The organism is Amycolatopsis sp. NPDC102389 (assembly GCF_044765885.1).
Classification (GTDB): domain Bacteria; phylum Actinomycetota; class Actinomycetes; order Mycobacteriales; family Pseudonocardiaceae; genus Amycolatopsis.
This window is the reverse complement of the sequence record NZ_JBIWKX010000069.1, coordinates 1-40,456: the sequence shown is the minus strand read 5'-3', so window position 1 is coordinate 40,456 and position 40,456 is coordinate 1. Positions and strand designations below refer to the sequence as shown.

Below are 40,456 nucleotides of genomic sequence, written 5' to 3'. Positions count from 1 at the left end.
GCGCGGGGGGGGGCCGGGGCGCGCGCGGCGGCGGGGGGGCGCGCCCCCCCCCCCCCCCGCGGCCCCCCCGCGGGGGGGGGGGGGGGGGTGGCGGGGCCCGGCCGCCCCCCCCCCCCCCCCCCCCCACGACCGGAGGTCACTGGCAGGCTTCGCAGTCGGGGTCGTCGATCCGGCAGGCCGCGCCTTCGGTGGCGACGAAGTCGACGTCCGAGACCTTCGGCATCTCCTTCGGCTCCGGCTTGGCTGCCGGGGCAGGGGCGGTCACCGGGACGGCCGGGACGGCGGCGGCCGGCGACGGCGACACCGCGGCGGAAGCCGACGGGGCGGGCGAAGCGGCGGGAGCCGGCGCCGGAGCGGCGGCGGGCTTGGGGGTGGCCGGGGCCGGGGTGGCCGAGACCGCGTTCAGCTTGCCGTCGGTGCCGCGCAGGGTGCTCTTCTCCACGTGCGTCGCGGACCGCGCCCGCAGGTAGTACGTGGTCTTGAGGCCCTTGTGCCAGGCGTAGCGGTACAGCTCGTCGAGCTTGCGGCCGCTGGGCGCCGCGATGTAGAGGTTCAGCGACTGCGCCTGGTCGATCCACTTCTGGCGCCGCGAACCGGCGTCCACCAGCCACTTGGACTCGATCTCGAACGCGGTGGCGTACAACGCCTTCAGGTCGTCCGGCACGCGGTCGATCTGGCCGAGGCTGCCGTCGAAGTACTTCAGGTCCGACACCATGACCTCGTCCCACAGCCCGCGCTCCTTGAGCGAGCGGACCAGGTGCGGGTTCACCACGGTGAAGTCACCGGACATGTTCGACTTGACGAACAGGTTCTGGAACAGCGGCTCGATCGACTGCCCGACCCCGCAGATGTTGGAGATCGTCGCGGTCGGCGCGATCGCCATCACGTTGGAGTTGCGCATGCCGACGGTCTTGACCCGCTCGCGCAGCGGCGCCCAGTCCAAAGTGGACGAGGTGTCGACGTCGAGAGCGTCGCCCTGGCGCGCGTCGATCAGCAGCTGCATCGAGTCGATCGGCAGGATTCCCTTGCTCCACAAGGAACCCTCGAACGTCTGGTACTGGCCGCGCTCCTCGGCGAGGTCGGTCGAGGCCGAGATCGCGTAGTAGCTGATGTGCTCCATGCTGGTGTCCGCGAACTGTACGGCCTCGTCCGAGGACAGCGGGACACCGATCTCGAACAGCGCGTCCTGGAAGCCCATCAGGCCGAGGCCGATCGGGCGGTGGCGCAGGTTGGAGCGGCGCGCCTCCGGGATCGTGTAGAAGTTGATGTCGATCACGTTGTCGAGCATGCGAACGGCCGTGCGCACGGTCTTCTCGAGGCGCTTCGTGTCGAGGCCCTCGGGAGTGACGTGCTTGAGCAGGTTCACCGAGCCGAGGTTGCAGACCGCGACCTCGTCGGTGGTGGTGTTCAGGGTGATCTCGGTGCACAGGTTGGACGAGTGCACGACACCCACGTGCTGCTGCGGCGAGCGCAGGTTGCACGGGTCCTTGAAGGTGATCCACGGGTGGCCGGTCTCGAACAGCATGGTCAGCATGCGGCGCCACAGGTCGACCGCGCGGATCTTGCGGAACACCTTCAGCTCGCCACGCTCGGCGGCGGCCTCGTACTCGCGGTAGCGCTCGGCGAACGCGTTGCCGTAGAGGTCGTGCAGGTCCGGGGTCTCGTTCGGCGAGAACAGCGTCCACTGCGCGTCGGCCTCGACGCGGCGCAGGAACTCGTCCGGCACCCAGTTCGCGGTGTTCATGTCGTGCGTACGACGACGGTCGTCACCGGTGTTCTTGCGCAGGTCGAGGAATTCCTCGATGTCCACGTGCCAGGTCTCGAGGTACGCGCAGGCGGCGCCCTTGCGCTTGCCGCCCTGGTTCACCGCGACCGCGGTGTCGTTGGCGATCTTGAGGAACGGCACGACACCCTGCGACTGGCCGTTGGTGCCCTTGATGTGCGCGCCGAGGCCGCGGACCGGGGTCCAGTCGTTGCCGAGACCGCCCGAGTACTTTGCCAGCAGCGCGTTGTTCTTGTACGCCTGGAAGATCGAGTCCAGGTCGTCGTCCACGGTGGTCAGGAAGCAGGACGACAGCTGCGGGCGCGTGGTGCCCGAGTTGAACAGCGTCGGGGTGGACGCCATGAAGTGGAAGGTCGAGAGGAGCTCGTAGAACTCGATGGCACGGGCTTCCCGGTCGTCCTCGCGGATTGCCAGACCCATGGCGACGCGCATGAAGAACGCCTGCGGCAGCTCGAAGCGGACACCGTTGTGGTGCTGGAAGTACCGGTCGTACAGCGTCTGCAGGCCGAGGAAGCCGAAGTCGAGGTCACGCTCGGCGTGGATGGCCGCGGTGATCTTGTCCAGGTCGAAGGTCTGGAGCTCGGGGTTGACCAGCTCCAGCTCGATGGCGCGCTTGAGGTAGTCCCGGAAGTACTGCGGGTACCGCGCGGTCATCTCGTTCTGGCTGGCCTGCTGCGGAACGCCCGCGAGGTAGCTGAGCGCCTCGCCGCGGAGCTTGTCCGCCAGCAGCCGGGCGCTGACGTAGGAGTAGTTCGGCTCCTGCTCGACGAGCACGCGCGCGGCCATGATCTGGGCGAGGGCGAGCTCGTCGGCGCTGATGCCGTCGTACAGGTTGCGCTTGGCCTCGGCCAGGACCGGCTCGGCCGAGACGTCCTCGAGCCCGGCGACGGCCTCGCCGACCACGTGCGAGACGCGGGCCCAGTCGAGCGGGCGGAGCGAGCCGTCGGCCGTCTTGACGCTGATGGCGACGTCGGACGACGCGGGCTTCTCGGCCTCGCGGGCCTTCGCGCGCTCATCGCGGTACAGGACGTACGCGCGGGCGACCTTGTGGTGCTCGCCGCGCATCAGCGCGAGCTCGACGATGTCCTGGATCTGCTCGATGTGCAGCGCGGTCTCGGGGCCGGCGTGGCGGAGCAGGGTGGTCTCGATCTGCTCGGTCAGTTCCTTGACCAGATGGTGGATCCGCGACGAGGCGGCCGCGTCACCGCCCTCGACGGCGAGGAAGGCCTTGGTCACGGCGACCGAGATCTTGTTCGCGTCGAAGGGGGACACGCTGCCGTCCCGCCGGATGACTCGCACGGTCGCGGGCGTGGTGTCCGAAGACGAAGGTGGCCGCTGACCGGTATCGACTGACATGCATGACTCCAAAAGGGCGCGTTGAAGCACCACAAGGCCTCACAAGGCCGTGCGCTGCACGTTCACAAAGCTGTCCGACCACCGCTCCCGAGCGGTCTCCCCGTCGCTGGGCGGTGCCGGTTCCCAGAGACTACATGTAGGGGTCGGAGGCTGCACGTGCCCCAATGGGTGGCGTGTCGTCGGCTCACCCTGGCGGGTTAGACGATCACGCTCAGCGGCTGTTCAGCCCCCGAAGACGATCTTGAAATCGCGCAGGCAGGCGCTCAGTACGGGGCGCTGACCGGCGAGGAAGCCGAACGGCCCGGACTCGTTGATCCGCCAGTCCGCGGACGCGGGGCGTGGGTTCGCCGTCGCTCGGACGGGGCTCCTTTTGAGACGACCGTCCAGCATTTGGACGACGTCGAAGGCCGCCGGCATCCGCACCGGAAGGCTCGGCCGGGGCGTGAAGGCCGCCGTCGCGATCCAGTCCTCCTGGGTGGCCGCCGAGGCGGTGAACGTCCGCCCGTGGGCGAAGTCGAGCGCGGCGAGATCCTTCGGGATGCCCCACAGCGCCCGCCCGCCGGCGAGCGAGACCTCGCTGTCGACCCAGATGTCGGTGATGGAGCTGGAGAGGCGTTCGCCGCGGACCGCGACCGTCGCGAGCAGCTCGTGGTACTGAAGCTGCCCGGGCTCCTGGTAGTCGATCCAGGCGGTGAACACCTGGGCGCGGCCGCCGAGCGTGATCGGCTCGACGCCGCCGGGCAGGCCGGGCAGTCCGCTCACCGGGACACGCCAGATCGACAGGTACGCCTGATCCGCCAGGTCCCAGGGCTCCGGGGGATAGGCGGTCACTTGTTCAGCCACGGCAGGTAAGCGGGCTGGTCGGTGTCGACGCGCATGGAGAACTCCGGTGGTCGTTTCTGCAGGAAGGACACGACTCCTTCGACGGCGTCCGGGCTGGAACCCAGGCCGCCGATCAGCCGGGAGTCCAGCTCGTGCACGGGGAACGGCGATTCCGCGCTCGCCATCCGGTACAGCAACTGCCGCGTCACCGCGACCGAGACCGGCGAGGTGGTCGCCGCGATCTCGCGAGCCAGCTCGCGGGCCTTGCCGAGCACTTCCCCGGGCTCATGCACACTGTGGACCAGTCCGGCGGTTTTCGCTTCCTCGGCGCCGAAGACCCGGCCGCTGATCATCCAGTCGAGTGCCGTGCCCATCCCGACGAGCCGGGGGAGGAACCACGCGGACGCGCCTTCGGGGTAGATCCCGCGGCGGACGAACACGAAGCCGAACCGGGAGTCCGTGGACGCGAGCCGGTAGTCGCACGACAGCGTGATCGTGACGCCGCCGCCGACGGCCGCGCCCCGCAAAGCCGCGATCACCGGCTTGTTCATCGTGAAGATCCGTTTCGAGCAGCGTCCCGCCGGCTCCTGCCACGCCGCGTCCGGCCCGGTCTCCGGATCGAAGTCGAAACCGCCCTGGGTGAGGTCGGCGCCCACCGAGAAATCCTTGCCGTTGCCGGTCAGGATCACCACCCGGACGTCCTCGTCGCGGTCGGCGCGGTCCATCGCGTCGCCGAGTTCGTCGGCCATGCGGATGGTGTAGCCGTTGCGGGCCTCGGGCCGGTTGAGCGTGACCGTCGCGATGCGGTCTTCGACCTCGTAGGTGATTTCGGCGTACGCGCTCATGACGTGAAAGTAAGCCAGTGTTGACAAGGTGTCAACAAGGCGGCGCAAGGTCGCGAGCGACTCGTCGTACCGGCCGAGGACGCGATACGTGCTGCCGAGTCCGACGAACGCCCCCATGTCTGTCCTCTGTAGACAGACCTTCGCCCGCGAGCGCCTGTTCGTAGAACGGGGCACGCTTCCTGTGCCTCGTTCACGCGGCGGTGCCGTCGAACGGCGGATAGGTCTCGACGCCGACCCGCTCGGCCACGACGATGTACCCGGCCAGCGCGTCGCGCGACCTGGTCAGCTTGGCCAGCTGCTCGTCCAGGCGTCCGAGCCGCTCGCGCATCGCGGCCAGCAGCTCGGGGCAGCCGATCAGCTCGGGTTCCTCGCCGATCGCGCAGGGGAGCAGATACGCGATGTCCTCGGACGACAGGCCCGCGGCGAGCAGATGGCGGATCTGCTTCACCCGCAGCAAAGCCGTCTCGTCGTACTCGCGATAGCCGTTCTTGCCGCGGCTCGCCTCCAGGAGTCCTTGCGCCTCGTAGTAGCGCAGCTGGTGGGCGTTGACGCCCGTCCGGTGACTCAGTTCACCGATCTTCATCGCTTTCCCCACTTGACCTTCATACCGGTATCAACGTTGACGATCGTGCCATGACAGACAACGCGAACACTCCGATTTCGGTCGTCGGCCTCGGTCTCATGGGCACCGCGCTCGCCCGCGCGTTTCTGAATGCGGGGCATCCCACCACCGTGTGGAACCGGACGGCCGCCAAGGCGGACGCGCTCGTGGCCGAAGGCGCGCGGCTCGCGCCCACGATCGGCGACGCGCTTGGCTCGGGCGGCGTGACGATCCTGTGCCTCACCGACTACTTCGCCGTCCGTGAACTGCTCGGCGATGACGGCCTGGCGGGCACGACACTGGTCAACCTGACTTCGGGCGACTCCGCTCAGGCTCGGGAAACCGCCGCCTGGGCCGAAAAACAGGGTGCCCGGTACGTGGACGGCGCGATCATGGCCATCCCGTCGTCGATCGGGACCGCCGACGCGGTGATCCTGCTGAGCGGGCGGCGGCCGGACTTCGAGATCGGCGCGCTCGGCACGATCAGCTACCTCGGCGAGGACCCCGGACTCGCGTCCCTGTACGACGTCGCCGGGCTGACGATGATGTGGAGCGTCCTGAACGCGTGGCTCCAGGGCACCGCGATGCTCAAGACGGCCGGTGTCGACGCCGCGACGTACGCGCCCTTCGCGCAACAGATCGCCGTGGGTGTCGCCGGTTGGCTGCCCGGGTACGCCGAACAGGTCGACAAGGATTCCTTCCCGGCCGAGGTGTCGGCTTTGGAAACCGACGCGCGGGCGATGGCGCACATGGTCGAGGAGAGCGAGGCGCTGGGCGTGAACGCCGAACTGCCGAAGCTGATCAAGGCGATGGCCGACCGCGCGATCGCCGCCGGGCACGGGGGAGAGCAGTATCCGGTGCTGATCCGGGAATTCGAGCGGCCGGGGAGCTGACCTGCTCCGATGTCCGTGAAGGCCTCCTTGAGAGACTCTGGGTCCCTCAAGGAGGCCTTCACGGAACGTCGATCGAGGAAAACAATCAGGCGTGCTTGATTTTTCCACGCGGGGGTGTCAGCCTGGGGGAGACGCGAGGAGGCGGGCATGGCTGACCTGGGCGCGATCCTTGGGGATCTCGCGGCGGAATCGCAGGCCATCGACGACGTGGTGGCGGATCTGCCCGCGTCGGACTGGGCGCGGCAGACCCCGGCCGAAGGCTGGACGATCGCCCATCAGATCGCCCATCTGGCCTGGACGGACAAGAAGGCGCTGATCGCGGCGCGCGGGTCCGAGGCCGAGTGGCAGGCCGAGATCGAAGGGCTGCTCGCGACGGGGGAGTCCTACGTCGACGACGGCGCCGTCGAGGGCGCGAAGGCGCCGCCCGGTGAGCTGCTGGCCGAATGGCGCGCCTGTCGCGCGGAACTCGCCGAAGCGCTCGCCGCGGTGCCCGACGGGCAGAAGATCCCCTGGTACGGCCCGCCGATGAGTGCGGCGTCCATGGTGACGGCACGCCTGATGGAGACGTGGGCGCACGGCCAGGACATCTTCGACGCGCTCGGCGTCGAGCGGGAGAACACCGCGCGGATCTGGCATATAGCCCGGTTCGGCACCCGCACCCGCGACTTCGCCTACAAGCTCAACTCACTCTCGCCGCCCAGCGAGGAATTCCGCGTCGAGCTCACCGCGCCCGACGGCACCACTTGGGCTTTCGGACCGGAGGACGCGCGGCAGCGGCTCACCGGCAGCGCCGTCGACTTCTGCCTCGTCATCACCCAGCGCCGTCACCCCGCCGACACCGACCTTGTCGCCACGGGCAAGGACGTCGAGGAATGGCTCGGGATCGCCCAGGCCTTCGCCGGGCCTCCCGGCGCGGGACGGCGGCCGGGGCAGTTCGCATGACCCCGATCAGGATCGGCAACGCGTCCGGGTTCTACGGCGACCGGTTCTCCGCGGTCCACGAGATGCTCACCGGCGGTCCGCTCGACGTGCTGACCGGCGACTACCTGGCCGAGCTGACCATGCTCATCCTCGGCCGCGACCGGATGAAGGACCCAGAACGCGGTTACGCCAAGACCTTCTTGCGTCAGATGGAGCAGAATCTCGCGCTGGCGAAGGAAAAGGGCGTCAAGATCGTCGCGAACGCCGGTGGGCTCAACCCCGCCGGGCTCGCCGGTGCGCTCCGTGAACTGGCCGCGAAGCTCGGCGTCGACGTCGCGATCGCGCACGTCGAGGGCGACGACCTCATCCAGCGCGCGGAAGAACTCGGTTTCGGCAAGACCCTGACCGCCAACGCGTACCTCGGCGCTTGGGGGATCGCGGAGTGCCTGAACGCGGGCGCCGACATCGTGGTGACCGGACGCGTCACCGACGCGTCGGTGATCGTCGGCCCGGCCGCCGCGCACTTCGGCTGGGCGCGCGACGACTACGACGCGCTGGCGGGCGCGGTCGCGGCCGGGCACGTGATCGAATGCGGAACGCAGGCCACCGGCGGCAACTACGCCTTCTTCACCGAACACGAGATCGGCGTCCCGGGTTTCCCGATCGCCGAGATCTCCGCCGACGGTTCCAGCGTGATCACCAAACACCCCGGAACGGGCGGTGTGGTGAACGCCGGAACCGTTACGGCGCAACTGCTCTACGAGATCACCGGCGCCCGCTACGCCGGGCCGGACGTCACGGCGCGGTTTGACACGTTGACGCTCACCGACGACGGCCCGGACCGCGTCCGCATCAGCGGCGTCACCGGCGAGCCGCCGCCACCGACGCTCAAGGTCTGCCTGAACGGGCTCGGCGGTTTCCGGAACGAGACGACGTTCGTCCTCACCGGACTCGACATCGAGGCGAAAGCCGCACTGGTCAAGGAACAGCTCGAAGGCGCGCTCAAGGCCAGGCCGCCCGCCGACGTCAAGTGGACCCTGGCCCGCACCGACCGTCCCGACGCCGAGACCGAACAGCAGGCGAGCGCGCTGCTGCACGTCGCGGTGAAGGACGCTGATCCGGAGGTCGCCGGGCGCGCGTTCAGCGGCGCGGCGATCGAACTCGCGCTCGCGAGCTACCCCGGCTTCCATGTCACCGCGCCGCCCGCGGCCGCCTCGCCCTACGGCGTGTACCGGCCCGCTTTCGTCGACGCGCGCGAGGTCCCGCATATCGCCGTCCTGCCGGACGGAACGCGCCGCGACATCGCGCCCGCCACCGAAACCCTGCCTCTGTCCGATGTGGACGAAGAACGACTGCCCGCGCCGTTCACCCAGGTGCGGGTCCGCCGGGCACCGCTGGGCAAGGTGGTCGGTGCCCGCAGCGGCGACAAGGGTGGCAACGCGAACGTCGGGGTCTGGGCGCGTTCCGACGAAGCGTGGCGCTGGCTCGCGCACCGGCTCACCGTCACCGAGTTCAAACTGCTGCTCCCGGAGACCGCGGACCTCGAGGTCCGGCGGCATCTCCTGCCGAACCTGCGGGCGCTCAACTTCGTCGTCGAAGGCATCCTCGGCGAGGGCGTCGCTTCGCAGGCGCGGTTCGACCCGCAGGCGAAGGCGCTCGGGGAATGGCTGCGCTCCCGCGAGATCGACATCCCGGAGGCCCTCCTGTGACCGACCCTTTCGCCACGCCGGAACGCGCCGAACTGCGCAAGACCGTCCGGCGGTTCGCCGAAACCGAGATCCTGCCGTACCTCGACGATTGGGAGCGCGAGGGCGAACTGCCCCGCGATCTGCACCGCAAGGCCGGGGAACTCGGGCTGCTCGGTGTCGGCTTCCCTGAGGAGGTCGGCGGCGGTGGCGGCGACTACCTCGACGCCGTCGTCATCGCCGAGGAACTGCACTACGCGGGCGGTTCCGGCGGCCTGTTCGCCTCGCTGTTCACTTGCGGCATCGCCGTCCCGCATATCGCGGCCGCCGGGGATCCGGTGCAGATCGAACGCTGGGTCCGGCCGACCCTGGAGGGCGCCAAGATCGGCTCGCTCGCGGTCACCGAACCCGACGGCGGCTCCGACGTCGCCGGGATCCGCACCACGGCGGTGCGCGAGGGCGACGAGTACGTCATCAACGGCGCCAAGACCTTCATCACCTCGGGCTGCCGTGCGGATTTCGTGACGACCGTGGTCCGCACCGGGGAAGCCGGCGCGCACGGGATTTCGCTCATCGTGGTCGAACGCGGCACACCGGGCTTCACCGTCTCCCGCAAGCTGGAGAAGATGGGCTGGCTCTGCTCGGACACCGCCGAGCTGTCCTATGTGGACGTCCGGGTGCCCGCGGAGAACCTGATCGGGGCGGAGAACAGCGGGTTCGCGCAGGTCGCTACGCAGTTCGTCACCGAGCGGGTCTCGCTGGCCGTGCAGGGTTACGCGCACGCGCAGCGAGCGCTCGACCTGACCTTGGACTGGTGCCGCCTGCGCGAGACCTTCGGCCGCCCGCTGATATCCCGCCAGCTGGTGCAGCACAAACTCACCGAGATGGCGCGCAAGATCGACGTCGCCCGCACTTACACCCGGCAGGTCGCCCAGCGGCACGTCGCGGGCGAAGAGGTCATCGCCGAAGCCTGTTTCGCGAAGAACACCGCCGTCGAGACCGCCGAATGGGTGGTCAACGAGGCCGTGCAGCTGCACGGCGGACTCGGCTACATGCGGGAGTCCGAAGTGGAGCGTCACTACCGTGACGTGCGCATCCTCGGCATCGGCGGCGGGACCAACGAGATCCTCACCGGCTTGGCCGCGAAGCGATTGGGATACACCGCATGAGCACGATCAGGTCCACTGTGGACAGCCGAAGCGAGGGATTCGCGGCCAATCGCGAATCCATGCTCGGCAAGCTGGCCGAGATCGACGGCGAGCACGCCAAGGCGATCGCGGGCGGCGGCGAGAAATACGTCGCCCGGCATCGCAAACGCGGCAAGATGCTGGCCCGCGAGCGGATCGAGCTCCTCCTCGACGAGGACTCGCCGTTCCTCGAACTGTCGCCGCTGGCGGCCTGGGGTTCGGACTACCAGGTCGGCGCCAGCGTGATCACCGGGATCGGCGTCGTCGAAGGCGTCGAATGCATGATCTCGGCGAGCGACCCGACGGTCAAAGGCGGGGCGAGCAACCCGTGGACGGCCAAGAAGAGCTACCGCGCCGCGGACATCGCCGCGCAGAACCGCCTGCCGGTGATCAACCTCGTCGAGTCGGGTGGCGCGGATCTGCCGACGCAGAAGGAGATCTTCATCCCCGGCGGCCGGATCTTCCGTGATATCACGCGGTCGTCGGCGGCGAAGGTGCCCACGATCGCCCTGGTGTTCGGAAACTCGACCGCGGGCGGCGCGTACCTGCCCGGCATGTCGGACTACGTCGTGATGGTCAAGGAACGGGCGAAGGTGTTCCTCGGCGGTCCGCCGCTGGTCAAGATGGCCACCGGTGAGGAATCCGACGACGAGTCGCTCGGCGGCGCCGAGATGCACGCCCGCACGTCGGGCCTCGCCGACTACCTCGCGGCGGACGAAGAGGACGCGATCCGGCTCGGCCGCAGCATCGTCAAGCGGCTCAACTGGACCAAACAGGGCCCGACACCGAAACCGGACTACGCCGAGCCGCTGTACTCCGCCGAAGACCTGCTCGGCATCGTGCCCACCGACCTCAAGGTGCCGTTCGACCCGCGCGAGGTGATCGCCAGGGTCGCCGACGGCTCGGACTTCGACGAGTTCAAACCCTTGTACGGCAGCAGCCTCGCCACCGGCTGGGCGAGTATCCACGGCTACCCGGTCGGCATCCTGGCCAACGCGCAGGGGGTGCTGTTCGGCGAGGAGTCGCAGAAGGCCGCGCAGTTCATCCAACTGGCCAACCAGATCGACACGCCGCTCGTCTTTCTGCACAACACGACCGGCTACATGGTCGGCAAGGAGTACGAGCAGAGCGGCATCATCAAACACGGCGCGATGATGATCAACGCCGTGTCGAACTCGAAGGTGCCGCATCTGTCGGTGCTCATGGGCGCGTCGTACGGCGCCGGGCATTACGGGATGTGCGGCCGTGCCTACGATCCCCGGTTCCTCTTCGCTTGGCCGAGCGCGAAATCCGCGGTCATGGGGCCGCAGCAGCTCGCGGGCGTGCTGTCCATCGTGGCCCGTGCCGCCGCCGCGTCGCGCGGTCAGGAGTACAACGAGGAGCACGACGCCGCCATGCGCGCCATGGTCGAGGGCCAGATCGAAGCCGAGTCGATGCCGATGTTCCTCTCCGGGATGCTCTACGACGACGGGATCATCGATCCCCGCGACACTCGCACGGTGCTCGGGCTCAGCCTGTCCGTGATCCACAATGGACCAGTGAAGGGCGCCGAGGGCTTCGGCGTCTTCAGGATGTGAGCGGCATGATCGAGAAACTTCTGGTCGCCAACCGCGGTGAGATCGCCCGCCGTGTGTTCCGCACCTGTCGCGACGCCGGAATCGGTACGGTGGCGGTGTTCTCCGACGCGGACGCCGACGCGCCGCACACCGCCGAGGCGGATGTCGCCGTCCGCCTGCCGGGCAACGCGCCCGCCGACACCTATCTGCGAGCCGAGCTGCTGATCAAGGCGGCCGTGGAAACCGGCGCCGACGCGATCCACCCCGGCTATGGGTTCCTGTCCGAGAACGCCGGGTTCGCCCGTGCCGTGATCGACGCGGGACTCACCTGGGTCGGCCCGCCGCCGGAGGCCATCGAGAGCATGGGCTCCAAGGTCGAGTCCAAGCGGATGATGGCCGAGGCCGGTGTCCCGATCCTGTCCGAATTGGACCCGGCCGAGGTCACCGAGGACGACCTTCCGCTGCTGGTCAAGGCTTCCGCCGGCGGTGGCGGACGCGGTATGCGCATCGTGCGCTCGCTCGGCGAACTCGCCGAGGCCGTCGAAGGCGCGAGCGCCGAGGCCGCGTCGGCGTTCGGCGACCCGACCGTGTTCTGCGAGCGATACCTGGAGACCGGCCGCCACATCGAGGTCCAGGTGCTCGCCGACACCCACGGCACCGTCTGGGCGGTGGGGGAGCGGGAGTGCTCGATCCAGCGCCGCCACCAGAAGGTCGTCGAGGAGGCGCCGTCGCCGTTCGTCGACGAGGCCATGCGGGAGGCGCTGTTCGACGCCGCGCGCAAGGCCGCGCAGGCGATCGACTACGTCGGCGCCGGGACGGTCGAGTTCCTCGCCGGACCGGACGGGCGGTTCTACTTCCTGGAGATGAACACCCGGCTCCAGGTCGAGCATCCCGTCACCGAAGCCACGACCGGGCTCGATCTCGTCTCGCTGCAACTGCGGATCGCCGAGGGCGAGCACCTCCCGATCGACGAACCGGAGACGACCGGTCACGCCATCGAGGTCCGGCTCTACGCCGAAGATCCCGCCGCTGGCTGGCAGCCGCAGAGCGGCACCTTGCATCGTTTCGAAGTGCCTGCCGCGCAACGGGAATTCGAGATCGGCCCAGGTGTCCGGCTGGACTCCGGTTTCGTCAGCGGGCAGACCGTCGGCGTGCACTACGACCCGATGCTCGCCAAGGTCATCGCCTACGCCCCGGACCGCCGGAGCGCGGCGCGGGCACTGGCCGGAGCACTGGCCGGCGCGGAGATCCACGGTGTGGTGACCAACCGCGATCTGCTGGTGAACGTGTTGCGCCATGAGGCTTTCCTCGCCGGAGAGACCGACACGGCCTTTTTCGACCGGCACGGGCTCGAAACCCTGTCCCGGCCACTGGCCACTGTGGACACTGTACGGATTTCGGCGCTGGCCGCCGCTTTGGCGGGCGCGGCCGAGAACCGCTCGGGCGCCCAGGTGCAGAGGCGACTGCCGAGCGGCTGGCGCAACGTTCGGTCACAGGGGCAGCGCAAACGTTTTCGTCAAGGCGACGACGAGATCGAGGTCGTTTACAGCCTCGGCCGGGGCGGTCTGCGCGCCGACGGTTTCGAAGGCGTCGAACTGGTTTCCGCCGAGAGCGGCGACGTGGTCATCGAGGTTTCCGGGGTGCGGCGGAAGTTCACCGTCGCCCGGTACGGCGACACGGTGTACGTCGATTCGCCGGACGGCGCCGTCGAATTGGGCGTGGTGCCGCGGTACACCGATCCCGACGCGGCGCTCGCGGCCGGTTCACTCGTGGCGCCGATGCCGGGCACGGTCGTCCGGCTCGCGGTCGAGGCGGGCGACACCGTCAAGACCGGCGATCCGTTGCTGTGGCTCGAAGCGATGAAGATGGAACACCGGATCGCGGCACCCGCCGACGGCGTCGTGACGGAACTCCCGGTGGTGGTCGGACAGCAGGTTGAAGTGGGCACGATCCTCGCGGTGGTAGGAGACGACGAATGAACGCGATGAACTTCACCGAGCCCGAGGAGCGCGTCGCGCTGCGGGCCGCGGTCGCCGAACTCGGCAAGAAGTACGGGCACGAGTACTACGCCAAGCAGGCGCGCGCCGGGCTCAAGACCGAGGAACTGTGGGCCGAAGCCGGACGGCTGGGCTACCTCGGCGTGAATCTCCCCGAGGAGTACGGCGGTGGGGGAGCGGGGATCGCGGATCTCGCCGCGGTGCTCGAAGAACTCGCCGCGGCGGGCTCCCCGCTGCTGCTCATGGTCGTCTCGCCGGCGATCTGCGGCACGGTCATCTCGCGCTTCGGCACCGACGAGCAGAAGAAGCGCTGGCTGCCGGGGATCGCCGACGGCAGCAGGCGGATGGTCTTCGCGATCACCGAGCCGGACGCGGGATCGAACTCGCACAAGATCACCACCACCGCGAAACGCGACGGCGACGGCTGGGTCCTCAGTGGACGGAAGGTCTACATCTCCGGTGTCGACGAGGCGGACGCCGTCCTGGTCGTCGGCCGCACCGAGGACGCGAAGACCGGCAATCTCAAGCCCGCGCTGTTCACCGTCCCGACCGACGCGCCCGGCTTCGAGTACAAGCAGATCGACATGGACATCATCTCGCCGGAGAAGCAGTTCGGGCTGTTCCTCGACGACGTCCATCTGCCCGCCGACGCGCTGGTCGGCGAGGAGGACGCGGCGATCGCGCAGCTGTTCGCCGGGCTCAACCCGGAACGCATCATGGGAGCGTCGTTCTCGCTCGGCATCGCGCGGTACGCGCTGGGCAAGGCCATCGCCTACGCCAACGAACGCAAGGTGTGGGGCGCGCCGATCGGCACCCACCAGGGTCTCGCGCATCCGCTGGCCGAGATCAAGATCGAGCTCGAACTGGCCAAACTCATGACGCAGAAGGCGGCGTCGCTCTACGACTCCGGCGACGACTTCGGCGCGGGCGAGTCGGCGAACATGGCGAAGTACGCCGCCGCCGAGGTCGCCATCCGCGCCGTCGACCAGGCCGTGCAGACCCACGGCGGCAACGGTCTCGCCAGCGAATACGGGCTGGGCACGCTGGTCACGGCCGTCCGGCTGGGCCGGATCGCGCCGGTGAGCCGCGAGATGGTGCTCAACTTCGTCGGCCAGCACAGCCTCGGCCTGCCCCGCTCCTACTGAGAGGCGCGAACATGAGCACGCTCCACGGCAAGACGATCATCATCTCCGGCGGCAGCCGCGGGATCGGCGAGGCCATCGCGGTCCGTGCCGCCCGCGACGGGGCGAACATCGCGCTGCTGGCCAAGACCGCCGAGCCGCATCCGAAGCTGCCGGGCACGCTCTACACCGCGGCCAAGGCGATCGAGGACGCCGGCGGGCAGGCGCTGCCGATCGTCGGCGACGTCCGCGACGACACGTCGGTCGAGGCCGCGATCGCGCGGACCGCGGAGCAGTTCGGCGGTATCGACATCGTGCTCAACAACGCGAGCGCGATCGACCTGACGCCGACCGAATCCGTCAGCATGAAGCGCTACGACCTGATGCAGGACATCAACGCGCGCGGATCGTTCCTGCTGTCGAAACTCGCCATCCCGTATCTGAAGGCGGCGGAGAACGCGCACATCCTGACGCTGTCGCCGCCGATCAGCCTCGACGAGAAGTGGTTCCAGGCCGGGCATCTCGCGTACAGCATCGCGAAGTACTCGATGAGCCTGGTGACCGTCGGGCTCGCCGCGGAGCTGCGGCAGTACGGGATCGCGGCGAACTCGCTGTGGCCGCGCACGACGATCGACACCGCGGCGATCCGCAACGTCGTCGGCGCGGAACTGGCGGCCAAGTCGCGGACGCCGGAGATCATGGCGGACGCGGCGCACGCGATCCTCACCAAGCCGAGCACCGAGGCGACGGGGAATTTCTACCTCGACGACGAGGTGCTCGCCGCCGAGGGCGTCACCGACTTCTCGAAGTACCGCGTCGGCGGGCGGGAGGAAGACCTGCAGCTCGATTTCTGGGTCGAAAGCCGTACCCCAGAATCAGGGCCATGATCCGCGAACCACAGCAAGAGCGCAGCCGGACGACTCGGCGGCGGCTGGTCGAGGCCGCCGTCGAGACGATCGGGGAGCTGGGCTGGAACGGGACCACCGTCGCGCTGATCGCGGAACGCGCCGGGGTCTCGCGCGGTGCCGCCCAGCACCACTTCCCGACCAGGGAGGACCTGGTCGCGGCCGCGGTCGAGCACGTCGGCGAGATCCAGATCGTGGAACTGCGCGCCCGCGCGGCGGAACTTTCGTCGGGCCGGTCGCGGATCGAGCGGGCTGTCGACATGGTGCTCAATCTCTACAGCGGACCGCTGTTCCGCGCCGCGCTCCATCTGTGGGTCGCGGCGTCGACCGACGATTCCCTGCGCGCGACCCTGGTGCCACTGGAGGCCCGCGTCGGCAGGGAAGCGCACCGTGTCACCGTCGAGCTGCTCGGCGTCGACGAGTCCCATCAGGGCGTTCGTGAGCTGGTCCAGGCCACTCTCGATCTTGCCCGCGGCCTCGGTCTGGCGAACCTGCTGACCGACGATACGAAGCGGCGTAAACAGATCGTCGCGCAGTGGGCGCGGGTACTGGAGCCGACGCTGGGACCGGCGAAGATCTCACGGAACCAAGAAGTCACCGACAACGTCTGAGATCTTGTTAACACTGATGGAGCAGCGGCCGATAACACGGTGTGAGTGCTGCTGATTCAGGTGGCTGATCGAGAGAGGTCCAGTCCGGTGTCCGGTTCAGAGGTCGAACTGTCCCATCGCGCGATGGCGATGCTGCGAGCGGTAGCGGCGCGCCGTGCCCAGATGTCGTGCAGCTGCGAGCCGGATCTCTTCATCGACGGGTTCGCCTGTTGCGATCAGATGACCGCGCACGCGCTGGCCCACGGCGGGTACATCCGCCCCGCCGAGTCCAGCGGTCCGTCCGCGATCACCGGCCGGGTGCCCGCCGAACTGACCGAAGCGGGCGAAGCCGCGATCGCGGTCACCGTCGCCGCCTGACCTTTCACCGCATCGTCTGTCCGTAGTGGACGACGACCGTTTACAACCACCTCCCGCGTTCCTAGGATCCACCCCGGGATGAGGCCGTCGCCGAGCGACGGACCGGGTTGGGAGGTGCCGGATGGCACGCACGGCTCGCCGCGATGCCGGTGGGGACGCCCTGAGCGAGTTGATGCGGGAAGCCGGCGCGGCGCCCCGTCGCCGGGGACCGCGCGGGCCGAAGCACCGGGCTCCGGAGGCCGCTCCCGGCAACGGGAGGATCCGGCGGATTTCGGCGCTTTCGGCGGGTGGCGTGATCGTCGGCGGCCTGCTGGCCGTGCTGCTCACTCCGGCCGAGCCGGCCGAGGTCGTCCCGGGCACACCGCTTCTTCCGCCGTCGCTGACCATCGCCCCGCAGGCGATCGACGCCCCGGCCTCCTCACCCGCCCCGTCGGGGCCCTCGGGCGGCAGTGTCGCACCCCCGCCGCCGATGACCGCGTCGATGCACGGCTCGGAGACGCCGTCCCCGACACCTACTCCCGTGCCCGAAGAACGGCAGGACCCGCGCGCCGGTCACGACGACTTCGACCAGTACTACGACTGGTACTACGGCGGCGGTCATCAAGGCGGTCGCTGGCCACAATGGGGCCGGTAGCGCCGATCGGGTGAGCGGCGGCGTCGCTCACCGTCGAACAAGAATCACGATTCGGACCGGATCTCGTCCTTTCGTGTCTGGTGTCATTTTTCCTGTGTCACGCCTTCGGCCCGCTACCTACGATGGTTCGCACTCTCCATTCCTCCCGGAGCACGGCTAGGGGCTGAACAGGAAAATGAGTGTGGACCGACATTCTCCCGCGGTGCAGTTCGCCCGGAGAATGCTGCTCAACCGCGAGACGGGGAACCCGTCCCGCCCGCAGCCGGTGACGCTGCTGCTCGGACCGGTCGGTTCGGGCAAGACCACGGCGCTGGAAGCGATCCGCCGCGACCTGGGCTGGGGTGTGGTGCACGCCGGATTCGATTTCGGGCAAGGCGGCAAGGCGGGCACGATCGACGTGCTCACGAAACTGGCCTACTCGTTGTCGGGCAAATGGCGAAATCGGCCGAAACCGCAGTTCGTTCGTTTCACGATTGCGCTGATCGCAGTTCAGGCGGAGCTTTCCGGTCGAAATCGCGACGAAGACCTGGCGCAGCTGAAGTCGTTGATCAACAGTTTCCACGGAATCATCTGGACACCCGCGCTGGACAAAGCGCTCGACACGCTGACGGAGACGGCGAAGGCGACAGGCCTCGTCGAGCCCCCGTACGCGGATCTGTTCCGCCAGACGTTCCCGCATCTGGTCCGGAACATCCGGCCCAGGCTCGGGAAGGCGCTGCGGTCGCTGGCGGACTTCCCCAACGCCGAGGGGAGATCCCCGTTCGACGCGCTGCTCGAACTCAACCGGCTCGCGCGCGGCAGCGCCCGCGACGCCAAGGCGGTCAACGAGTGGCTGATGGCGGCGTTCCTCGGCGACGTCCGGGAGAACCATCCGCGGATGGCCAGGCCGGAGGAGAAGAGCCCTTGTACCTGCGACATCTCGCAGCAGCGCAGGCACTGGCACAACTGGGTGGTGGTGCTCGACGACGTCGACCACCCCGGCGGGACCGAGTTCCTCGCCGACCTGATCGCCGCCAGGGAACGGCATGCCGTGCAGCATCCGAACGATCGCGAGGCACACGACGCGCTGCTGGTCATCGCCACCAGCGGGCGGTGGCACGACGACTGGGGCACCGCCTGGCTGGCGCCGTGGAAACCCGCGTCCGGCGCGCCGCCCGCCGTCCGGCCGATGGCGGACTGTGAGGAGGCCTCGTACGACGACTGGGCGAACCCGGCCAACGGCGCGCTCGACTCGGCCTATTACCCGGTCCGGATCTCGCCCCAGTCGATCGGGCGGATCGCGCGGATCCTCGATTCCGGCGCGCGGACACCGAAGGTCACGCTCGCGCACCGGGCGACCGGTGGACTGCCGTCGGCGGTCGATCAGCTCACCGGGCGGTTGCGGGCGAGCGACGCGCGCGAGGGCGACCGCGATCTGCTCACCACCGATCCCCGGGGTGAGCGGGATCCCTGTTACCGCAGGCTGACCGAGCTCGCGTTGACCGAGCACCTCGACGACGTCCACGTCGACGATTTCGTGACCGCGGCCCCGTTCGCGACCGCGCCCTGGCTGATCCCGGACGCCGCGCAGAGCCGGATCGACCAGCCGCACGTCGGGCGGATCCTGACCGAACTGCGCACCTCGTTGTGGGTGACGGCGAGGAACTCGCCCGGTTCCACCGACGACCAGGCGGCACTGCATCCGTGGATCGCCGCGAATCTGGTGTCCGCGCTGGCCCGGCGCGGCGACGGGGACGGGCCGACCTACACCGACCAGTTCAAGGCCCTGCGCGACGATCCCGATACCGCGCAGGATCCGGTGCGCCTGGCCTACTGCAACCTCGCGCTGGGCGACATCGGCGAAGTGGTCACGTTCTTCGAGCGCGAGTTCAACCGGATCCCGCACGCCGAATGGATCGCGAAGCTCGAGCTGGTGCTGAACGCGCCGGACGATCTGCCACCCGAGCGGGATCACGCGGAACTGTACGAAGAACTCGTCAACCTCGACAACGCGCGATGCCCGGCCGACCGGTCCGAGATCCGGAACAACGTCGCCCGGCTCATCGCGGCGGGCTGGCTGACCGCCAACCCCTTCGCGGTCCGCGGGCAGGCCCAGCATCAGGTGATCGCGAACGCCTTCGCCGCGCTGGCCACCACTTCGCACCAGCCCGATGTGGGCGCGCTCGTGTCGGCAAAGGAAGCCGCCCGCCGCGGCGAATTCCCCTGACCCCGGAACGGAACTCCGTCATGTCCTGGCTCGATTCGTTGAGAACACGTATGTCCGAGGCCCGTGAACGCGCGGCGACGGGACCGCCGGTGCGGCCCCGCGGCTGGGCGCGCCGTCATCGGGGGCTGCTGGTCGCGGTCGTGGTCGTACTGCTGGGTGCCGTACTGGTGTCGTTCCGGCCCTGGGAGTCGTGCGGTTCCGGGCTCCGCGCGGTGGACGCGGACGACGGGTCGATCGGCTCGTCATACGTCTGCGTCGGGCTGAACCTCGACTCCGGTCCGATGCGGGACGACGATCCGCTCGACACGCTGGAAAAGCTCATCAAGAACCGCAACGAGGCGGCGGGCGAGAACTTCAAGACCATCGTGGTGCTGGAGAACCTCACGCCCGATCCGAAGGTCGACAGCCAGCCGTTCCCGTTCATCCAGCGGGAGGTGCAGGGCGCGATCACCGCCGCCTGGCCGAAGCACGGGCCGCCGGGGATCAAGCTCTTACTGGCCAACTACGGGAGCAACGCCGAACACTGGCGTGTCGCCGCCGAAGAGATCGTCGCCGCGGCCGCGGCCCAGCGCATCGTGGCGGTCACCGCCGTCGGCAACAGTTCGGAGAACAGCCGGGCGCTGGTGGCCGAGCTGTCCCGGCACGGTATCGCCACGATCGGCGCGACCCCCACCGCGGACAACATGAACACCGACCTGCAGGGCGCACGGATCGACAACTTCTTCCGCGTGGGCCCGACCAACACCGACGAGGCCCGCGCCGCGGCCGGGTACATCGCCGAGCACGGATTCCGGCGCGTGATGATGATCCAGGGAGTGAGCAAGGAGGACACCTACGCGACAACGCTCGCCGAGGCGTTCCAGAACTCGTCGAAGGTCCCGGTCATCTTCACGAAGACCTACGACGTCAAACCGCTCACCGACATTTCGCGTGAGGCGTATCTGCGAGGCCTGTTCAGCAAGTGGCACAACGACATCTGTGGCGCGAGGCCCGATCTGATCTACTTCGCCGGCCGCGGGCTCGATGTCGGAGCCCTCGTGGCGGCGCTGGCGGACGACGGCGCCTGCGAAGGGCTCGACACGGTGACCGTGATGACCGGGGACGACGCGAGCACGCTCGCCGGGAAACCCTTGCAGCTGAACAAGGACATCAGCGTCCGGCTCCGCTACACGGCCCTCGCGTATCCCGACCAGTGGGATATGTTCACCGCCGATCCGGCGCATCCGACGTACAAGAAGAATCACGACAACTTCGTCGCCGAATTCACCGGCACCCATGGTTTTCCCAAAGCGGAATTGTGGGACGGCGCGGCGATGATCGAACACGACGCCGTCGCGGCGGCCGTCGAAGCCGCGGTGCAGAACGTGTCGGCGGATCCGGTTTCGGTGCCGGACGTGTTGCGCGCCATCGACTGCAACTCCCCGGTGCCCGGCGCGACCGGGTTCGTCGCGTTCGACCAGGCGACGGGGAATCAGCTCGACAAGGCGTTGCCGATCCTGTCGATCGATCCGGACGGTTCGGTGCATCCGGTGGACCTGGTGTGGTCGCGGGGGAGGCCGCTGAACACCAATCCGGACTGCGGCCGTTAAAGCGCTGAAGTCGTGAAGGCCTCCTTCCCTACCTTGAGAGTAGGGAAGGAGGCCTTCACGGACTGACACCGGTGGGGAACGGAAGTCAGCCGGTGTAACCCGCCACGATCTTCGTGTAGTCGTACTTGCCCTGCGAGATTCCCGCGCAGCTGTTGCAATCGCGGTTCACCGCCCAGAACGACAGCCGCGCGAGATGTTTGCTCGCCGCGTAGTCGCGGATCGCGCGGAAGTCGGCGACGCTGACGGTCTCACCCGCCACGTCGGTCTTCCCGTTCATCGACGAGAGCCCGCTGCGCCGGTAGGCCGCGTCGTCGCTAAGGCCGAAAGTGGACTTCACGACGTTCTTCAGTCCGTCCACGGCACTGCGGGTCTTGCCCGCCATGTCGCCGCCGCTGGAGAAGTCGAACGGCATGACCGACCACGCGTCGACGCCCGCGCCGAGCGCCTTCGACTGGTTGATCAGCCGCTTTCCGTGCGAGTTGGGGCCACCCACCTCGGTCGGGATGGTGATGACCACGCGCAGGCCGGGGTTCTTCTGCTTCGTGATCTTGATGGCGTTCAGGATCCGGTCTTGGACGGTGTAGTTCTCGAACTCGTCGGTGTTCTCGATGTCGAGGTCGATAGCCTTGAGTTTGTAGGCGTCGATGACCTTTTGATACGCGCCGGCGAGTGCCGCGGGGGTACCGCATTTCGGGCCGAGCTTCGTACCGGACCAGCCGCCGAACGACGGGATGACGTCGCCGCCCTTGGCGCGGATGTTGTTGATCATCGTGGCGTCGGCGCCGCTCAGGGAACGGCTGCCGTCCCATTTCGGGTTGCAGCCGCCGTCGGAGAGGATGAACGCGAGGGTGAAGGCCTTGACCCCGGTGGCGTTCATCGCGGCGATCGGGTCCGTCTGTCCCGACCACTGGTACAGATAGGGCGAGGCGAGCACCGCGTCCGGGGCCGCCGAGGCGACGGGGGCGAGGCCGACGGCCGTGGCGAGAGCGGCACCGGCGGCGGTGGCCAGTGTCGCCCAGCGTCGTAGGGATTTCATAGGTCCTCCAACTGGTACGCGCGCGGCGAGGCGCGCAGGTGTGGAGCACCTCCGTCTTGACGCGGCGTATCAACCGGGAGGTCACCGTGTGCTCACTCACCGTGGACTAGACCATTGAGGACTGTCAAGAATTCACCGGGATTCCCGGCGGAAACGACCGACCTTAGTAGGGGGGTCATGACCCGGAAAGAGGATCGACAGCACCGCGATTACCGGCTAGTTTGCCGAAATGGTGGGGGACTCCCTGATGGCGACCGGAAGCCGCGGCCGGAGAGACCGGCTCGCCGCGCCGCGGCGGATACTGGGGTCTTGGAGCCTGTGGGAACTGCCTAGGCGGGGCCTGATCGGATATCTGCTCCTCGTCGATTTCGCCGCCTTTGCCGCCACCGCCTACCTCTTCGTGTTGCGGCCGCCCACGTCGTCGTCCTTACTGCCGTTTTCCGCTCTGTTAACCGGAATGGTCCTCTGCGCTGAACTTTCGCGCCCCGTCGAGCGATCCCGCGCCGACACGCGGCTCGGCGCGGGACTGGACGCGGCATGGATTTTCGCGGGCGCGTTGCTGTTGCCGCCCGCGCTCGCCGCGGTGCTCGTCGTCGCCTCGGCGGTATACCGCTGGTTCCGGATCCGGCGCGGGATCCCGCATCGCCAGGTGTTCGCGGCCTCCGCCACCATGCTTTCGGCACTCGGCGCCTCGATCATCCCGGTACTGCTGGGGGCGCCGCCGTTCATCGACGCGGAAAGGGATTTCGAGAGTTTCGCCCTGGTTTTCGCGACTGGACTGGTGTTCCTGTCCGTCGACGCCGCGTTGGCCGCACCGGCGGCCGAATTCGGGGCGGAACCGTCGGGATTCGCCTTCGACGCGGCGATGGTCGCGTTCGGCTTGCTGCTCGCGTGGTCGGCGGCGGAGTGGCCGTACGTCACCCTGGTACTCGCGGGGGCACTCGTGGTACTTCACCGGGCCGGGACGATGCGCGCCCTGCGTGGCCACGCGGGTACGGACTCCGCCACCGGGCTGCTCACCGCGTCGTCCTGGTTGGACGGTGCCCGCACCCAGTTCGAGCTGCTTCGGGGCCATGGCGCCGATCTTTCGCTGCTGATGCTCGACCTCGACCACTTCGCCCGGCTCAACGACCGGCACGGCAGGCGCGTCGGGGACGACGTACTTCGCGCGGTGGCGGACACTTTGCGCGCGGAGGTCCGGGCGGCGGACCTGGTCGGCCGGTTCGGCGGCGAGGAATTCGTCGTCCTGCTGCCCGGAACGAGCCGGTTCGACGCGCACGCGATCGCCGAACGCATCCGGCTGCGGATCTCTTCGACCTCCGTCTCACTGGATGGGACGTTCGCGGGGGCGACCGTCTCGATCGGAGTGTCGTCGCATCCCGCCGGCGGCGAGACGCTCGACCGGCTCGTCGGCGCGGCGGATCAGGCGATGCGCGCGGCGAAGGGGGCCGGGCGTAACCGGACTGTCGTCTTCGAGGCCGAAAGCTAATCCTCGGCCGGGACGCCGATGTCCTCGAACCACAACTCCGGGTGATCCCGGATGAACTCGGTCATCAGCGCGGTGCAGGCCGGGTCGTCGAGGAGGGTGATCTCGACGCCGTTCTCCTCGAGCCAGCCGTGCCCGCCTTCGAACGTGGCGGCCTCGCCGATGATCACCCGGCCGATGCCGAACTGGCGCACCAGCCCGCTGCAATACCAGCAGGGGGAGAGGGTGGTGACCATGATCGTGTCCCGGTAATGCGGCCGCCTGCCCGCGTTCCGGAACGCGGAGGTCTCGGCGTGCATCGACGGGTCGCCGTCCTGGACCCGGCGGTTGTGGCCGCGGCCGAGCAGGACACCGGCGGTGTCGAAGAGGGCGGCGCCGATCGGGACCCCGCCCTCGGCCTTGCCGAGTTCGGCCTCTTCACGGGCGACGGACAGCAGCTGCGCGGGATCGATCACCCGGGTCACCTTACGGCTCCGTGCCGGTGGCTGCTGCTGCTCCTGGGACGTATGTGGCGACCCGCAAGTCTGTGAAGGCCTCCTTGAGGGACCCAGGGTCCCTCAAGGAGGCCTTCACAGACCAGGGTCTGAGACCAGCCGCAGCCGACGCCAATGCGGACCGGAACTGTCCTCGATGTCTGCCACACTCCTCCCATGAAGCGAGCGAACCGATGACCACGGGCACGTCGGCACGGCTGCTGAGGCTCCTCTCCCTGCTGCAGGCCCGGCGCGACTGGCCGGGCGCCGACCTCGCCGACCGGCTGCGGGTGGACGTCCGTACGGTCCGGCGCGACGTCGAGCGCCTGCGGGAACTGGGCTACCCGGTGCACGCCACCCCCGGGGTCGCGGGCGGCTACCGGCTCGGCGCGGGGGCCGCGCTGCCTCCCCTGCTGCTGGACGACGACGAGGCGGTCGCGGTCGCCGTCGGGCTCCGCACGGCCGCGAACGGGACGGTTTCGGGCATCGAGGAGACCTCCGTGCGCGCGCTCGCGAAACTGGAGCAGGTGCTCCCGGCCCGGCTGCGGCACCGGGTGACTGCGCTGAACACCGCGATGATCCCGCTCGGCGGCGTCGTCCCGGTCATCGACGCGGCGGCGCTGACGGTCATCGCGTCCGCGTGCCGCGACCATCAGCGGCTCCGGTTCGGGTACCGCAGCCACAATGGCGACGTCACCGAGCGCTACATCGAGCCGTTGCGCCTGGTGCACACCGGGCGCCGGTGGTACCTGGTCGCGTTCGATCTCGATCGTGACGACTGGCGGACCTTCCGCGTCGACCGCATCGACGGCGTCCCGGACACCAGTTTCCGGTTCACGCCGAGGGAACCGCCCGCCGAGGACCTCGCGGCCTACGTCTCCCGCGGGATCACGTCGTCGCCGTATCCGCACCAGATGGTGCTGCGGGTCAGCGCCTCGGCGGAGGCGCTCGCCGAGTACGTGTCCCCGACCGCCGGGACGATCGAGGCCATCGACGAGCACACCTGCCGGGTCAGGGTCGGTTCCAACGACCTCTCCGTGATGCCGTACTACCTCGCCCACTGGGACGTCGATTTCGTCGTTGAGGAGGCGCCGGACGAGGTCAAGGAGCGGCTACGGCTGGTCGCCGACCGCTTCGCGCGCGCGGTCGTCTGAGTCCGAAGTGGACCGTGCGCGTTTGGCCAGCAGGCCGATCGAACCGAGCGAGATCAGGGCCAGCACGATGATGTAGAGCGAAACCGACATCGAGGTCCCGGTGGATTCCAGCAACAGCACCATGATGAACGGCGCGAGCCCGCCGCCGACGACCGCGCTGATCTGGTAGCCGAGCGAGGCGCCGGTGTAGCGCATCTCGGCGGTGAACAGTTCGGCGAAGAGCGCCGCCTGCGGGCCGTACATGATGCCGAGGAACAGCGACCCGACGAACGAGGCGATCACGAACAGCGGCAGCGAGGCCGTGTCGATCAGCAGGAACATCGGGATCGCCCAGAGCGCCACCCCCGCCGCGCCGAAGGTGTAGATCTTGAGCCTGCCGATCCGGTCGGACAGTTTCGCCGACAGCGGGATGATCGCCAGCTGCAGCGTGCTGATCAGCAGGGTCGCCACGAGCACGGTGGTCCGCGACATGCCCAGATGACGGGTGGCGTAGTCGAGGACGCCGTTCAGCAGGATGTAGAAGGTGGCGGTGTTGACCATGAACGAACCGCCGGCCAGCAGCACCGTGCCCTTGTGGTCGCGCAGGACGTCACGCAGCGGCGACTTGGCCCGTCCGCGTTCCTCGGCGGCGAGTTTCGCTTCCGCGCGGCGGTATTCGGGCGTCTCATCGATCTTGACGTGCATGTACCAGGCCAGCCCGAGCACGAGGACGCCGACCAGGAACGGGATCCGCCATGCCCACACGAGGAAGTCCGACGGCGGCGCGACCTGGGCGGCGATCAGGAAGACCGTGTTCGCCAGTACGACCCCGATCGGGACGCCGAGCTGGACGAGGCTGCCGTAGAGGCCGCGTTTGCCGGGCGGCGCGTACTCGGTGGCGAGCAGCATCGCGCCGCCCCACTGGGCGCCGACGGCGACCCCCTGCACGAGCCGCAGCAGCACCAGGAGGAGCGGCGCGGCGATGCCGATCGTGTCGTAGGTCGGCAGCAGGCCGATCAGCGTGGTCGCCGCGCCCATCAGCGCGATCGCCAGCACCAGCACGGGTTTCCGGCCGCGTTTGTCGCCGAGGCTGCCCGCGATGATCCCGCCGAGCGGCCTGGCGAGGAAGCCGACCGCGAAGGTCGCGAACGAGGCGAGGACGCCGGCCGCGGCGTTGGTGGTGGGGAAGAAGGTCTTCCCGAAGACCAGGGCGGCGGCGATCCCGAAGACGAAGTAGTCGTACCACTCGACCGATGAGGCGAGCGCCGCCGCGGTCGCGGCCCTCCTGCGCTGGGACACGGTGATCGTCGGTTCGGCGGCGGTTTCCGGGGCGTTCGGTGCGGTGTCGGCCATCTGGATGCCCTTCGCTCGGCGCTGCTGCGGCGGTGCGGTCCGGGCAAGTTAACAACCGCTTAGTATGTGGTCAACGTCTCAACGGGTAATTCTCGATACCGACCAGTTGGTATGTCACTCTGGTGGCGGTGTCGCCGGGAAGGGTCGATCTTTACTGGTCAGGAGAGTTTCGTGCCGAGCATGCGCAGCACCAGCTCGCTGTACTCCTGGCCCAGCTTCTTGGGCGTCTGGCGGGCCCGTTCGCTGTACCAGCGGGAGACGTCGACGCCGAGCGAGAGCACGGCGCGGGCCGCGGTGTGCGGGTCGCCGACGGTGAACACGCCGGCCTGGGCGCCTTCGGTGATGACCTCGCGCACGACCTGCTCGATGCGGCGGCGCAGTTTCGCGACGATCTCGAACTCCTCGTCGGGCAGCGCGTGCAGTTCGTACTGCACGACGCGGGCCACGGTGTGCCTCCGCGCGTGCCAGGCCACGAAGTCCTCGACCAGTAGCCGGATCCGCTCGACCGGATCGGATTCCCGTGCGACGACGCTCTCGACCAGCGACAGCGTCTGCTCGTGGCCGTACTTGGAGATCGCGAACAGCAGTGCGGCCTTGGACGGGAAGTGCACGTACAGCGCGGCGGGGCTCATGCCCGCCGCCGAGGCGATGTCCCGGGTGGTGGTCGCGTGATAGCCACGCCGCGCGAAGGATTCGACCCCGGCGAGCATCAGCCGTCGTGCCGTCTCCGGCTGGACGTCGGGCCACAGTTCGGCCGACAGCGACATGGTCATCCGCAGATCCTCCCAGACGCTCGTACCGGATGGTGGGCTTGACACCGCCTCCGGGCCTTCCCATTGTAAGTGAGCGCTCGCTTAGTGATTGCGTCGCCAGTGAACACAGAGGAGATCGAAGAGTGAACTCGTTCAAGGATCGCGTCGCGATCGTCACCGGCGCCAGCCGGGGTATCGGCCTCGGGATCGCCAAGGACCTGGTCGAGCGCGGCGCGAAGGTGTGCATCACCGCGCGCAAACCGGAGCCGCTGGCCGAGGCGGTGGCCGAGCTGGGTGGTGAGGCCGTCGCCATCGCCGTACCGGGCAAGGCCGACGACGAGGCGCACCAGGACGAGGCCGTCGCCAAGACCATCGAGGCGTTCGGGCGGCTGGACATGCTGGTCAACAACACCGGCATCAACCCGGTGTTCGGGCCGACCCTGGACATCGACCCCGGCGCGGCCGCGAAGATCTTCGCCGTCAACGTGCTCGCCCCGCTTTCGTGGACCCGCCGGGCGCGCGACGCGTGGATGGGGGAGCACGGCGGCGCGGTGGTCAACGTCGCGTCCATCGCCGGGCTCGGCGCGTCGCCCGGGATCGGGATGTACGGCGTCAGCAAGGCCGCGCTGATCCGGCTCACCAAGGAACTCGGTTTCGAGCTCGGCCCGAAGATCCGGGTGAACGCCGTCGCGCCGGCCGTGGTCAAGACCAAGTTCGCGACCGCGCTGTACGAAGGCCGTGAAGAAGAGGTCTCGGAGTCGTACCCGATGAAGCGCCTCGGCGTGCCGGCGGATATCGCGAGCGCCGTGTCGTTCCTGCTTTCGGAAGAGGCGGGCTGGATCACCGGGCAGACGGTGGTCCTCGACGGCGGCGTGACGCTGGCGGGTGGCCTGTGACCACGTCCTTCACCGGATCCGGTGTCGTCGTCACCGGCGGAGGCGGCGGGATCGGTGCGGTACTCACCCGCCGGTTCGCCGCGGAGGGCGCGCGGGTGGTCGTCGGCGACCTGAACGGGGACGCCGCGGCCGAGGTCGCGAAGGAGATCGGCGGAACCGCCGTCGCCGGCGACGCCGCGAGCGAAGCGGGCGTCGCGTCGCTGATCGAGGCGGCCCGCGAAACCCTCGGCGAGATCGACGTCTTCTGCGCCAACGCCGGGATCGCGCCGATGGGCGGCGTGGACGCGCCCGAGGAGGACTGGGCGCGGATCTGGGATGTCAACGTCATGGCGCACGTGCGCGCGGCGCGGCTGCTCCTGCCGACGTGGCTCGAACGCGGTCGCGGGCACTTCATCGCGACGGTGTCGGCGGCGGGATTGCTGACCAGCCTCGGTTCGGCGTCCTATTCGGTGACCAAACACGGCGCCCTCGCCTTCGCCGAATGGCTGTCGGCGACCTATCGGCACCGCGGGCTCACCGTGCAGGCCATCTGCCCGCTGGGCGTGCGGACGGCGATGCTGGAGAACACCGGCCCCGCGGGCGAACTGCTGATGGGCGCGTCGGCGATCCAGCCCGAACAGGTCGCGGACGCGTTGTTCGAGGCCATCGCCGCCGACCGCTTCCTGGTGCTGCCGCACCCCGAGGTCGCGGACTACTACGCCGCACGGGCCACGCAGACCGACCGCTGGCTCGGCGGGATGAACAAGTTGCAGCGCAAGGTGGAGCAGGTCATCGGGGACTGAGCGCGCCCGGTTTCCCGGTGGTGAAGCCGAAGCCGCGCGTCGCGAAAGGCGCAAGCGGGTCGTGGGGGGGGGGGGGGGGGGGGGGGGGGGGGGGGGGAGGGACGGCCCCCCCCCCCCCCCCCCCCCCCCCCCCACCACCGCGAGCTCGGCCACGCACTTGATCTTCGCCGGGAGTGCCGGCGACGAGGGCGCACCTGTACCGCGTTGCCGGCGGAGAACGGGCGAAACCGTCTGATTCACCTCAGGTCACCCCGGACGCGGGTCCGGGGCGACCTAATCTCCTTGGTACGACGGGAAATCCGGCGGACGGCGTTCGTTCCAGCTGGCCAGGCCTTCGGAAAGTTCCGGGTGGCGGAAGGATTCGTACATCAGAGCGGTGGCTTCACGGGCGGAATCCTCCAGGGAGAGCCCGGCTTCTCGAAGGACTTGCCGCTTGATGAGCGCCATGGAGCGTGGCGCGCTGTAGGTCGCGAGTTCGGTGGCGTAGGCCATCGCCCGCGATAAAAGCTCTTCCGGTGGCACGATTTCCTGCACCAGGCCGTACTCGTACGCCTGTTCGGCGGTGAAGGTCCGCCCGGAGAGGAGCAGGTCGAGCGCCCGGCCGCGGCCGACGAGTTCGGGCAGCAGTTTCGCCACACCGTATTCGGCGATGAGGCCTCGCCGCGCGAAGGCGGTGGTGAACTTCGCGCCCGCCGCGGCGAATCGGACGTCGGCGGCGCAGGCGATCACGAAGCCGAGCCCGGCGCAGCCGCCGTTGATCGCCGCCACCACCGGCACGCCGGCATACGCGGCGGCGAGGACGTCGCGGAATCCTTCTCGTTCCGGCGCGCCCGTACCACTGACCGAGATGTTCTCCAGCAGTCCCAGATCCGCGCCGGGGCAGAAGGAACGCCCGCTGCCGGTGACCACGACGGCTCGGACCCCGGGATCGGCCGACGCCTCGCTCAGCAGTTGGCCGTAGCGGATCTGCATCGGCTGGTCCATCGCGTTGCCACGTTCGGGTTTGTCGAAGGTGATCGTGGCGACGGCGCCGTCCACGGCGTACCGGACCGTGCACGCAGTGTCCTTTTCGGACGGTGAGAGCTGATCGGTCACGTCGACCTCCTTGCGTCATCGCCATACTAAGCGGATGCTTAGAGGCGCGTCGAGACTTGTCAGGGAGGAAACCTGCATGAGCCGGTACGAAGCGAAGCCGTGGCTGGCCGCCTACGAAGAGCGGATGAAGGCGGCGGAGACACCGAAAACGACCACAGTCTTGGAGTCCTTCCGGCGGGTGGTCGAGCGCTCTCCGCAGGCCACGGCGATCGCCTACTTCGACGCCACGATGAGCTACCGCGAGGTCGACGAGCTCTCCGACGGCGTCGCGCGTCATCTGCTGGCCTCCGGTTTCGCCCCGGGCGACCGGCTCGCCTTGGTCCTGCAGAACATCCCGCAGTTCGTGCTCGCGTTGCTCGGCGCGTGGAAGGCCGGCGGGATCGTCGTCCCGGTCAACCCGATGTACCGCGAACGGGAACTCCGGCACGTCTTCGATGACGCAGGGGTGCGCGCGGTCGTCTGCTCGCAGAGCGGATGGAACCGCCGGATCGGCCCGCTCGTTCCCGGCAGCGGCGTGACCATCGCGCTGACCACCAGCGAACTCGACCCGCAGAGCCGCGACGATCCGCGAGTATTCGGCGAGATCGTGCGGGAGCCGACTCCCGGGGCCGCCGATCTGCTGGCGGTGGCGCGGGCCGCGGCGGGGGAGCCGGCCCCCGATCCCCGCCTCGGCCCCGACGACGTCGCGCTGATCAGCTACACCTCGGGCACCAGCGGAACACCGAAGGGGGCGATGAACACCCACGGCAACCTCGGCGCGAACGCGGCCGTGCTCAGCACGTTCAGCGGTCTCGGCGAGGGTGCCACGCTGTTCGGCCTGGCACCGCTGTTCCACATCACCGGCATGGTCTGCGAGATCGCCTCCGCGATCGACATCGGCGGCACGCTCGCGCTCGCGTACCGGTTCGAGCCCGGTGTCGTGCTCGACGCCTTCCTGGAGCACAAGCCCGTGTACACGGTCGGCCCGTCCACGGCGTACATGGCGTTGATGGCCCACCCCGGCGTCGGCCGCGAACACTTCGACTCCTTCGAGCTGTTGTACTCCGGCGGTGCCGCGCTGCCGCCCGCGGTGGTCGGCATGTTCCGCGAACGGTTCGGCCACTACATCCACAACGGCTACGGGCTCACCGAGACGACCGCGGGCTGCATCGTCGTCCCGAGCAGTCTCGAAGCACCCATCGACGAGGCGTCCGGCACGATCTCGATCGGCCTGCCCGTACCTGGGACCATCGTGCGCATCCTCGGAGAAAACGGCGAGGAACTGCCTTTCGGGACGGCGGGTGAGATCGTCGTCGAAGGTCCGATGGTGATCCCCGGCTACTGGAACCGGCCCGAGGCGACCGATGCCGCGCTGCCCGGCGGGAGGCTCCTGACCGGCGACATCGGCTTCATGGAGCCAAGCGGCTGGGTCTACGTGGTCGATCGCAAGAAGGACATGATCAACGCCTCCGGATTCAAGGTCTGGCCACGTGAGGTCGAGGACGTCCTGTACACGCATCCGGCGGTGCGTGAAGCGGCCGTCGTCGGCGTTCCGGACGACTACCGCGGCGAGACCGTGAAGGCCTACGTCAGCCCGGCGCCGGGCACCGCGCCCGATCCCCAAGACCTCGTCGCGTACTGCAAGGAACGTCTCGCCGCGTACAAGTACCCGCGCGTGATCGAGGTGCTCGACGAACTGCCGAAGACGGTGAGCGGCAAGATCCTCCGTCGCGAACTCCGGGCGAGGGGCTGAGCACATGGCACAGGTCGAAACCGTCCGCGGTCCCGTCGGCACCGGTGAGCTGGGCCGGGTGCTCATGCACGAGCACCTTTTCGTGCTCAGCCCCGAGTTCATGGCGAACCATCCCGAGCACGACGGATTCCGCGAAGACGAACACGTCGCCGACGCGATCCGGCGGCTCGACGAACTCAAGGCCGCCGGGATCGACACCATCGTCGACCCCACCGTGATCGGGCTCGGCCGCTACATCCCGCGCGTGCGGCGGGTCGCGGCCGAAACGGAACTCCGGATCATCGTCGCGACCGGGCTCTACACCTACAACGACGTCCCGCACTACCTCCACCATCGCGGACCCGGCCTCATCTTCGACGACGGCGAGGATCCGCTGGTCGGCCTCTTCACCGGCGACATCGTCGACGGGATCGCCGGCACCGGGGTGAAGGCGGCCCTGCTCAAGTGTGCGACCGACGAACCCGGGGTCACCCCCGGCGTCGAACGTGTCCTGCGCGCGGTCGCGAAGGCGCACCGGGAGACCGGCGCGCCGATCATGACCCATACTCACGCGCCCACCCGGCGGGGCCTCGAGCAGCAGGCCGTCTTCGAAACCGAAGGCGTCGACTTGAGCAGGGTCCTCATCGGCCACAGCGGCGACAGCACCGATCTCGATTACCTCACCGAAATCGCCGACAAGGGATCGCTGCTGGGGATGGACCGGTTCGGGCTCGACCCGTTGCTATCGTTCGAAGAACGGGTGGCCACGGTCGCGGCGATGTGCGAGCGCGGTTACGCCGAAAGCATGGTCCTCTCCCATGACGCCTCCTGTTTCATCGACTGGTTCGAGCAGGACAAGATGGCCGCCGTGGCGCCCAACTGGCATTTCCTTCACATCACTCGTGACGTGCTGCCCGCCTTGCGGGAGTCGGGGGTCTCCGAAAGGGACATAACGACGATGCTGGTCGACAATCCGCGGCGGTTCTTCGAGCATGGCGGTGCGTATTGAGGCATGACGGTGGGTTGAAGTACTTGACGCTCCTAGGCGCAGGCTCAGTCCGCTCTTGACTGTCCATAAGGGACGGTTTGCGAGACCATGGCGCCCGTTTTAGGTGATATGCACGGTTTAGCGACCCTTCGCAGAACCGCACACAGAGGTATCAATCGGACACGCAATCGCCAGGGGGTGTCCCTTGTGGACACTGAAGCCCGGTCGGCGCCCAGAATCAGCCCTGCACTCTCTCCACTTCGCCGGGCCCTGGCGCCATGCGTAAGGAAGGGGCCTTCACGTGCCATCGCTGCGACTGGTGGGGCTGCTGTGGCTCAAGGTGGTGTTCCGGGGCTGGTGGGGGAACTTCGGGGCACCCAGGGTCCCTCAAGGAGGACTTCACGGAACGACGATCCGGGTCCCGTTCCCGAGGCGTCGACAAACCGGCCGGTATGCTGAGTGTCCGCACGAGAAGGAGCCGGCCATGACACGAGCGACCACCCGGAAGGCCGAGGCAGGCGGCGAAGACCAGGCCGCTGTCCCGCGCCGTCTGCTGTCGCACGCCACGAAGCTCTTCGCGAAGAAGGGTTTCGATCGCACCTCCGTGCAGGAGATCGTCGAGGCGGCCGGGGTCACCAAGGGCGCGATGTACCACTACTTCGGCTCCAAGGACGACCTCCTTTACGAGATCTACGCCCGGGTGCTGCGCTCGCAGACCGAGCAACTGGAAAAGGTGGCATCGAGTGAGGCGCCGCTGCGAGAGCGGCTGCGGTCCGCCGCCTCCGACGTCATCGTCAGCACGATCGACAACCTCGACGACAACACGATCTTCATGCAGTCCATGCATCAGCTCAGCGTGGAGAAGCAGAAGGCCGTCCGCGCGGAACGCCGCAAGTACCACGAGCGGTTCCGCACGCTGATCGAGGAAGGCCAGGAGTCCGGCGAATTCCGCGCGGACAAACCGGCCGACGTGATCGTGGACTTCTTCTTCGGCTCGGTGCACCACCTCGGTTCGTGGTATCGGCGCGGCGGCGCGCTCTCGGCCCGCCAGATCGGTGACCACTTCGCCGACCTCCTGCTGGCCGCGCTGCGGCCCGAGTAGCGCCTAGCCCGGTGGCGCGGGCAAGAGCCGTTCGGCGAACCAGTCGTTGCGGCGTTCGAGCACCGTTCCCACCTCCCACTCGGAGGCGAGGGCGAGCAAGTCCGTCGCCACGTCTTCGGCGGCTTCGGGCGGCCAGCCTTGGGCGGCCAGACTCGACCGCAACGCTTCGGCGTAGTCGGAAAAGGTGAAGCCGGGCAGGTCCGCGACGAGTGCCGTCGTCGTCCCGCGGTGCGAGCTCAGCCCGCCGAACGCCCGGCCGCAGCCGCAGCGGGAATCGGGCGAGCTTTCGCCGTCGCCGCAGGGCGGGGCGATCCAGATCAGCTCGCCTTCCACGCAGTAGGCGAAGTCGTTCTCCCGCGCGCCCTGGGTCTTCGCGGTGGCCACGAGCAGTTTCATGACGGCTCCCTGTTCGATCGGATGTTCGAACAAGGTTGTACCGGCGGGGTCCGACAGTTTCCGGTGCGGACCCCGCCGGGAGGATCAGGCGGGCAGGTCGATCAGCGGTGCGAGGGCCGCGCGATGCCGCCCAGGAGTGCCCAAGGCGATCTCGTCGCTCTTCGCGCGCTTGAGGTACAGGTGCGCGGGGTGCTCCCAGGTCATGCCGATCCCGCCGTGCAACTGGATCGCCTCTTCGGCCGCGTGGACGGCGATGGGGGAGTTGCGGGCCTGCGCCACCGCGACCGCGATCGCGATGTCGTCACCGGAAGCCAGGCAGTCGGCGGCGTACCGCGCGGTCGCCCTGGCGTTGACCAGATCCGTGTACAGGTTCGCCAGCCGGTGCTTCAGCGACTGGAACGAACCGACCTGACGGCCGAACTGGTAGCGCTCCTTGAGATAGCGCACCGTTTCGGTCAGCGCCCACTCGGCGATCCCGAGTTGTTCCGAGGCGAGCAGTCCCGCCGCGGTCACGAGCGCCGTGTCCAGCGCGGACTCCGCCGTCGAGGCGTCGGCGACGCGCTTCGCGGCCACGTTCTCCAAGGAGACGTCGGCGATACGCCGGGTGAGGTCGAGGGAAACGGCCTCGGTGACTGTCACGCCCGCCGACGCCGCGTCGACCGTGTACAGGCCGGGACCGTCGGGCCCCACCGCCGGGACGACGAGCAGTTCGGCCACCGAAGCGTCGACGACGCTGCGGACCTGGCCGCTGAGCGTGCCGTCTGCGGCCGCGGTGACCGCCGAGGGGAACGCGGCGCCGGGCGCCGTCGACAGCGGGACGGCGAGCGCGCCGATGAGCGTGCCCGCGGCCAGTTTCCCGAGCCGTTCGGCCACTTCCGCCTGCGAAGTGTCGGTCGCCAGCAAGGCCGACGTCGCCAGGACGGCGCTGCCGAGATAGGGGACCGGGGCGACGCTGCGCCCGAGTTCCTCCATCACGACGGCGACTTCCCGCGCCGAAGCGCCGTGCCCGCCCAAGGCCTCCGGGACGGCGAGGCCCGCCGCGCCGAGGTCGGCGGCGAGCGTGCGCCACAACTTCAGGTCGTACGGTTCCGCCGTCTCGGTCCTGGCGATCAGGGCCGCCGGTTCCGCGCGGTCGGAGAACAGGTCGCGGACGCTGGCGCGAAGGTCCTCTTCGACCTCGGAATACAGCAGGTCGCTCATCGGGGCAGGTCCTTCCAGGCGACGTCCTTGTCGATCCGCGGCTCGGACGGCAGCCCCAGCACGCGCTCGGCGATGATGTTGCGCAGGACCTCCGAGGTGCCGCCCTCGATGGAGTTCCCCTTCGCGCGCAGATAGCGATAGCCGGCTTCGCGGCCGAGGAAGTTCACGCCGTCGGGACGCCGCATCGTCCAGTCGTCGTAGCGCAGGCCCTCGTCGCCGAGCAGCTCGATCTCCAGCCCGGACGCGGCCTGGTTCAGTTCGGAGAACGCGACCTTGACCGCGGAACCCTCCGGCCCCGGCGCGCCCGCGGCGAGCTGCTGTCGCAGCCGCGAACTCACCAGGCGCAGGCTTTCGCCCTCCACCCACAGCTTCAGGAGCCTGTCGTGCAGTTCGGACGTGCGCAGTTCCGGGCGCTCCCGCCAGACTTCCGTGACGACGCCGACCATGCCGCCGTCGCGCGGGAATTCGGTCCCGCCGATCGCGACCCGTTCGTTCATCAGCGTGGTCTGCGCGACCTTCCAGCCCTCACCGACCGCGCCGAGGCGATGCGCGTCGGGGATGCGGACCTCACTGAGGAAGACTTCGTTGAACTCGGCCTCACCGGTGATCTGGCGCAGCGGCCGGACCTCGACGCCCGGCGCGGTCATGTCGCACAGGAAGTACGTCATGCCACGGTGTTTCGGCACGTCGGGATCGGTGCGGGTGACCAGGATGGCCCACTGCGACTTGTGCGCGCCCGACGTCCAGACCTTCTGGCCGGTGACCACCCAGTCGTCGCCGTCGCGCACCGCGCGGGTGCCCAGTGCGGCCAGGTCGGATCCGGCGCCGGGCTCGCTGAACAGCTGGCACCACACTTCCCGCTCGGTCCACAGTGGACGCAGGAAGCGCTGATGCTGTTCGGGCGTGCCGAAGGCGAGGATGGTCGGCGCGGCCATGCCGAGGCCGATCCCGATCCGCCGTTTGTCGTTGTCCGGCGCGCCCGCCGCGGCGAGCTCCTTGTCCACAACGGACTGTAGGGAGCGGGGCGCGTTCAGCCCGCCGAGACCCTCGGGGAAGTGGATCCACGCCAGTCCGGCGTCGAAGCGCGCGTCGAGGAAGTCCTGGCGCGGCGTGCTTTCCGGCGGATACGCCGCCAGCAGATCGGCCACGCGCCGCTTGAGATCGTCCACAGTGGTCATTTCTTGGTCTCCCCGCGGTACTTCTTCAGCTCACGGTGCGCCAGCGAGCGCTTGTGCACTTCGTCCGGGCCGTCGGCGAGCCGCAGCGTCCGCACCTGCGCCCACATCTCGGCGACCGGGAAGTCCTGGCTGACCCCGCCCGCGCCGAACAGTTGCACGGCCTTGTCGAGGATCCACTCGACGGTGATCGGGGTGGAGATCTTGATCGCCTGGATCTCGGTGTGCGCGCCCTGGTTGCCGACGGTGTCCATCAGCCACGCGGTCTTGAGCACCAGCAGCCGCTGCTGCTCGATCTTGACCCGCGCCTCGGCGATCCAGTCCTGCACCACGCCCTGTTCGGCGATCGGCTTGCCGAAGGTCTCGCGCGAGAGCGCCCGGCGGCACATCAGTTCCAGCGCGCGTTCGGCCATGCCGATGGCGCGCATGCAGTGGTGGATCCGGCCCGGTCCGAGGCGGGCCTGCGCGATGGCGAACCCGTCGCCTTCACCGGCGATGAGGTTCTCCGCCGGCACACGGACGTCTTCGAAGACCACTTCGGCGTGGCCGCCGTGATCGCCGTCGGTGTAGCCGAACACGTGCATACCGCGTTTCACGGTCATGCCGGGCGTGTCGCGGGGGACAAGGATCATGCTCTGCTGTTTGTGCGGCGGACCGTCCGGATCGGATTTGCCCATCACGATGAAGATCTTGCAGTTCGGGTTCATCGCGCCGGAGATGTACCACTTGCGGCCGTTGATGACGTACTCGTCGCCGTCGCGCCGGATGCTGGTGGCGATGTTGCGCGCGTCGGAAGAGGCGACGTCGGGCTCGGTCATCGCGAACGCGGACCGGATCTCGCCGTCCAGCAACGGCTGGAGCCACTGCTTCTTCTGCTGTTCGGTGCCGAACATGGTGAGGACTTCCATGTTCCCGGTGTCGGGCGCCGCGCAGTTCAGCGCGGTCGGCGCGAGCCGGAGGCTGCGGCCGGTGATCTCGGCCAGCGGGGCGTATTGGAGGTTCGTCAGGCCCGCGCCGTGGTCACCGGGCAGGAAGAAGTTCCACAGCCCGCGTTTGCGGGCCTCGGCCTTGAGCTCCTCGACGATCGGCGGCTGCGACCATTCGCTGTCGCGCTCGGCCAGCTGCCGCTCGAAGACGGCCTCGGCCGGATAGATGTGCGAATCCATGAACTCGAGGAGTTTTCCCCGCAGTTCCTCGGTTTTCGCGTCGAAAGCGAAGTCCATCCGTTATCCCTCTTCCTTGAGAGTCTCATTGCCGTGCGCGATCAACGGGACGACGCCCGCGCCGATGCCGTCGAATCCGGCACCGACGGTCTGCCCCTTGCTGTAGCGGAGGTGGATGCCTTCCAAGATCACCGCGAGCTTGAAGAACGCGAAGCTCACGTACCAGTTGAGCCGGGAGACGTCGCGGCCGGAGCGCTCGGCGTACCGCGCGATGACCTCGTCGTTGCGCGGGTAGCCCGGTGCCGAACTGGCGTTGGACACGAACTGCAGCGACACCTTGTCGCGTTCGGCGTAGGCCACCAGCAATGCGAGGTCGGTCAGCGGGTCGCCGAGGGTGGACATCTCCCAGTCCAGTACCGCGGTGATCCGGTCGTCGGCGTTCACCAGCACGTTGTCCAGCCGGTAATCGCCGTGGACGATCGACGGCTTGCCCGATTCGGGTACCGACGAGGCGAGGCGGTCGTGCAGTTCGTCGACGCCGGGGAGGTCGCGGCTGCGGTTGCCGTCGAGCTGCTTCTTCCAGCGCCGCAACTGGCGTTCGAGGAAGCCCTCGGGACGGCCGAAATCGCCCAGTCCCACCGATTCCGGCTCGACGGCGTGCAGTGCGACGAGGGTGTCGACGAGCTCTTCCGCGATCGCCCTGGTCCGGGCGGGGCCGAGCGCGGCCAGTTCGGTGTCCGAACGGAACGGCGTGCCCTCCACGAACTCCATCACGTAGAACCGCGACCCGATGACGTCGGTGTCCTCGCACAGCAGCACGGTTTCCGGCACCGGGACGGCCGTGCCGTGCAGGCCGGAGATCACCCGGAACTCGCGGCCCATGTCGTGCGCGGTCGGCAGGACGTGGCCCAGCGGCGGGCGGCGGACCACCCAGCGGGACCGGCCGTCGCCCACGATGTAGGTGAGGTTGGACCGGCCCCCCTCCACGACCTGGCCGCTCAGGTCGCCCTGGACGAGACCCGGCCGGTGCTCGTCCAGATGGGCCTTGAGCCTGGCCAGGTCGAGGCCCGGCAGGTCGGACTGGTTCATGGTGCCTCCAGCATCTCGCTTTCCAGTTACAGTACCGACCAGTCGGTATGTCAGGTAGGGCTGGTCCGGCGAGGTGCCGGAGGTCACTTTCTCAGGCGATCAGCCGGACGACCATCTCCGCGACGCACGCCGGTTTGGGCTCGCCGTCGATTTCGATCGTCCACCGGACGACGGCCTGCTTGCCGCCTGCGACGTCGGTGACCTCGACCAGTTCGGCGCCTGCCCGGATCTTCGCGCCCACCTTGACGGGCTGCGGGAACCGGACCTTGTTCAGGCCGTAGTTGATGCCCATCTTGAGCCCGTCGACCCGGTAGAGCTTGCCGACGAAGCCCGAAATGAGCGACAGCGTGAGGAAACCGTGGGCGATCGGTGCGCCGAACGGGCCTTCGGCGGCCTTTTCGACGTCGACGTGGATCCACTGGTGGTCGTCGGTGGCGTCGGCGAACAGGTTCACCCGGTCTTGGGTGAGCGTCAGCCAGTCGCTGTGGCCGAAGTGCTCGCCGACGGCGTTCTCGAACTCCTGCAGGGAGGCGAATTCGCGCATGGCTCAGTCCTTCGGTCCGCCGGCGACGTAGATGACCTGGCCGGAGATGAATCCGGCGCCGTCGCTCACCAGGAACGACGCGAGGTTGGCGATGTCGTCGGGGGTGCCGACGCGCTGCACCGGGATCTGCGACGCGGCCGCCGCCTTGAAGTCCTCGAACGACATGCCGATCCGCTCGGCGGTCGCCGCGGTCATGTCGGTGGCGATGAAGCCGGGGGCGATGGCGTTCGCGGTGACGTTGAACTTGCCCAGTTCGATCGCGAGGGTCTTGGTGAAGCCCTGCATGCCCGCCTTGGCCGCGGAGTAGTTGACCTGGCCGCGGTTGCCCAGCGCCGAGGTGCTGGACAGGTTGACGATGCGGCCCCACTTCTCCTGCGTCTGGTACTTCTGCACCTCGCGGGTCATCAGGAACGAACCCTTCAGGTGCACGCCCAGCACCGAGTCCCAGTCCTGTTCGGTCATCTTGAACAGCAGGTTGTCGCGGGTGATGCCGGCGTTGTTGATCAGCACGGTCGGGGCGCCGAGTTCCTCGGCCACCCGGGTCACCGCGGCTTCGACCTGCGCGGCGTCGTTGACGTCCAGCGCGACACCGACGGCTTTGCCGCCCTCGGCGACGATCGCTTCTGCCCCCTGCTTGACGCCGGCCTCGTCGAGGTCCAGCAGGCCGACGGCGAACCCGTCGGAAGCGAGCCGCTTGGCCACGGCCGCCCCGATGCCGCGGCCGGCGCCGGTGACGATCGCTACACGGGAGGGGTGTTCGGTCACGGGTGTTCTCCTCGTCGTCGAGTGGAAGTGACGTCGAGTCTGCCGTACTAAGCGGTTGCTTTGTAGGGCAATCGTGGGACGTGTCCCGCTTTCGGTGGGCGCACCCGCCCGAACGAGCGCGAGTGTGACTGGAATCACGGTGGTGGGGGGGGGGTTTTGGTGGGGGGGAGGGAGGTGACCACCCCCCCCCCCCCCACCCGGCCGGGGCCCCGACGCGCCCACCAAAGGGGTGAACAGATGGGGGAGGG

At 68.8% G+C, this 40,456-nt stretch carries 36 protein-coding genes; 20 read left to right on the top strand and 16 right to left on the bottom strand.

Features of this window, described 5'->3' with window-relative positions:
* Nucleotides 1-136: 136 nt before the first annotated feature.
* The 4 genes from ACIRGA_RS35680 to ACIRGA_RS35665 form a co-directional block, all read right to left on the bottom strand.
* Nucleotides 137-3,139, bottom strand: coding sequence for a ribonucleoside-diphosphate reductase subunit alpha (locus ACIRGA_RS35680; protein ID WP_400949949.1), 3,003 nt, complete (start codon nt 3,137-3,139; stop codon nt 137-139).
* 222 nt (nt 3,140-3,361) lie between these two features.
* Complete coding sequence (locus tag ACIRGA_RS35675) at nt 3,362-3,970, bottom strand: acetoacetate decarboxylase family protein (protein ID WP_400949946.1); 609 nt, start codon at nt 3,968-3,970, stop codon at nt 3,362-3,364.
* Nucleotides 3,967-4,806 carry an enoyl-CoA hydratase-related protein gene (locus ACIRGA_RS35670; protein ID WP_400949952.1) on the bottom strand — a complete coding sequence of 280 codons (840 nt, stop codon included), beginning with the start codon at nt 4,804-4,806 and terminating at the stop codon, nt 3,967-3,969. Before ACIRGA_RS35670 ends, ACIRGA_RS35675 begins: the two co-directional genes overlap by 4 nt.
* Nucleotides 4,807-4,996: 190 nt before the next feature.
* Complete coding sequence (locus ACIRGA_RS35665; protein ID WP_400949943.1) at nt 4,997-5,389, bottom strand: MerR family transcriptional regulator; 393 nt, start codon at nt 5,387-5,389, stop codon at nt 4,997-4,999.
* 50 nt (nt 5,390-5,439) lie between these two features.
* On the opposite strand from ACIRGA_RS35665, the gene ACIRGA_RS35660 reads away from it, so the two are divergent.
* From ACIRGA_RS35660 to ACIRGA_RS35600, 13 genes are all read left to right on the top strand, one after another.
* Nucleotides 5,440-6,300, top strand: coding sequence for an NAD(P)-dependent oxidoreductase (locus tag ACIRGA_RS35660; RefSeq protein ID WP_400949941.1), 861 nt, complete (start codon nt 5,440-5,442; stop codon nt 6,298-6,300).
* A gap of 147 nt (nt 6,301-6,447) precedes the next feature.
* The gene (locus ACIRGA_RS35655) at nt 6,448-7,242 is read left to right on the top strand and encodes a TIGR03084 family metal-binding protein (RefSeq protein WP_400949939.1); all 795 of its coding nucleotides are present in this window, start codon (nt 6,448-6,450) and stop codon (nt 7,240-7,242) included.
* On the top strand, nt 7,239-8,930 hold the full coding sequence (locus ACIRGA_RS35650; protein WP_400949936.1) for an acyclic terpene utilization AtuA family protein: 1,692 nt from the start codon (nt 7,239-7,241) through the stop codon (nt 8,928-8,930). The genes ACIRGA_RS35655 and ACIRGA_RS35650 overlap by 4 nt, the downstream gene beginning before the upstream one ends.
* Nucleotides 8,927-10,075, top strand: coding sequence for an acyl-CoA dehydrogenase family protein (locus ACIRGA_RS35645; RefSeq protein WP_400949934.1), 1,149 nt, complete (start codon nt 8,927-8,929; stop codon nt 10,073-10,075). Before ACIRGA_RS35650 ends, ACIRGA_RS35645 begins: the two co-directional genes overlap by 4 nt.
* Entirely contained in the window at nt 10,072-11,670 is a 1,599-nt protein-coding gene (locus tag ACIRGA_RS35640; RefSeq protein WP_400949932.1) for an acyl-CoA carboxylase subunit beta, read from the top strand. Before ACIRGA_RS35645 ends, ACIRGA_RS35640 begins: the two co-directional genes overlap by 4 nt.
* Nucleotides 11,671-11,675: 5 nt before the next feature.
* Nucleotides 11,676-13,628: a biotin carboxylase N-terminal domain-containing protein gene (locus ACIRGA_RS35635; RefSeq protein WP_400949930.1), complete on the top strand. Its 1,953-nt coding sequence runs from the start codon at nt 11,676-11,678 to the stop codon at nt 13,626-13,628.
* Nucleotides 13,625-14,791 (top strand): acyl-CoA dehydrogenase family protein, encoded by a 1,167-nt coding sequence (locus ACIRGA_RS35630; protein WP_400949927.1) that lies wholly within the window; start codon nt 13,625-13,627, stop codon nt 14,789-14,791. Before ACIRGA_RS35635 ends, ACIRGA_RS35630 begins: the two co-directional genes overlap by 4 nt.
* Nucleotides 14,792-14,802: 11 nt before the next feature.
* Entirely contained in the window at nt 14,803-15,654 is an 852-nt protein-coding gene (locus ACIRGA_RS35625; RefSeq protein ID WP_400949924.1) for an SDR family oxidoreductase, read from the top strand.
* Nucleotides 15,651-16,283 carry a TetR/AcrR family transcriptional regulator gene (locus tag ACIRGA_RS35620; RefSeq protein WP_400949922.1) on the top strand — a complete coding sequence of 211 codons (633 nt, stop codon included), beginning with the start codon at nt 15,651-15,653 and terminating at the stop codon, nt 16,281-16,283. The genes ACIRGA_RS35625 and ACIRGA_RS35620 overlap by 4 nt, the downstream gene beginning before the upstream one ends.
* An 87-nt stretch (nt 16,284-16,370) precedes the next feature.
* On the top strand, nt 16,371-16,640 hold the full coding sequence (locus ACIRGA_RS35615; protein WP_400949920.1) for a hypothetical protein: 270 nt from the start codon (nt 16,371-16,373) through the stop codon (nt 16,638-16,640).
* Nucleotides 16,641-16,761: 121 nt separating this feature from the next.
* A complete protein-coding gene (locus ACIRGA_RS35610; protein WP_400949917.1) occupies nt 16,762-17,274 on the top strand; it encodes a hypothetical protein in 513 nt (170 codons plus the stop codon).
* Nucleotides 17,275-17,455: 181 nt separating this feature from the next.
* Nucleotides 17,456-19,480, top strand: a complete 2,025-nt coding sequence (locus tag ACIRGA_RS35605; protein WP_400949914.1) for a hypothetical protein — start codon at nt 17,456-17,458, stop codon at nt 19,478-19,480.
* A gap of 20 nt (nt 19,481-19,500) precedes the next feature.
* A complete protein-coding gene (locus ACIRGA_RS35600) occupies nt 19,501-21,069 on the top strand; it encodes an ABC transporter substrate-binding protein (RefSeq protein WP_400949911.1) in 1,569 nt (522 codons plus the stop codon).
* An 85-nt stretch (nt 21,070-21,154) separates the two neighbouring features.
* Here the strand turns inward: ACIRGA_RS35600 and ACIRGA_RS35595 are convergent, their stop codons facing one another.
* Nucleotides 21,155-22,105, bottom strand: a complete 951-nt coding sequence (locus tag ACIRGA_RS35595) for a chitinase (RefSeq protein ID WP_400949909.1) — start codon at nt 22,103-22,105, stop codon at nt 21,155-21,157.
* Nucleotides 22,106-22,334: 229 nt separating this feature from the next.
* Here ACIRGA_RS35595 and ACIRGA_RS35590 point away from each other — a divergent pair, with 229 nt between their 5' ends.
* Entirely contained in the window at nt 22,335-23,594 is a 1,260-nt protein-coding gene (locus tag ACIRGA_RS35590; RefSeq protein WP_400949906.1) for a GGDEF domain-containing protein, read from the top strand.
* Here the strand turns inward: ACIRGA_RS35590 and ACIRGA_RS35585 are convergent.
* A complete protein-coding gene (locus ACIRGA_RS35585; protein WP_400949904.1) occupies nt 23,591-24,055 on the bottom strand; it encodes a nucleoside deaminase in 465 nt (154 codons plus the stop codon). The genes ACIRGA_RS35590 and ACIRGA_RS35585 overlap by 4 nt on opposite strands.
* Nucleotides 24,056-24,258: 203 nt before the next feature.
* On the opposite strand from ACIRGA_RS35585, the gene ACIRGA_RS35580 reads away from it, so the two are divergent.
* A complete protein-coding gene (locus ACIRGA_RS35580; RefSeq protein WP_400949902.1) occupies nt 24,259-25,218 on the top strand; it encodes a helix-turn-helix transcriptional regulator in 960 nt (319 codons plus the stop codon).
* Here ACIRGA_RS35580 and ACIRGA_RS35575 read toward each other — a convergent pair.
* Nucleotides 25,177-26,550 carry an MFS transporter gene (locus ACIRGA_RS35575; protein WP_400949899.1) on the bottom strand — a complete coding sequence of 458 codons (1,374 nt, stop codon included), beginning with the start codon at nt 26,548-26,550 and terminating at the stop codon, nt 25,177-25,179. The genes ACIRGA_RS35580 and ACIRGA_RS35575 overlap by 42 nt on opposite strands.
* Nucleotides 26,551-26,708: 158 nt before the next feature.
* Nucleotides 26,709-27,323: a TetR/AcrR family transcriptional regulator gene (locus ACIRGA_RS35570; protein ID WP_400949897.1), complete on the bottom strand. Its 615-nt coding sequence runs from the start codon at nt 27,321-27,323 to the stop codon at nt 26,709-26,711.
* Nucleotides 27,324-27,445: 122 nt separating this feature from the next.
* Between ACIRGA_RS35570 and ACIRGA_RS35565 the strand changes: the two genes are divergently transcribed.
* Complete coding sequence (locus ACIRGA_RS35565) at nt 27,446-28,198, top strand: SDR family oxidoreductase (protein ID WP_125674835.1); 753 nt, start codon at nt 27,446-27,448, stop codon at nt 28,196-28,198.
* A complete protein-coding gene (locus tag ACIRGA_RS35560) occupies nt 28,195-28,980 on the top strand; it encodes an SDR family oxidoreductase (protein ID WP_400949894.1) in 786 nt (261 codons plus the stop codon). Before ACIRGA_RS35565 ends, ACIRGA_RS35560 begins: the two co-directional genes overlap by 4 nt.
* 273 nt (nt 28,981-29,253) lie before the next feature.
* Here the strand turns inward: ACIRGA_RS35560 and ACIRGA_RS35555 are convergent, their stop codons facing one another.
* Complete coding sequence (locus ACIRGA_RS35555) at nt 29,254-30,075, bottom strand: enoyl-CoA hydratase-related protein (RefSeq protein ID WP_400949892.1); 822 nt, start codon at nt 30,073-30,075, stop codon at nt 29,254-29,256.
* A gap of 76 nt (nt 30,076-30,151) precedes the next feature.
* On the opposite strand from ACIRGA_RS35555, the gene ACIRGA_RS35550 reads away from it, so the two are divergent.
* From ACIRGA_RS35550 to ACIRGA_RS35540, 3 genes are all read left to right on the top strand, one after another.
* Entirely contained in the window at nt 30,152-31,807 is a 1,656-nt protein-coding gene (locus ACIRGA_RS35550; RefSeq protein ID WP_400949889.1) for an AMP-binding protein, read from the top strand.
* A gap of 4 nt (nt 31,808-31,811) precedes the next feature.
* Nucleotides 31,812-32,795 carry a phosphotriesterase gene (locus ACIRGA_RS35545; protein WP_400949887.1) on the top strand — a complete coding sequence of 328 codons (984 nt, stop codon included), beginning with the start codon at nt 31,812-31,814 and terminating at the stop codon, nt 32,793-32,795.
* Between the two features lie 463 nt (nt 32,796-33,258).
* On the top strand, nt 33,259-33,876 hold the full coding sequence (locus ACIRGA_RS35540; protein WP_400949884.1) for a TetR/AcrR family transcriptional regulator: 618 nt from the start codon (nt 33,259-33,261) through the stop codon (nt 33,874-33,876).
* Between the two features lie 3 nt (nt 33,877-33,879).
* On the opposite strand, the gene ACIRGA_RS35535 is transcribed toward ACIRGA_RS35540, so the two are convergent.
* The 7 genes from ACIRGA_RS35535 to fabG all read right to left on the bottom strand — a co-directional run bounded on the left by ACIRGA_RS35535 (nt 33,880) and on the right by fabG (nt 40,208).
* Nucleotides 33,880-34,272, bottom strand: coding sequence for a hypothetical protein (locus ACIRGA_RS35535; RefSeq protein WP_400949880.1), 393 nt, complete (start codon nt 34,270-34,272; stop codon nt 33,880-33,882).
* A gap of 84 nt (nt 34,273-34,356) precedes the next feature.
* Nucleotides 34,357-35,472, bottom strand: coding sequence for an acyl-CoA dehydrogenase family protein (locus tag ACIRGA_RS35530; protein ID WP_400949878.1), 1,116 nt, complete (start codon nt 35,470-35,472; stop codon nt 34,357-34,359).
* Complete coding sequence (locus tag ACIRGA_RS35525; RefSeq protein ID WP_400949876.1) at nt 35,469-36,650, bottom strand: acyl-CoA dehydrogenase family protein; 1,182 nt, start codon at nt 36,648-36,650, stop codon at nt 35,469-35,471. Before ACIRGA_RS35525 ends, ACIRGA_RS35530 begins: the two co-directional genes overlap by 4 nt.
* The gene (locus tag ACIRGA_RS35520) at nt 36,647-37,870 is read right to left on the bottom strand and encodes an acyl-CoA dehydrogenase family protein (protein ID WP_400949873.1); all 1,224 of its coding nucleotides are present in this window, start codon (nt 37,868-37,870) and stop codon (nt 36,647-36,649) included. Before ACIRGA_RS35520 ends, ACIRGA_RS35525 begins: the two co-directional genes overlap by 4 nt.
* Before the next feature lie 3 nt (nt 37,871-37,873).
* Nucleotides 37,874-38,899, bottom strand: coding sequence for a phosphotransferase family protein (locus tag ACIRGA_RS35515; RefSeq protein ID WP_400949871.1), 1,026 nt, complete (start codon nt 38,897-38,899; stop codon nt 37,874-37,876).
* A gap of 91 nt (nt 38,900-38,990) precedes the next feature.
* Entirely contained in the window at nt 38,991-39,443 is a 453-nt protein-coding gene (locus ACIRGA_RS35510; RefSeq protein WP_400949869.1) for a MaoC family dehydratase, read from the bottom strand.
* Between the two features lie 3 nt (nt 39,444-39,446).
* Nucleotides 39,447-40,208 (bottom strand): 3-oxoacyl-ACP reductase FabG, encoded by a 762-nt coding sequence (gene fabG, locus ACIRGA_RS35505; RefSeq protein ID WP_020637045.1) that lies wholly within the window; start codon nt 40,206-40,208, stop codon nt 39,447-39,449.
* Nucleotides 40,209-40,456 lie beyond the last annotated feature (248 nt).

Bases quoted from the DNA above. Each gene is read 5' to 3' on its own strand.
- ACIRGA_RS35680 (WP_400949949.1), bottom strand. From the start codon at position 3,139: ATGTCAGTCGATACCGGTCAGCGGCCACCTTCGTCTTCGGACACCACG.
- ACIRGA_RS35670 (WP_400949952.1), bottom strand. From the start codon at position 4,806: ATGAGCGCGTACGCCGAAATCACCTACGAGGTCGAAGACCGCATCGCG.
- ACIRGA_RS35665 (WP_400949943.1), bottom strand. From the start codon at position 5,389: ATGAAGATCGGTGAACTGAGTCACCGGACGGGCGTCAACGCCCACCAG.
- ACIRGA_RS35660 (WP_400949941.1), top strand. From the start codon at position 5,440: ATGACAGACAACGCGAACACTCCGATTTCGGTCGTCGGCCTCGGTCTC.
- ACIRGA_RS35655 (WP_400949939.1), top strand. From the start codon at position 6,448: ATGGCTGACCTGGGCGCGATCCTTGGGGATCTCGCGGCGGAATCGCAG.
- ACIRGA_RS35650 (WP_400949936.1), top strand. From the start codon at position 7,239: ATGACCCCGATCAGGATCGGCAACGCGTCCGGGTTCTACGGCGACCGG.
- ACIRGA_RS35640 (WP_400949932.1), top strand. From the start codon at position 10,072: ATGAGCACGATCAGGTCCACTGTGGACAGCCGAAGCGAGGGATTCGCG.
- ACIRGA_RS35635 (WP_400949930.1), top strand. From the start codon at position 11,676: ATGATCGAGAAACTTCTGGTCGCCAACCGCGGTGAGATCGCCCGCCGT.
- ACIRGA_RS35630 (WP_400949927.1), top strand. From the start codon at position 13,625: ATGAACGCGATGAACTTCACCGAGCCCGAGGAGCGCGTCGCGCTGCGG.
- ACIRGA_RS35625 (WP_400949924.1), top strand. From the start codon at position 14,803: ATGAGCACGCTCCACGGCAAGACGATCATCATCTCCGGCGGCAGCCGC.
- ACIRGA_RS35620 (WP_400949922.1), top strand. From the start codon at position 15,651: ATGATCCGCGAACCACAGCAAGAGCGCAGCCGGACGACTCGGCGGCGG.
- ACIRGA_RS35610 (WP_400949917.1), top strand. From the start codon at position 16,762: ATGGCACGCACGGCTCGCCGCGATGCCGGTGGGGACGCCCTGAGCGAG.
- ACIRGA_RS35600 (WP_400949911.1), top strand. From the start codon at position 19,501: ATGTCCTGGCTCGATTCGTTGAGAACACGTATGTCCGAGGCCCGTGAA.
- ACIRGA_RS35595 (WP_400949909.1), bottom strand. From the start codon at position 22,105: ATGAAATCCCTACGACGCTGGGCGACACTGGCCACCGCCGCCGGTGCC.
- ACIRGA_RS35590 (WP_400949906.1), top strand. From the start codon at position 22,335: ATGGTGGGGGACTCCCTGATGGCGACCGGAAGCCGCGGCCGGAGAGAC.
- ACIRGA_RS35580 (WP_400949902.1), top strand. From the start codon at position 24,259: ATGACCACGGGCACGTCGGCACGGCTGCTGAGGCTCCTCTCCCTGCTG.
- ACIRGA_RS35575 (WP_400949899.1), bottom strand. From the start codon at position 26,550: ATGGCCGACACCGCACCGAACGCCCCGGAAACCGCCGCCGAACCGACG.
- ACIRGA_RS35570 (WP_400949897.1), bottom strand. From the start codon at position 27,323: ATGACCATGTCGCTGTCGGCCGAACTGTGGCCCGACGTCCAGCCGGAG.
- ACIRGA_RS35550 (WP_400949889.1), top strand. From the start codon at position 30,152: ATGAGCCGGTACGAAGCGAAGCCGTGGCTGGCCGCCTACGAAGAGCGG.
- ACIRGA_RS35545 (WP_400949887.1), top strand. From the start codon at position 31,812: ATGGCACAGGTCGAAACCGTCCGCGGTCCCGTCGGCACCGGTGAGCTG.
- ACIRGA_RS35540 (WP_400949884.1), top strand. From the start codon at position 33,259: ATGACACGAGCGACCACCCGGAAGGCCGAGGCAGGCGGCGAAGACCAG.
- ACIRGA_RS35535 (WP_400949880.1), bottom strand. From the start codon at position 34,272: ATGAAACTGCTCGTGGCCACCGCGAAGACCCAGGGCGCGCGGGAGAAC.
- ACIRGA_RS35530 (WP_400949878.1), bottom strand. From the start codon at position 35,472: ATGAGCGACCTGCTGTATTCCGAGGTCGAAGAGGACCTTCGCGCCAGC.
- ACIRGA_RS35525 (WP_400949876.1), bottom strand. From the start codon at position 36,650: ATGACCACTGTGGACGATCTCAAGCGGCGCGTGGCCGATCTGCTGGCG.
- ACIRGA_RS35520 (WP_400949873.1), bottom strand. From the start codon at position 37,870: ATGGACTTCGCTTTCGACGCGAAAACCGAGGAACTGCGGGGAAAACTC.
- ACIRGA_RS35515 (WP_400949871.1), bottom strand. From the start codon at position 38,899: ATGAACCAGTCCGACCTGCCGGGCCTCGACCTGGCCAGGCTCAAGGCC.
- ACIRGA_RS35510 (WP_400949869.1), bottom strand. From the start codon at position 39,443: ATGCGCGAATTCGCCTCCCTGCAGGAGTTCGAGAACGCCGTCGGCGAG.